This window comes from Wenzhouxiangella sp. XN79A (assembly GCF_012272825.1).
In the GTDB taxonomy this organism is placed as follows: domain Bacteria; phylum Pseudomonadota; class Gammaproteobacteria; order Xanthomonadales; family Wenzhouxiangellaceae.
Genome location: NZ_JAAWWS010000129.1, coordinates 1 through 43,575, shown reverse-complemented (window position 1 = coordinate 43,575; position 43,575 = coordinate 1). Strand labels below are relative to the sequence as shown.

Genomic DNA, 43,575 nt, shown 5'->3' with positions numbered 1-43,575 from the left:
ATGCTTGTGGGAGCGAGCTTGCTCGCGAAGGCCGGAACCGGCCACCCTTCGCCCGCAAGCGGCCTCCAACAGGCCTTCGATCCGGCGCCGGCGCTGATTCGCCTGTTGGAGGGAGCTTGCTCGCGAAGGCCGGGCCACCCTTCGCCCGGCACAGCCGGCCTTCCGCAGGCCTTCGGTCCAGCGCCGGCGATGGGTCCGACGATCAGGACTCGGCGTCGAGCACGTCGTCGAGCAGGTGGCCGGAGCGTTCGGCCTTGGCGCTGAGGTAGCGTCGGTTCTGTTCGGTCAGGCGGCCGTAGACGGCTTCCCGGGCGTGGACCTCGATGCCGTGGGCGGTCAGGGCCTCGATCTTGGACGGGTTGTTGGTCAGCAGGCGGCAGCGTTTGACGCCCACCGATTCCAGCATGCTCGCGGCCGAGGCGAAGCGGCGCTCGTCGTGGTGGAAGCCGAGCAGGCCGTCGGCGTCGACGGTGTCGTGGCCGGCGTCCTGCAGCGTGTAGGCGCGCAGCTTGTTGGCCAGGCCGATGCCGCGGCCTTCCTGGTCCAGGTACAGCAACACGCCGCCGCCGAGCCGGGCGATGGTGGCGACCGCGTTGCGCAGCTGTTCGCCGCAGTCGCAGCGGAGGCTGCCGAACAGGTCGCCGGTCAGGCAGGCCGAGTGCAGGCGAACGGGCACCGGGTCGGGCCAGCTCTCGGGCTGGCCGATGACCACCGCGATATGCTCACGCAGGCCGTCGGCCTCGCGGAACAGCACGAACCGGCTGTCGGGCGCGTCGGCCAGCGGCACCGGCGCTTCGCTGACCCGGCGGACCCGGTCGGCGGCCTGGTCGGCGCAGTCCGCGGCCTCGGTGGCCTCGACCCGAAGCAGCGGGCCGCGCTCGGCAAGGGCCTCGAGCTCTGGCGTGACCGGCCCGGTGATCGCCGCCGGGATCAGCCGGGCCCGCCGCATCAGCGCCAGCGCGGCGCGGTCGGCGCTGCCGGCCGGCTCCAGCGGTCCGAACGCGTCGTCCGCCGGCCGGCCGTCGCCGGTGGCCCAGGCAGCCAGCCGGTCGCGGGCGATCGGCCCGCGAAGGCGCGCGGGCAGCCGGGCATCGTCATCGGCCGGCAGGCCCAGCGCGGCCAGCCGTGGGCGCCGCAGCACCAGCGCCAGCGCGGCGTCCTCGGCCGGCTCCAGCGCGTCGAGCAGCGCGCTGCCGCGCTCCACCGGGTAGGCAACCCGATCGCCGTCGGCGGCGCGGATCAGGACCGGCAGGCCGCGACGCAGGTCGAAAACGGCGCGTTCGGATTGATGCATGGCGGGATTCACCGGGGCGTTCAAAGCGCCAAGATAGCGCGGCAGGGACGACGCGTGCGTGAACCGATATTGCGGCGGTTGGGCTAGAGTTCAACGCGCTGGCGGTCGTTCAGGCCGCGCAGCGAGCCTCTCCAACGACCGTCCAGGAACCCCGTGCCGATGCCCGACGCCGCCGATCCGATCGATCTCGAGACCGCCTGGTCCGCGCTGCGGGCGCGCGCCGGGCGGGGCGGACAGGCCTGTCCGGACCTGCACATCGCCCCGGACGGCTGGGCCGGCGATCGGCCGGTCGATGCGGATGCGGCCGACCTGCTCGATGCGCTCGCTCCGGTGGCCGCGGCCGGTCCGCGCTGGGTGGTCGGTCAGCTCGGCCAGACCCTGGACGGCCGGATCGCGACCGAGACCGGGCATTCGCACACCATCAACGGCCACGCCGCCCTGGTCCACCTGCACCGGCTGCGCGCGCTGGTCGATGCCGTCCTGGTCGGCGTCGGAACGGTAGTCGCCGATCAGCCCCGTTTGACGGTTCGCCACGTGCCGGGCGACGACCCGGTGCGCGTGGTGCTCGATCCGCGCGGTCGGGCACCGCTCGACACCTCGCCGCTGGCTGCCGCGCCCGGTGCGGCGGCAACGCTGCACCTGGTGGGACCGGCGGTCGGGGAATCGGCCGCCGGGCCGCACGTCGAGCGCGCGACGATCGAGGTCGGCCCCGATGGGGTCGAGCCCGTGGCGGTGCTCGAGGCGCTGGCCGCGCGCGGGCTCCGGCGGGTGCTGGTCGAGGGTGGCGCGGTGACGCTGTCGCGCTTCATCGACGCCGGCGCGCTGGACCGCCTGCACCTGCTGGTCGCGCCGATGCTGATGGGCTCGGGCCGCTGCGGGCTCGCGCTGCGCCCGATCCGGACCGTCGATGAGGCGCTGCGGCCGACGGTGCGGCGCGTGGCGCTGGGCGACGATACGCTGTTCGACGTTGCCCTGAGCGGCGCGTACGGCGCCGGAGGCAACGATCGATTCGACGACTGATCCGGCAATCGATCCGGCCATCGTTTCGACAGTCGTCCCCGCAATCGATCAGGATGCGGTGGAGCGCTCGTCCGGCTCCAGCAGCGGAACCAGCGCGCCCGGCAGCGTTGCCAGCAGTGTGACCAGCCCGTAGGCGATCGACACGGCGACGCCGGTTTCGGGCGCGTAGCCGGCCAGCGCGAACAGACCGGCGGCGGCCGATTCGCGCACGCCCCAGCCGCCGACCGAGAGCGGGATCAGCATGGCCAGCAGCACCAGCGGCGCAAGGACCAGCAGGTCGGCGCCGCCGACCTCCACGCCCAGCATGCGACCGGCGCTGGCGAAGGCGCCGCACAGTGTGCCGAACACCACCAGCGACAGCAGCAGCTGCCGCGGGCCGTAGCGGCGCGACAGCAGCGCGCGGCGGGCGTCGGTCCACAGCGCCTGGAGCCAGTCCGGTCGGCGCCGGAGCAGCACGACCAGCGCCAGCGCGCCGAGCGCGGCAGCAGCCGGCAGCGCCGGCCCCAGCGCCTTGTCGGCAGTGCCGGCGATGGTGCGGCCCAGCGGGGTGGTGATGAGCAGCAGCGCGGTGATCGTCAACAGCACCAGCTGGCCCGAGGCGCGTTCCAGCACAACCGCGCGCACGGCCAGCCCGGTCCGTCCGCTGCTGCGGGCATGGCGGACGGCGCGGGCCGCGTCGCCGGCCACGCCGCCGGGCAGCAGCTGGTTGGCCAGGCCGGCCAGGTAGTAGTCGTAGATCGCGCGGCGACGCGACAGCGGAACGCCGATCGCGATCGCCGTCAGGCGCCAGCGGGCGGCTGCGGCCAGCATCTGCAGCACGCACAGCGCCAGGCCGACCGCCAGCCACGACGGGTCGATGCGCCGCACCTGGTCGGCGATCTCGGCCGGGTCGAGCAGGCACGCCAGCAGCACCAGCAGACCGAGGCTGGTCAGCACGCGCAGGGCCAGGCGCCAGCGCGCGGTCATGGTCCGATGCCCGGGCGTGCATTCATCGTCGAGCAGCTCCGGGCGATGCCGGCGGCTGCGCGAACAGGTCGACGTGGCCGACCTCGACGCCGATCCGACCGTCGCGCAGCGCGCGGGCGCGTCGGGCCGACCAGTCGTCGATCTCGGCCCGTGCCTCGGGCACCTGGATGGCGATCGCTTCGGCCCAGCCGGCCAGCAGTCGGCCGGTCAGCGCGTCGTGGAGGCCGGCCGGCAGCCGCCATGGGCTGGGCGCGGTGCGGACGATGTACCCATGCCGCTCGAGGGCGGCGGCCAGCACGCCCGGCGCCTCGCCGCCGAGGGCCGCGCCCAGGCCCTTGTCGCGCGCCTGGTGGTCGCGGTAGTGCTGGAGCATCCGGTCGTCGTCGGCGTCGGACACGCCGCGCCCATCGGGCCCGAGAAAGCGCCAGCGGCCGTCGACGCTGAGCACCATCAGCACCGCGCAGCGCCGGTGCGCCATGGCAGCGGCCAGCGATTCGATCCAATCGCGCGAGACCAGGTCGAGCAGCGCCGAGGCGGTGACCAGGTCGCAGGGGCGATCGAGCACCGCGTCGAGATCGGCCAGCGAACGGAGATCGAGTTCGATCTCGAGCTCGATGCCGGGATCGGAGTCCGGCGGGCCCTCGATTCGCCCCAGTCGTCGTCGGGCCCGCTCCAGCAACGCGGCATCGTGATCGACCAGCCGCCAGTGCTGTGCGCAGGGCAGCCGCGGGGCCAGGTGCGCTGCATTGCTGCCGGTGCCGGCGCCCAGGTCGACGATGTGCAGCGGTGCAGCGCGGCCGGCCAGCGCTTCGCGAAGCTCGGCCTCGAGCGCGGTCGACCGGGCGGCATGGTCGGCCGGCTCGCGCAGCGCCAGCCAGTCGGCCTGGAAGCGATCGTTGTGACCACTGTCGCGATGCTCTTCGCTCATCGGAGCTGGACCGCGTCGGCGAAGCGCTGCGCGGCGCTCGGCCAGTCGGGCAGCCCGGCGCGGGCCTGCATCGCCCCGGCGCGGAGGCGCGCGCGCAGCGCGCGCTCGTCGAACCAGCGGGCCAGGGCCGCGGCCAGCGCGTCGGGATCGGCCGGTGCCACTTTCAGCGCGGCGGTCTCGGGCACGGTGTCGGCCAGCGCGCCGCCGGTCGTGGCGACGAGCGGCAGGCCGCGCGCCAGGGCCTCGGTGACGACCATGCCGAAGCCCTCGTAGTGCGACGGCAGCACGAACAGGTCGGCCGCGTGGTAGGCCGCGTCCAGCACCCGCGGCTCGGCCTCGCCGGGCAGGTCGATGCGGTCGGCCAGGCCGTGCTCGCGGATCCGGGCACCGACGCGCTCGGCGAAGGCCGGGTCGCGGGGGGCGCCGACCAGTCGACACGCCCAGGGCCGGTCGGCCACTCGCGCCAGGGCATCGACGAGCAGGTCCTGGGCCTTGCGCGGCACCAGGCTGCCGACCGAGAGCAGCTCGAACCGTTCGCCGCCGTCGGAGCCGGCGACGGCCGAGCGGGCCGGCGGTGCCGGGTCGGTGCCGGGTTCGACCACCGCAATCGAAGCGGTGGCCATGCCCAGCGCCTGCAGACGGCGCGCGGTGAACCGGCTGGTGGTGACGATGCGGCGACAGGCCGCCACGGCGCGGGTCTCCGAGGCCCGCAGTCGCTCGGCACGCGCGGCGGCCAGGCCGGTCTCGTCGCACAGCGGGTGGTGGACCAGGGCCACCAGGTCGAGTCGCCCGGCGTGGGCCTCGGCGACCTCGGGCAGACCGCCGAGCGCCAGTCCGTCGACCACGGCCGTGGCGCCGTCGGGGAGGCCGGCCAGCGCGGCGTCGAAGGCCCGGCGGGCGGTGTCGTCGGCGACCGGAAAATCGCCGTCCAGCCCGTGCACGCCGACCGTCCAGCCGGCCGCGCGCAGGCCTTCGGCGATCCGCGCGTCGTACAGCGAGCCGCCGGTGCGCCGCGTCGGGTCGCCGGGCACCAGCAGGTCGAGTGCCGGCGTCGGACTCACACCGGCCCTTCGAAGCCGGCGCGGGCGACGTGGGATTCCGACAGGGTCACGGCGATTCGCTCGATGTCCCGGCCGCCGGGTCCCAGGCGGCCGTCGCGGGCGGCTTCGGCCAGGCGCGCGTGGATGTGGCCGGCCAGGAACTCGGTGGTGGTGTTCTGTCCGGCGAAGCGCTCCTCGTCGTCGAGGTTGCGGTAGTTCAGCTCGGCCAGGATGCCGGCCAGCACGTCGCCGGCCAGGCCGATGTCGACGACCAGGTTGTCGCCGTCGAGCGCGGCACGCGAGAACCGGGCGTCGACCACGTAGGTGGCGCCGTGCACCCCCTGGGCGGGGCCGAAGATCTCGCCGCGGAAGCTGTGGGCGATCATGAAGTGGTCGCGAACGGTCAGGTGGTACATCGGATTTCCTCGTGCGGATGGGGAGCCCGATCGAGCGGCGGCGGACGACGACCTCGCTCGATCGGCAGGTCGGTCGGCAGGTCGGTCGGCAGATCAGTCGGCATGTCGGTCGGGATAGGCGACCCGCAGGCACAGGCCGGCGGCCTGCGCGTTGGCCAGGCCGGGCATCCGCGCCGGCAGCGCGTCGAAGGTGCACTCGTCGTCGATCAGCGCGTCCAGTGCATCGTCGGCCAGCAGGGCCAGTGCGGCGGCCAGCCGGCGGCGAGGGGTCCAGCGTGCCCGGCGCCGTGCCGGTACCCGGCCGACCTGGCTGGCCCGCAGCGTCAGCCGTCGGGCGTGGAACGCGCCGCCCAGCGCGACCGGGGTTCGACCTTCGCCGTACCAGCTCAGCTCGATGATCTCGGCCTCGAAGCCGGCCGCGTTCAGCGCGGTCTGCAGGCCCTCGGCGGTGGCGCTGGCATGGAACACGAGGTCCTGGTCGGTCGGGGCCTCGTCGGGGAGGGCGAAGGTCGCGCCCAGCCGCTCGGCCACGGCCCGGCGGGCCGGGTCGACGTCGATCAGGGTGAGCTCGGCGCCCGGGAGTTGGGCGGCCAGCCGGGTAACCAGCAGCCCGACCACCCCGCCGCCGACCACGGTGATCCGGTCGCCGGGGCCGGCCTGGGCGTCCCACAGCGCGTTCAATGCGGTCTCGGCATTGGCCGCGAGCACCGCGCGTCCGGCCGGGACCCCTTCGGGCAGCACGTGCACCGCCTCGGCCGGCACCACGAAGCGGTCCTGGTGCGGGTGCAGGCAGAACACGGTTCGGCCGAGAAGCCGATCGGGTCCGGCCTCGACCTCGCCGACGCAGGCGTAACCGTACTGCACCGGGAACGGAAACTCGCCGCGCTGGAACGGCGCGCGCATTCGCCGGTACTCGCTCTCCGGGACGCGGCCGTGGAAGACCAGCGATTCGCTGCCCCGACTGATGCCGCTGTAGCGCGTGCGGACGCGCACCTGGTCCGGGCCGGGCGGGTCGAGCACGCACTCGCGCAGCTCGCCGCGGCCCGGCGCGACGGTCCAGAATCCTCGAGCGATCGTGGGCCTGGTTTCACTCATGCGCTCTATTGTGTAACGTCGGCGTCATCGTCGGGGCGCCGAGTCTCGAGCATGCGAAAGGAGTAGGGTATCCGGATGCCGATCGCCGAACGAATCCGCCCGATCCTGCCCGACCTGGCCGCCGGCGCCGGGCTGGCGATGGTCGTGCAGGCCGCGCTGCCGCTTTCGCTGCGGGTCGGCGCGCTGGCGATGCTGGCCACGGTCGCGGTCTACGCCGGGGTCGCCGCGGCGATCGGCCGGGCCTGGCCGGCGCACAGGCGCGAGTTCGGCTGGCCCAACCGCGTGACCCTGGCCCGCGCGGCGCTGGTCGCGGTCCTGGCCGGACTGCTGGTCGCGCCGGCGGCAATCGCCGAGCACGGGCAGATGCTGGCCGCACTCGCCGCGCTGGCGCTGCTGCTCGACGGCCTGGACGGCTGGCTGGCCCGGATCACCGGCCGGGTCAGCGCGTTCGGCGCCCGCTTCGACATGGAAATCGACGCCCTGCTGATCCTGGTGCTGAGCCTGGCGCTGGCCCTGACCGGCAAGGTCGGTCCGTGGGTGCTGGCGATCGGCCTGATGCGCTACGCCTTCGTCCTGGCCGGCCGGGCCTGGCCGAAGCTCACCGCCGAACTCCGCCCCGGCCGCACCCGCAAGGTGATCTGCGTGCTGCAGGGCGTTGTCCTGGCGGCCTGTCTCGTCCCGGCGGTGCCGGCCGGCTGGGCCACCGCTCTGGCCTCGCTTTCGCTGCTGGCGCTGACCGCTTCCTTCATTTTCGACACCACCGAACTCGCACGCCGGCCCGATCCGGCAGGAGAACCGCGATGAACCTTCGACGTCTTGCCACCCCGCTTGCCCCCCTGGTCGCCGCGCTGGCGCTTGCGCCCTGCTGGTCGGCGCGCGCCGAGCCGATCGAATGGGCGATCGATCCGGATCATTTCTCGATCGGCTTCGAGGTCATGCACATCGGCTACGCCCGGACCCTGGGCCTGTTCCTGGACGCCGAGGGCCGGTTCGTCTACGACCCCGAGACCGGGACACTGTCCTCCGGCCGCGTCGTCGTCCAGGCCGACAGCGTGTTCACCGACCACGACCGTCGCGACCGGCACGTGCGCAGCGACGACTTCCTGTCCGCCGACGACCATCCGGAGATCGTGTTCGAGGCCACCGACTACGAACCCGGCGCGAACGGCCAGGGCACGCTGTCCGGCAACCTGACCCTGCGCGGCCAGTCGCACCCCGTGGAACTCGAGACCACCATCAACCGCCGCGCCGACTACCCGTTCGGCCACGGCAAGGACACGCTGGGCATCTCGGCCACCACCACGCTGCGCCGCAGCGAGTGGGGCATGACCTACGCGCTGGACAACGACCTGGTCGGCGACGAGGTGGTGTTGCGGTTCGAGTTCGAGGCGTTGAACGACGGGGTGGCGGACGACGGCGGTCGGTGAGGGCGGGGTAGGCTGTTTTCGGTTTCGGTTTCGGTTTCGGTTTCGGGTTTCGGGTTTCGGGTTTCGGGTTTCGGGTTTCGGGTTTCGGGTTTCGGGTTTCGGGTTTCAGGTTTCAGGTTTCAGGTTTCAGGTTTCGGGTTTTAGGGATCAGGGATCAGGGATCAGGGATCAGGGATCAGGGATCAGGGATTCAGAAGGTCCGGGGTTGGGTGCTCGGGTCGGTTCAATCTCCGCGGTCCTGGCACCTTCGCGTCTTTGCGTCCATCCTCCGAGGAACGAAGGCGCCGAGCGTGACCGGAATCCGCCGCCCGCTCGGGCCCCTCGTCCCCGGTCCGGCGTCACACCCCGACCACCAGCAGCGTGACCACGGTCCCGACGCCGGCGCCGGCGGTGGCGGCCAGGGCGGTGAGCCAGACCAGGCGGCGCTCGGCGGCGGCGCGCTGCGGGCCGGGCTTCGGCGGCTGGACCAGCAGCGCCTCGCGCGGCAGTTCCAGCACCGCCGACAGCGCCGAGACGCTTTCGTTCGACGCCACGCCCTGGTTCTCGACGCGCTGGACGGTGCGCAGGCTCAGGTCGGCCACCTCGGCCAGCTGCTGCTGGGTCCAGCCGCGACGGGTGCGCTGATCGCGGACGAGTTCGGAATCGATCATCATCGCCGGCCCCTCACAGCGCGAAGCTGCCGATAACGAAGCCGACCCCGGTCCCGGCCACGCCGTGCATCAGCGTCAGCCAGAGGGTCAGACCGGCCAGGGCATCCAGCGCGCCGCGCTCGGCGGGCCGACGAGGGCCCAGTCCGGAACGGGACGGCCCGCGGCGCTCCCCGATGCTTCGGTTCGAGATGGTCATCGCGGCCCTCCATCACGGCAGGATGCTGGCCAGGGTGTAGCCGAACACCCCGCCGGCCAGGCCGCTGATGAGGAAGATCGGCAGCATCTTCTTCCAGGCGCGCCGCCAGATCACCTTGCCGTCGGCGTCGAGCAGGCCCGGGCCCATCGCGCTGCCGACGTCGGAGTCGACCTCGATGCCGTCGCGGTACAGCGTGATCCGGAACGTGCCGCTGCCGAGGGCCAGGCAGGAAAACTCGACCGCGTAGTCGTGCCCGCCGTGGGTGAACTCGTGCCGGCTGGACCGCCGCAGACTGCGGAGGCGGGACACGAGCTGACCATCGACGCGAATTTCCTCGCGCCCGCTCCAGCTCGATCCCCAGACCTCGATCGTGATGCCATCGAGGTCGAACCAGGACCGGATGCCGTTCTTCCAGTGGATGTTCAGACCGTTGCGTTTCATATCGTCGTGTGCGGTGGTTCGGTTCATGTCGGGCTCCTTGGCCGTCGGGTTCGGGGCCATTGAACCGACACGAGCGGGCCGACGGAACGTCAGCGGACCGCCACGGCGGCCGACTGGCGTGCGACAGCAGTGCGTCAGCGCGGTGTCGCCTGCTGCCGACGCACACCGCGTATCGTACCGGCAGGCCCCGCAACGGCGCAAAACGCCGGAGTTCAAGATGATCCGCACCCTCGGCAGCCTGGTCTTCTACACCCGCTTCCTGCGCTCGTTCTCCGCGCTGGGTTTCCGCCGCCGCGCGCGCGACTGGCGGCCGCTGGCGCCCGATCTTTCCGGCCAGCGCTGGGTCGTCACCGGCGCAACCGGCGGCATCGGACGCGCCACGGCGCTGGCGGCGTGTCGGTTCGGCGCCGAGGTGATCGCGATCGCACGCAGCGACGACAAGCTCGACACGCTGCGGGCCGAAGCGGAGGGGGCAGGCCGGATCCGTCCGCTGCGGGCCGATCTTTCGCTGCTGCGCGAGGTCCGCGCGCTGGTCGACGACCCGACCGTTGCCGAGGGCGGCATCGACGTGCTGGTCGACAACGTCGGCGTGCTGCTGAACGATTTCTGGATCACCGAAGAGAACCTGGAGTGCTCGCTGGCAACCAACCTGCTCGGTCACGTGGTGCTCGCCGAGGGGCTGCGCGACGCCGGCCGGTTCGGCGACGACGCGCTGGTGATCGAAGTCTCGTCCGGCGGCATGTACGGCACGCCGCTGACGATCGAGCCGATGCTCGCGCCCGACCCCGACGACTGGGACGGCATGGCGGCCTATGCGATGCACAAGCGTGCCCAGGTCGCGCTGACGCGGGCCTGGAACGAGCGCTGGCAGGGCGCGCCGACGGTCCAGGTCATGCACCCGGGCTGGGTCGATACGGAGGGCGTGAAGACCGCGCTGCCGGGCTTCCGGGCCGCACTGAAGAAGGTGCTGCGCAACGCCGACCAGGGCGCCGATACCATCCTGTGGCTGGCCGCCGAGCGCCCGCCCATCCCGGCCGAGGGCGGTATCTGGCTCGATCGTGAGCTGCAGCCGGAGCACGAGTTCGGGTTCACGCGCGACGGGGCCGACGTTGACGAACTGAACGCCGCGGTCAAAGCGCTGCTTGACGATGCCGGGAAAGGGGCGAGGGGCGAGAGCGGGGATCGTCGCGTGCGGTGATCGTGGGGCGGGGGTGGGGAGACGCTGATTCGGGTTTCGGAGAACGGTGAGCGGTGAGCGGTGAACGGTGCTCAGTTTTCAGTTTTCAGTTTTCAGTTTTCAGTTTTCAGTTTTCAGTTTTTCCTTGCGCCCTTGGCACCTTTGCTTCTTTGCGTCTGTCCTCTCAAGGAGCGAAGCCGCCGACCGTGACCTGAATCGTCCACCCCGCCCGAGCCGCCCACTCGTCCCTCTCCCCTCGACCCTGGCCCCTTTTCCTGAGCGCTCGGCGCCGACCGCGCACGTCGAAATTCGCCGCACCGGCTCGATCCGGCGGCGTCGAACGCATCGTGAAGGAGGAAATGGTGGCTACGGGTGGACTTGAACCACCGACCTCAGCATTATGAGTGCCGCGCTCTAACCAGCTGAGCTACGTAGCCACGAGGAAGCCGCGTATTGTTGCGTGGCGCTTCGGGGATGTCAATACCGGCCGGGTCTTCAGCGGAAGGCGCGCTCGGCGTCCAGGCCCTCGGGCGCGATCTTCGGGGCTTCTCCGAGCAGCCGGTCGGCCAGCAGGTCGGCCGAGCCGGCGGCCATGGTCCAGCCCATCGCGCCGTGGCCGGTGTTCAGCCATAGGCCGTCGACCGGGGTCGGGCCGATCAGCGGCGGGCCGTCCGGGGTCATCGGGCGCAGGCCGGTCCAGGCCTCGCCGGGGTGGGTCCGGATCAGCTCGGCCAGCTCGGGCAGCAGCGCCGCGGCGTTGTCGCGCAGGAAGTCCAGCCGTTCGGGGCGCAGCGATCGGTTGCCGCCGGTGAAGTCGGCCAGGCCGGCGATCCGCAGGCGGTTCGGACCCAGTCGGGCGGTCACGAAGCGGCGCTCGAAGTCGAGCAGCGGCCAGGCCGGCGCCGGCATCTCCGGGCCGACCGGAAGAGTCAGTGAGTACCCCTGCACCGGGTAGATCGGCACGCGCAGGCCGAGTGGTTCGAGCAGCCGTCGGGTATCGGCTCCTGTGCACAGGATGACTCGATCTGCCTCGTACATGTGGCGTTCTTCGTCGATCGTCGCCGAAATGCGAATCTTCCCGTTGCCGGCTGGTTCGATCGTACGGACCCGGGTGGCGAACTGCAGCGTGGCTCCCAGGGCCTGGGCGCGAGCGGCCGCGGCCAGGCTGAACAGGCGCGCGTCGCCGGATTCGTGGGCCGGGAACCGCAGTGCGGCCACGAACTGGTCGGCCACCGGCGCCAGGGCCGGCTCGGCCCCGACCAGTTCGGTCGGATCGAGCTGTTCGTACTCGATGTCCGGATCGCCGATCCGGCGGCGCAGTTCGATCGCTGCGGCCAGGCCCCGGGCCGTTCGGTAGAGCTCCAGCGATCCGCCGAGGCGCTGGTCGTACTGGAGCGCATGGCGCTCGCGCAGCTCGGCCAGGCAACGGGTCGCGTGGAAGGCCAGCCGGATGCAGTGCCGCGCGTTCGGGTAGTAGCGCGCCGGCGTCGACTCGCGCAGAAAGGCCGTACCCCAGCGGACCAGGCCGGGCAGGGCCTGCGGGTACACGCGGTAGGCCTGCCGGCGCCGGAGGAGTGCGCCGAGAAGCTTGCGGCCGGCGCCCGGCGGATTCCACGGCTCGGCGTGGGCCGGCGTCAGGCTGCTGCCGTTGGCATGGCTGGTGCCGCGGCCCGGTTCGGGCTCGGCGTCGATCAGGGTGACCTCGATGCCGCGCTCGGTCAGCACCAGCGCGGTGGTGCTGCCGACGATGCCGGCGCCGATGATGACGATCTTCATGGTCGGAATCTACGGCACGTCGTGGTCGTGTGTTCGAGGGCGGTCCCGACCGGCCAGCGTAGGGCCTCGAGCAAGAACTCAGGGCAGTTCGAAACTGTCACGAAAGACCAGGTCGGCCGGTTCGAGTTCGATCAGGCAGCCGGCAGCGGTCGCGGCAGGCGTCATCACGTCGAGGCTGCAGCTGCTGAACGAGGTCGGCGGCGAGCCGCCGACGGACGGCGCCATGATGAATCCCGAGCTCGGACAGGTGTTGCCGTCGCCGTCGTGGAACGAGCCGAAGTTGTGGCCCAGCTCGTGGGCGACGATCACCGAACTGACGGTTTCGCCACCGAAGTCCTGGTTGATGCCGTAGCCGAAGGAGCTGCTGCACAGCACGCCGACGTAGGCCAGACCGACCGTGCCGCCGTCGAAATCCTTCCCGCTGAACAGCTGGGCAAGGCCGGCGAACGGCAGGCTGCTGCCGCCACCGGAGCGCATGAAGTCCTGGAATTCCTGCAGCAGGGAAAACGGGTCGGTCGGCGTCAAGGGACCGTTGCTGGCCAGCGACTCGAGATGCCAGAGCGCGATGCCGACGCCGACCTGTTCGGCATAGATTCCGTCGACGAAATTCAGCCGACCGGTCGCCACGGCTTCGGCCGTGCCCGGGTGGAGCCCCTGGAACTCGGTATCCAGGACCAGCGTGACCGGCAGGGCCAGGGGGGCGGCGGCGCGCGGGCCGAGCGCGTCGCGCAGGTGGGCGATGAAGTCGGAATAGCTCGGCCCGATACCGGCATGAGCCTGCCGGGTGCCGAGCGGTGAGATGCCGCCGGAATCGATCGGGCCGGACCACTCGAGGTCGCGGAAGCGGAACAGCAGCGTCTCGCCGGCGTGCCGGGCGCCGAGAAACGCCTCGGCGCGATCGATCAGCAGCAACGACTCGCCGTCGAAGAAGCCGCCGGTCCAGCGCTCGCCGATTCGCGTCAGACGGGCCCAGGAGCCGGGGCGTCCGCGCACGACGCCTTTCATCCAGCGCGCGTCCAGCGACTGCAGCCGCGTGCGCTGCGGCGGGGTCAGCTTCGCCAGCAGCTCGGTGTTGTCCTCGAGGTCGAGCGTCCAGCGCTGGCCGTCGCCGGCCAGTTCCATCGTCAGGCCGGCGGCGCGGCTCTCCAGCCTGGGCTCGACGGCTTCGAAGCGCTGCAGTCGAGGTGATTCCGCGGCGGCTGCGGCGGCAAGTCCGGCCCACGCCAGGGCGGCCAGGACGAGGTGGGTCAGGCGGTTCCAGTGCATCTGGCGAGCTCCCGGGGCAAGCGCCGAAGTTCGGAGTCTACTCCAGAATCCCGGCGCCGCTCCAGCGTCGCCGAGCGGCTCGGCGAACGTCGATGGCCCGGGACGTGCCGGCGCCCGATCAGCCCGGCATCGAGCGCCCGAACGCGTCCTTGTAGCGGGCCTTCAGGTCGGTCATGTCCAGCGCGTAGCCCTGCGGCGCGTTCTCGGCGATCTTGATCGAGCCGAGCAATGAGCCGAGGCGGGCCGCATCGACCGGGTCCCAGCCGCGCTCGAGGCCGAACAGCAGGCCGGCCCGGTAGGCGTCGCCGCAGCCGGTCGGATCGGCGATGCACGCCGGCTTGACGGCCGGGATCGCGGCTTCGCCGTCATTGGTCAGCAGCTGCGAGCCCTCGCCGCCGTGGGTGATGATCAGCCCGCCGTTGAGGCCCTTCAGCGCTTCGCCGCGGGTCCAGCCGGTCTTGCTGGCGATCATTTCCCACTCGTAGGAGTTGACGGTCAGCCAGTCGGCGTTGGCGACCAGGTCGCGCAACTCGTCGCCGTTGAACATCGGCAGTGCCTGGCCGGGGTCGAAGATGTGCGGGATGCCGGCGGCCTTGAACTGCTCGGAATGCTCGAGCATGGCCTGCTTGCCGTCGGGCGAGATGATGCCCCAGGCGATCGAGCCGTCGGTCGGCACGGTGTTGCGGTGGTTCTCGTTCATCGCGCCGGGGTGGAAGGCGGTGATCTGGTTGTCGTCCAGGTCGGTGGTGATGTAGGCCTGGGCGGTGAAGTGGTCGTCGTCGCGCAGCACGTACCGCCGACTGATGCCCAGTTCGTCGAGCCGTTCGGCATAGCGATCGAAATCGGCCCCGACCGCGGCCATCGGCAGCGGCGTGCCGCCGAGTTGCTGCAGGCCGTAGGCGATGTTGCCGGCGCAGCCGCCGAAGTTCCGATGCATTTCCGGCACCAGGAAAGCGACGTTGAGCATGTGGGTCTTGTCGGGGAGGATGTGGTCCTTGAAGCGCTCGGGAAAGACCATGATGTTGTCGTAGGCCAGCGAGCCGCAGATCAGGATGGACATGAGGGAAAGGTCCCGGTGTCGAATCAGCCCGGCAGTATAACGAACCCTTAACGGCGGTCCGGCGACTCTGGGACGGTCGAACGTGGACGTGGTCGCGCGGGATGCCCTGAATCCGATGAGATCGGGGACGGACGCGGTGAACGATTGGCGTACACTACGGCGACACACGCGCGCGGACCTCGCATTCGCCCCGGCGGTTCGCGCGTCGGTTCCACCCTTCACGTCACCGGTACCCATGTTCAAACGTCTGCGCGGTCTCTTTTCCAACGATCTGTCGATCGATCTCGGCACGGCCAACACGCTGATCTTCGTGCGTGGCCAGGGCATCGTCCTCAACGAACCCTCGGTGGTCGCCGTCCGCATGGATCGCGGCCCCGGCGGCCCCCAGAACGTCGCCTCGGTCGGCATCGAGGCCAAGCAGATGCTCGGCCGCACGCCGGGCAACATCCGCACGGTCCGCCCGATGAAGGACGGTGTGATCGCCGATTTCGACATGACCGAGCAGATGCTGCAGTTCTTCATCAAGAAGGTGCACTCCTCGCGCTTCCTGCGGCCCAGCCCGCGGGTGCTGGTCTGCGTGCCGTGTTCGTCGACCCAGGTCGAGCGGCGCGCGATCAAGGAATCGGCCGAAGGCGCCGGTGCGCGCGAAGTGTTCCTGATCGAGGAGCCGATGGCCGCGGCAATCGGCGCCGGCATCCCGATCCACGAGGCGCGCGGCTCGATGGTGCTCGACATCGGCGGCGGCACCTCGGAGGTGGCGGTGCTTTCGCTCAACGGTATCGTGTACTCGAACTCGGTGCGGGTCGGCGGCGACCATTTCGACGACGCGATCATCAACTACGTGCGGCGGTCCTATGGCACCTTGATCGGCGAGGCCACCGCCGAGCGGATCAAGCTGGAGATCGGCTGCGCCTATCCGCTGACCGAGACGCGCGAGATGGAAGTCTCGGGCCGCAATCTCGCCGAGGGCGTGCCGAAGATGATCACGCTGAACTCCAACGAGGTGCTCGAGGCGCTGACCGAGCCGCTGTCGTCGATTACCAGCGCGGTCAAGAACGCGCTGGAGCAGACTCCGCCGGAGCTGTGCGCCGACGTCGCCGAGACCGGCATCGTCCTGACCGGTGGCGGCGCCCTGCTGAAGCAGCTCGACAAGCTGCTGATGGAGGAAACCGGCCTGCCGGTGATCATCGCCGAGGACCCGCTGACCTGCGTGGCCCGCGGCGGCGGTCGGGCGCTGGAAATGATGGACGAGAACCGCGGCGATTTCTTCTTCCCCGGTTGACGGTCGTAGAGGCACGGGTGACTTGCCGGCGTCACGAACCCCACCCTGAAACCGGGCCGTCGTGAATGGCCCGTACGGCCAGCGTGCGCTGATCGGCGTCTCCAGCGGCACGGCGCGCCTGATGGCGTATTCGCTGCTGGCCATCACGCTGATGGCGCTGGACCACCGCGGTCGCTACGTCGACCACCTGCGCGATATCGCGACCCAGCTGGTCGAGCCGCTGGTGCTGCTGATCGACCTGCCGTTCCAGAGTGCCGAACGACTGAACGAGTTCTGGACCCAGCGAGTCGAGTTGGTCGACCGGGTGCGCTCGCTGGAGCGTGAGGCGCTGGCGCGCGACGCCGCGCTCGGCGAACTGGCCGACCTGGCCGCCGAGAACGCCCGTCTGCGCGCGCTGATCGACGCTGCCGCGCGCCAGCCCCAGCGCGCTCTTGCCGCCGAACTGGTCGCGATCGATCTCGATCCCTTCGCCCACCGCATCGTCGTCAAGCGCGGATCGACCGACGGCGTCGGCATCGGCATGCCGGTGATCGACGCACGCGGCGTGGTCGGCCAGGTCGAGCAGTCCGACCGGTCGACCGCCCGGGTCATCCTCCTGACCGACCCCGATCACGCGTTGCCGGTCCAGGTGCTGCCGTCCGGCGAGCGCACCATTGCCTACGGCTCGGGGCGGGTCGACCGGCTGCGCCTCAACGACCTGCCGATGAACACCACCGTGAAGACCGGCGACCTGGTCGTGACTTCGGGCCTCGGCGGCCAGTTTCCGCCCGGCCTGCCGGTCGGCCGGCTGTTCGCGCTGGAGCGGCCCGACGGCGAGCCGTTCGCCCGTGCCGAGGTCGAGCCGCTGGCCGGAATGGATCGGAACCGGATGGTGCTGATCCTGCAGAGTGCGCCGGCGCCCGAATCGCTCGAGGCCGAGACCCGGCCGGACACGCCGCCGGAGGGCGCGCCGGCGATCGACAACGGTGCACAGCCGGGCGAGGCCGGGGAGAACGACAACGACCGACAGCCAACGCCGGCCGAGCCGCTGCCGGCGTCCGCGGAGGGGCTGCAATGAGCCGCCGGGACGATCGCGAGGGCATGCTGGTGGTGGCCGGCTCGGTGCTGGCCGCGCTGGTGCTTACGGTGGTGCCGTTGCCGGTCGCGCTCGAGCCGTTCCGGCCCTACTGGGTGGCGCTGGTGATGATCTACTGGCACCTGGAGTCGGGCCGGCTGCACGGGCTGGGCCCGGCCTTTGCGCTGGGCCTGGTCGTCGACGTGCTGACCGGTGCGCTGCTCGGTCGCCATGCGCTGAGCCTGGTGATCCTGAATTTCCTGCTGCGCCGCTTCCGCAACCGCATCCGCTTCTTCCCGCCCTGGCAGCAGGCGCTGGCCGTCGGTGCGCTGCTGCTCAACGACCGGGTCGTCCACCTGTGGGTGGTCGGCCTGCTGGAGCGGTCCTGGCCGGGCTGGGCCTTCTGGCTGCCGCCGCTGGTCGGTATGGCGCTGTGGCCATGGCTGTTCCTGCTGCTCGACGGGCTGCGCTCGCGGCGGCGCGGGGGGCGCGCATGAACGGGCCGGCGCCATGAAGGGCTGGACCACCGCCTCGATCGACCCGCTGGCGCAGCTGCGCGTCAACCGCCGATTGGTGATCGTCACCGTGCTGATGCTGCTGGCGCTCGGCGGCGTGGTCGCGCGGTTTGCCTACCTCCAGCTGGCCAGCCACGATGCCCTGGCCGCGCGGGCCGAGAACAATCGGGTCCGTCTGCAGGCGGTCGCGCCGAACCGGGGGCTGATTCTCGATCGCCACGGCCGCGTGCTGGCCGAGAATCGGGCGGCCTACCGGCTGGTGGTGGTGCCGGAACGGGTCGAGGACCGGGCCGCGATGCTCGATGCCGTCGATGGGCTGGTCGGTCTCAGCGACGAAGAGCGCGAGCGCTTCGCGCTGGACCGGATGCGCAGTCGCCCGTTCCAGCCGGTCACCCTCAAGACCAACCTGACCGAAGACGAGGTCGCCGCGCTGGCCCTGAAGCGGCATCGGCTCGAAGGCCTGGAAATCGAGCCGTACCTGACCCGGCACTACCCGCACGGCGAGGCGCTGTCGCACGTCATCGGCTATGTCGCGCGGCTGGACGCCAGCGACCTCGACCGCCTGGACCCGGATGATTATCGCGCCACCACGCACACCGGCAAGACCGGCATCGAGCGCTATTACGAGGATCTGCTGCACGGCACTTCGGGCGTCGAGCGGGTCGAGACCAACGCCCAGGGTCGGGTCGTCCGGGTGCTGGAGCGCGTCGATCCGATCCCGGGCGAGGACCTGCGCCTGAACATCGACCTGGATCTCCAGCTCACCGCGCTCGAGGCGCTGGGCACCCAGTCCGGCGCGGTGGTCGCGCTGGACGTCGCGACCGGCGAGGTGCTGGCGCTGGTCAGCAAGCCGGGCTACGACCCCAACGACTTCGTCAACGGCATCTCGTCGTCGGCCTACCGGGCGCTGCTCGAGAACCCCTACCGGCCGCTGTTCAACCGGTTCCTGTCCGGCGGCTACGAGCCGGGTTCGACGATCAAGCCCTTCATCGCCCTGGCCGGGCTCGAGTCCGGCCGGATCACCCCGCAGACGCGGGTGTTTTCCAGCGGCGTGTTCCGCTTGCCGGGCCACTCGCGCGAATACCGCGACTGGCGCGAGGGCGGTCACGGCTGGGTCGATCTGCGGGCCTCGCTGGAACAGTCGGTGAACGTGTATTTCTACCAGCTGGCCAACGACCTGGGCATCGACGCCATCTCGCGCGAGCTGGCCCTGTTCGGCCTCGGCCAGCCGACCGGCATCGACCTGCGCGGCGAATTCGCCGGCGTGTTGCCCAGCCGCAGCTGGAAGCGGCGCGAGCTGAACGAACCGTGGTTCCCCGGCGAGACCGTGATCACCGGCATCGGCCAGGGCTTCACCGTGGTGACTCCGCTGCAGCTGGCCTGGATGACCGCCGCGCTGGCCGGCCGAGGCCACACCGCGCCGCCCCGACTGGTCGGTCGGGCCGAGCCGGTCCGGGTCATCGCGCACGACCCGGCCGACTGGGACGCGGTGTTCGACGGACTGGAAGCCGTCATCGTCGGTGCGCGCGGGACCGCGCGTGCGATCGCCGCGGAGGTGCCGGTGCCGCTGGCCGGCAAGACCGGCACCGCGCAGGTGTTCGGGCGGCCGCAGGACGGCGAGGACGAAGACGACGAAGAACTGCCCGAGTTCCTGCGCAACCACGCGCTATTCATCGGGTTCGCGCCGGTCGATGCGCCGCGGGTCGCGGTGGCCGTGGTCGCCGAGCACGGCGGCGGGGGCGCCACCGTGGCCGCGCCGGTCGCGGCCCGGGTCATTGCGCGGGCGGTCGGCGCGCCGGACGATCGAAGCCTGGTCGACGGGGACGGGCGGTGATGGACACCGGGCCGATCGATCTGCGGCCGCGCCTGCTGCGCTTCGACCCGTGGCTGCTCGGCCTGCTGGTGGTGCTGATGGGCTTCGGCCTGCTGGTGCTCTACAGCGCCAGCGACGGCAGTACGGGCCTGGTCTGGCGACAGATCGTCCGGCTCGGGTTCGGTTTCGGGCTGCTGGTGATCGCCGCCCAGCTGCCGGCGTCGTTCTACCGGCGCTGGGCGCCGTGGATCTATGCCGGCGGGGTGGCGCTGCTGATCGCCGTGCTGCTGTTCGGCGTCGGACGCGGCGCACAGCGCTGGCTCGACATCGGCCTGATCCGTTTCCAGCCCTCGGAGATCATGAAGATCGCGGTGCCGCTGATGGTGGCCAGCTGGCTGCACCAGAAGCCGCTGCCGCCGACGCTGAAGGACTTCGCCGCCTGCGCGGTGCTGATCGGCGTGCCGACCGGGTTGATCGTCGTCCAGCCGGACCTCGGCACCTCGGTGCTGGTCGCGGCCGGCGGGGTCATGGTGTTGTTCCTGGCCGGCGTTCGCTGGCGCTGGATCCTGCTCGGCCTGGCCGGCCTGGTGGCGGCCGCGCCACTGATCTGGTCGCGGCTGCACGACTACCAGAAGAACCGGGTGCTGACCTTCCTCAACCCCGAATCCGATCCGCTCGGCGAGGGCTGGAACATCATCCAGAGCAAGATCGCGGTCGGCACCGGCGGGCTGACCGGGCGGGGCTGGATGGAGGGCAGCCAGTCGCGGCTGGAGTTCCTGCCCGAGCCGCACACCGACTTCATCCTGGCGGTGCTGTCGGAGGAGTTCGGCTTTCTCGGCGTGCTCGGGCTGATGGCGCTGTACGTGGCCATCCTGCTGCGCGCGATGGTGCTGGTCGGCCAGATGCGCGACGTGTTCGCTCGCCTGCTCGGCGGCAGTCTGGTGTTCCTGTTCTTCGTCTACCTCCTGGTCAACGCCGGCATGGTCAGCGGACTGCTGCCGGTGGTCGGCGTTCCGCTGCCGCTGGTCAGCTACGGCGGCACGTCGGCCGCGACCCTGCTCACCGCCTTCGGTATCATCATGGGCCTGTACAGCCGACGGAAATTCATGAAGTGAACGGAATCGTCGGCGTCGTTGGTGGTCTTTCATTCATGGTCCGATTACGCTGCGGCGCATTCTTCGACGGAGATCCGATGCACAAGCTCTCGCTGTTCCTGTTCACCGCTGTGTTCACGCTGGCGACGAGCGCCGGCCCGGCTTCGGCCGAACCCCATCCCGGCGCGGACGCGTTCGTCGAGCGGGTCGTGGCCGAATACGACCTCGACCCCGCCCACGTGCGCGCCGTGCTCGAGCGTGCCGAGTACCAGCAGGCGATCATCGATGCGATCACCCGGCCGGCCGAAAGCAAGCCCTGGTACCAGTACCGGCCGATCTTCCTTGGCCGGACGCGGATCGACGCCGGCGCGGCGTACTGGACCGAGCATCGCGAGCTGATCGACCGGGTCGCCACCGAGTTCGGCGTGCCGGCGCCGTTCGTGCTGGCGATCATCGGGGTCGAGACCAACTACGGCACCATCACCGGCAGTTACCGCGTGGTCGATGCGCTGGCCACGCTGGGCTTCTACTACCCGCGTCGCGGCGCGTTCTTCGCTCGCGAACTGGGCCAGTACTTCCAGCTGGCCGCCGAGGAGGGTCTGCCGCTGGAAGAGGTGCGCGGCTCCTATGCCGGCGCGATGGGCCTGGGCCAGTTCATTCCCTCGAGCTACCGCGCCTACGCGGTCGATTTCGACGGCACCGGCTCGCGCGACCTGTGGCAGTCGCTGCCCGATGCGCTGGGCTCGGTGGCGAACTACCTCAAGGTCCACGGCTGGCGCCCGGACCAGCCGTCGGTGCTGCCGATCCGCGCGCTGCCGGCCGGCCTGGACCGCGAATTCCCGATCAAGCCGGAAACCACGCTGGACGACCTGGCCGAGCTGGGCATCGAGTTCGATGCGCGCGGCCTGCCGGGCGACACCGACGCCACGCTGATCGAGCTGCAGGGCGAGAACGGTCCGGAGCACTGGATCGGCCTGTTCAACTTCTACGTGATCACCCGCTACAACCGCTCGCCGCTGTACGCGATGGCCGTCTCGCAGCTGGCCGCGGAGATCGCGCGGACGGCCGGTGTCGAGAGCGGGCCGAGCCTGGCCGCGCTGGGTGAATGAGCGCACGATGACGACGGTCCTGGCCCGCTCGGCCCTGCTGCTGCTGATCTTCCTGCTGGCCGGATGCGGCGGGCGCGAGGTCCGCGAGCCGCGCGATGGCGCTGGCCGGCCGCTGGACCCGAGCCGGATCGAAGTGCCCGAGCCGCGCCCGGAGCCGCGCGCCCGCTACGGCAACCACAGCCCGTACACCGTGCTCGGCCGCACCTACCACGTGCTGCCGTCAGCGCGTGGCTATCGGGAGCGCGGCCTGGCGTCGTGGTACGGCAGCAAGTTCCACGGCCGCCCGACCTCGTCCGGCGAGCCCTTCGACATGTACCGGGTCTCGGCTGCGCACAAGACGCTGCCGCTGCCGACCTGGGTCGAGGTGACCAACCTGGACAACGGTCGGACGCTGACGATCCGGGTCAACGATCGCGGTCCGTTCAAGGACGGCCGGATCATCGACCTGTCGTATGCCGCGGCGGTGCTGCTCGACGTGGTCGACAGCGGCACCGCGCGGGTCGAGGTGCGGGCCATCGACCAGGCCGAGCTGCCGGTCGATACCATCGGCAGCCCGCGCGAACTGCCGGTGCTGATCCAGGCCGGGGCATTCTCGAACGAACGGACCGCCGAGGGCGTCGCGCGCCAGCTGCGCCAGGCCGACATCGACCGCGTGCGCGTCGAGCGCGACCGGGTCGACGGACGGACCTTCTGGCGGGTGCGAATCGGGCCGCTGCGCGACGCCGCGCGGGCCGAGGCGCTGTCCCGGCGGATCGCCGGCATGGGCCTCGGCCCGCCGGTCTACGTCTATCCTTGAGACGCGGCGCCCGGGGAACCCGGCATCGGTTGCGGCGTTCATAGGCTGGACAGGCTCCAGCCGACCACCCCACACCAACGAAACGGATCCAATGACCTTTCAACGACGACTGATGTTCTGCTTCCTGCTGCTGGTGCTGGCCGCCGGCCGCGCCGCGGCCCAGGTGCCGGTGCCCGCGGCACCCGACCTGGCCGCGACCAGCTTCGTGCTGCAGGACTTCCACTCCGGCGAGATCATCGCCGCCAGGGACCCCGAGCTGCAGGTCGAACCGGCCAGCATCACCAAGCTGATGACCAGCTACGTGGTGTTCCGCGAACTGGCCTCGGGCAACCTGCGTCTGGACGAGTCGGTCCGGATCAGCGAGAAGGCCTGGCGCACCGGTGGCTCGAAGATGTTCGTCGAGGTCGGCACCGAGGTCAGCGTCGAGGACCTGCTCAAGGGCGTGATCATCCAGTCGGGCAACGACGCCAGCGTGGCGCTGGCCGAGCACGTGGCCGGCACCGAGTCGGTGTTTGCCCAGATGATGAACGCCGAGGCCCAGCGCCTGGGCATGACCGGCACGAACTACCGGAACTCCACCGGGCTGCCCGACGCCGACCACTACACCACCGCGGCCGACGTCGCGACGCTGTCGCGCGCGCTGATCGCTGAATTCCCGGAGTACTACGCCTGGTATTCCCAGCTGGAATTCACCTTCAACGATATTCGCCAGACCAATCGCAACCTGCTGCTGCGGCGCGATGACTCGGTCGACGGCCTGAAGACCGGCCACACCGAGGCCGCCGGGTACTGCCTGGCCACCTCGGCCCAGCGCGACGGGATGCGGCTGATCAGCGTGGTCATGGGCACGGCCAGCGAGAACGCGCGGGCCGAGGCCAGCCAGTCGCTGCTGAACTACGGCTTCCGCTTCTTCGAGACCTTCAAGCTGTATTCGGCCGGCGAGGAGCTGACCCGTGCCGAGGTCTGGAAGGGCGCGCTCGACGAGATGGCGCTGGGCGTGGCCGGCGACGTGTTCCTGACCGTGCCGCGCGGCCGCCAGGATCGGCTGGCCGCCGAGCTGGTGGTACCGCGTCGCCCGGTGGCGCCGTTCAGCGAAGGACAGGACTACGGCACGCTGCAGATCCTGCTCGACGGCGAGCTGGAGCTGGAGCAGCCGCTGGTCGTCATGCACGACGTGCCCGAGGCCGGCTGGTGGGGGCGGACCACCGACGGCATCGGCCTCTGGTTCGGCGGTCTGTTCGGCGGCGATGACTGACGACCTGAGACTCGACAAGGACGGAGCGCTGGAATTCCCGTGCCGCTACCCGGTCAAGGCACTGACCCGCACCCGCGAGCAGGCGCTCGACCAGGTGCTGGCCGCGATCGCCGCGCTGGACGTGGCGGTCGACCATGAAACCGTGACCATCCGGCCCAGCCGCAACGGCCGGTTCCAGAGCATCACGGTCGAGGTCGAGGTCGATTCCCGACCGACCCTGGAGGCCGTCTACGCCGCGCTGCGCGCGCTCGACATCGTGGTGATGACCCTGTGACCGAAGCCGCGCCGCGACGCCTGGACGTCTACTGGCTGGGTCGGGTGCCGTATCCCGACAGCTGGACGGCGATGCGCGAGTTCACCGATGCGCGCGACGCCGACACGCCGGACGCGCTGTGGCTGCTGGAGCATCCGCCGGTGTTCACCCAGGGCCTGGCCGGGCGGCCCGAGCACGTGCTGGCGCCCGGCGACATTCCGGTGGTCCAGACCGATCGCGGCGGCCAGGTCACCTACCACGGCCCCGGCCAGCTGGTGGCCTACCCGCTGCTCGACCTGGAGCGGCTGGGCCTGGGCATCCGCTGCCTGGTCCACGAACTGGAGGAGGCGGTGATCGTCCAGCTGGCCGGCTACGGCCTGGTCGGTGCGCGCAAGGACGGCGCCCCGGGCGTCTACGTCGACGGCGCCAAGATCGCCTCGATCGGCCTGAAGGTGCGCCGCGGCTGCACTTACCACGGCCTGGCCTTCAACCTGGATGTCGACCTGGCGCCGTTCGCGCGGATCAATCCCTGCGGCTATGCCGGACAGGCGATGACCCGGCTGGCCGACCTCGCGCCGGCCGTCGACCCGCTGCAGGCGCGCCGGGATTTCGTCGACCGGCTCGGCCAGCGGCTGGGGCTTGACTGCCGTCCGGCCGCGGCCGATGATGGCCCTCACGCACTGTTGTCCGGCGTTCGCTAGTGTTCCCCGTCACTCATTGTGTGACGTATGGCGAGCCCGGGAGCATTCATCTGCGGCGTTCTGTCTCCTGGAAAGGACGCTGCCATTCCCTGCGAGACAGGCCTTGCAGTCAAACGCTCTCCGATTCGCCATACGTTACACAATGAGTGGCGGGGTACACTCGCTTGAAGGTCCGCACCGCGTCCGCGCAGTTCGCCGGCCGGCCACATCCCGATGAAACCCGAACCCGTTGCGCTGGTCTGACATGGTCATGAAGAAACGAATCAAGCTTTCCGCACTCGTCCTCGGTCTGGCGCTGATCGTGCCCGCGCTGGCCAAGGTGGAACCGATCGAACCGCTCGAGCCGGCCATCGAACATCGCTTCGCGACCAGCCTGGCGACCCGGTTCATGTCCAATTACCACTACCGTCGCATGCCGCTGGACGACGCGCTGTCCGAGCGCGTGTTCGAGCGCTATCTGGAGCTGCTGGACCCGAACCGGATGTATTTCCTGGCCAGCGACATCGAGGAAATGGCGCGCTTCCGCACGGTGCTGGACGAGGCGCTGAAGACCCGCGACCTCGAGCCGGCCTACATCATCTTCAACCGCTACCGCGAACGCGCGGTCGAGCGCATCGATCACGCCCGCCGGATGCTCGATTCGGAGTTCGACTTCAGCGTCGATGAGCGCTACCGCTTCGACCGCAGCGAGGCCGACTGGGTCGCCGACAACGCCGAGCTGGACGAAATCTGGCGAAAGCGGGTCAAGAACGATTGGCTGGGCCTGATGCTGGCCGACCGCGAGGTCGATGACATCCGTGAGACGCTCGACGAGCGTTACGCCAACATCGAGCGCCGGGTCCGCGACTTCAACGCCCAGGACGTGTTCCAGTACTTCATGAACGCCTACGCCGGCTCGATCGAGCCGCATTCCTCGTACATGTCGCCGCGGCTGGCCGACAACTTCGAAATCTCGATGAAGCTTTCGCTGGACGGCATCGGCGCGCTGTTGAGCGTCGACAACGAGTATGTCGAGGTCCAGGAAGTCGTCACCGGCGGCCCGGCCGACCTCGACGGTCGGCTGAAGGCCGGCGACCGGATCATCGGCGTGGCCCAGGGCGAAGAGGCGTTCCAGGACGTGGTCGGCTGGCGGCTGGACGATGTCGTCGACCTGATCCGCGGCGAGCGCGAGACCGTGGTCCGGCTGGAGGTGCTGCCCGGCGACACCGGCCTGAAGGGTCCGGCCAAGGTCATCGATATCGTCCGCAACGAGGTCAAGCTCGAGGAGCAGGCCGCCCAGGCCCAGGTCGAGGAGATCGAGGTCGACGGCCGGACCCGTCGGATCGGCGTGATCCAGGTGCCGGTCTTCTACGTCGACTTCCGCGGCCGCGCCCGCAACGAACCGGACTACCGCTCGTCGACCCGCGACGTGCGCCGCTTGATCAACGAACTGCGCGCCGAGGACATCGACGGTCTGGTCGTCGACCTGCGCAACAACGGCGGCGGTGCATTGATCGAGGCGACGACCATGACCGGCCTGTTCATCGACGAAGGCCCGGTGGTCCAGATCCGCGACCACAGCGGCCGGGTGACGGTCGAGGAAGATCGCGAGCCCGGCATGGCCTGGGACGGACCGCTGGCCGTGCTGGTCAACCGGGCCAGCGCCTCGGCGTCGGAAATCTTCGCCGCCGCGATCCAGGACTACGGCCGCGGCGTGATCATCGGCGAGCCGACCTACGGCAAGGGCACGGTGCAGAACCTGTTCAACCTCGACGACTACGCGCGCCAGTCCGACGATATGCGGCTCGGCCAGGTCAAGCTGACCATGGCCCAGTTCTTCCGCATCAACGGCGGCTCGACCCAGGCCCGGGGCGTGGTGCCCGACATCCTGCTGCCGAGCTTCGGCGACCCGTCGGAATACGGCGAGTCGGCGCTGGACTTCGCGCTGCCCTGGGCCGAGATCGACCAGGCCGACTTCCGGCCGGTGGCCGACCTGTCGCCGCTGATGTCGCCGGCCGAAGCCCGGCATCGGGATCGCCGCGAGTCGAACACCGATCTGCGCGACCTGATCGACGAGTTCGGCGAGTTCGAAGAACTGGCCGACCGCACCAGTGTGTCGCTGCTGGAATCCGAGCGGCGACGCGAGCACGCAGAAGCCGAGGCGCGCCGCAAGGCCCGCTACGGCGGACTGGCCGCGGTCGATGATGCCGACGACGATGCTGCCGACGAAGGCGGCGGTGACGAAGGCGCGGACCCGACCGTCGACCCGGACGGCGAGGCCGGCGAAGGTGAGGTCGCGAACGTCGACGACGACGCGATCGAAGAACCCGACGTGCTGCTGCAGGAATCGGCCCGCATTCTCGCCGACCTGATCGAGTTGGACCGGGACCAGCATCGCCTGGTCCAGGCCACCGACCCGGTGCTGCCGGGCGGCGGCGGCCTGGACTGAGCCCGGACCGCCGCGTGGCGGCCGGCCGCTTCAACCGATCCGGGACCGGTCGCACTGCGGCCGGTCCTTTTTCGTGAGCGGCGGTCGTCCCACCGTCGTGCGCGTAGCGGTGCCGGTGCCGCTGCACGGCCTGTTCGACTACGCGCCGCCGGTCGACGGCAATCCGCCGTCGCCGGGCGCGCGCGTGGTCGTGCCCTTCGGTCGTCGGCGACTGGTCGGCGTGGTGATCGAGCGCGCCGATTCCACGACCTTCGACCCCGACAGGCTCAAGCCCGTGCTGCAGGTGCTCGACGACGCGCTGCTGGACCGTGAGCACCTGGACCTGCTGCGCTGGACCACCCGCTACTACGCCAGCCCGCCCGGCGAACTGGTCACCCACGCCCTCCCGGTGGCGCTGCGCCGGCCCGAGCCGTTCCGTCGCGCCGGACCGGCGTGGCTGCACCTGACCGATGCCGGCCGGGCCGTCGACCTGGCCCGCGCGCCGCGCCAGGCCGAGGTGGTCGAGGCGCTCACCGACGGCCCGCAGCGGCGCGATGCGCTGCAGGCCGCGGGCCACCCGGCCGATGCCCTGCGCCGGATGCTGGAGCAGGGCCGGATCGAGACCTGCGACGCGCCGGCCCGCGAGCCGGTGCCCGGGCCGACGCTGAACCCGGAGCAGCGCGTTGCCGTGGCCGCCGTGCTGGCCGCGCGCCATCGCTTCGAGGCCTTCGTGCTGGCCGGAGTGACCGGCAGCGGCAAGACCGAGGTCTACCTGCAGGCGGCCCGTGCGCTGGTCCGCCGCGGCCGCCAGGTGCTGCTGCTGTTGCCGGAAATCGGCCTGACGCCGCAGCTGGTCCGCCGGGTCGAAGCGCGGCTGGGCTTCGCCGCCCATGTCTACCACTCGGGCCTGTCCGACGGCGAGCGGGTGGCGACCTGGGAGGCCGCGCACAGCGGCGAGGCACGGGTGTTGATCGGCACCCGTTCGGCGGTGTTCCTGCCGTTGAGGAACCCGGGCCTGATCGTCGTCGACGAAGAACACGACAGCTCGTTCAAGCAGTTCGACGGCATGCGCTACCACGGCCGCGACGTGGCCGTGCTGCGGGCCAGCCGGCTGGGCATCCCGATCGTGCTGGGAAGCGCCACGCCCTCGCTGGAGAGCCTGCAGAACGTTCACGACGGTCGCTATCGCCTGCTCGACCTGCCGCGCCGGGCCGGCGGCGCCGTGATGCCGCGCTGGCGGATCGAGGACCTGCGCGGCGCGACGCGACGCGAGGGGCTGACCGAGGCGCTGGTCGAGCGGATCCGGCGTCGGCTCGAGGCCGGCGAACAGGTGCTGGTCTACCGCAACCGCCGCGGCTTCGCGCCGGTGCTGATGTGCGACGAATGCGGCTGGCAGGCCGACTGCAGCCGCTGCAGCGCGCACCTGACCTGGCATCGCCAGGCCGCTCGCCTGAGCTGCCACCACTGCGGCCAGCAGCGGCCCGTGCCGCCGCGCTGCCCGGAGTGCGATTCGCCGCGGCTGGCGGCGGCCGGCAGCGGTACCGAGCGCATCGAGCACGCGCTGAACGAGCGGTTTCCCGACGTGCCGGTGCTGCGCGTGGATCGCGACAGCATGCGCGGTCGCGACGAGTTCGAACAGCTCCTGGAGCAGGTCGGCCGGGGCGATCCCTGCATCCTGGTCGGCACCCAGATGCTGGCCAAGGGCCACCACCTGCCGGGCATCGGCCTGGCCGTGGTCCTGGACGCCGACACCTCGCTGTTCAGCGCCGATTTCCGCGCACCCGAGCGGCTGGCCCAGACCGTGTTCCAGGTCGCCGGCCGGGCCGGCCGGCGCGATCCGGGGGAATTCGTGCTGCAGACCCGTCACCCCGAGCACGCGCTGGTCCAGGCGATGGCGGCCGGGTCGTACCTGAAGCTGGCCGAGCTGCTGCGCGCCGAGCGGGCCGCCGCCGAACTGCCGCCGGCCTGGTCGCTGGCCATGGTCCGGGCCGAGGCCCAGTCGGCCGACCGTGCCCGCGCCTTCCTGGCCCGGGTGGCCGGCACGGTGGGCTCGAACGAAGTCCGGCTGGCCGGTCCACTGCCGGCGCTGCTGCAGCGGCGCGCCGGCCACTGGCGCTACCAGCTGTGGCTGATGGCGCCCGAGAGAGCGCCGATCCAGCGGACGGTGGCGCGGCTGCTGGACACGATCCCGGCCGACCGCGACGCCGCGCGGGTGCGCTGGCACGTGGATGTCGATCCGCTGGAGCTGTAACGAAAACGCCCGTCCGGGGCCGGACGGGCGTTTCGCGTGCGCGAGACCTGCGTCGGTCGACGGCGCAGCGATCAGCCGTCCTCGTCCTTCTCCTCGTCCTCGTCGCCGACCGTGGCCTGCAGCGAGTAGGTGATCCGGGCCGCCTCGCCGCCGCGCGGCGGGTTGACCCAGATCACGTCGGTCATGCCCTGCCGGTCGGCCGCTTCATTGATCCGATGAACGTAGACATCCGAGCTCGTCGGCCCCTGTCGGGCGGCCTGCTGCTGAGCCGAGCTGGCGCAGCCGGTCAGGGCAGAGCCGGCGGCGATCAGCGCGCAGGCCAGTGCGATTCGAAGCGTGCGTCCGGACATTGCTGCCTCCTGTCCCGTCGTCGGGGCTTGTTCAGATCAAGGCCTTATCCTACGACGGCCGCGTGAGACCCGCAACGATGGGAGTTGGGTCAGTTCAGCGAACGAGCCGTCCCGCCGCGCCGCGGGTCGGCCGCCGCGGCATCGTCGGCGACGGCGTGGACGCCGCCGAAGTACAGGTTCGGTGCCGGCCAGCAGCGTGCCTCCGGCGCCGAACGGGCCAGCCAGTCGGCCACCTGTGCGGGCCAATCCGGGTGCGGGTGCTCGATCGCGAGCCGATCGCCCTCGAGGTGCAGCCGGGGTGCGCAAATCGCCTCGGCCAGGTCGAGGTCGAAGTGCATCAGATTGGCCAGCACCTGGGCGATCGCCGTGCGGATGCGGTTCGAACCGCCGCTGCCCAGCAGCACACGCCGGCCGTTCCGGAGGACAAGGGTCGGCGCCATCATCGAGGCCAGGCGGCGGTTCAGGGGCCAGTTGTGGAAGCCGGGCCGGTTCAGGTCCTCCTCGCCGAGCATGTTGTTGAGCATGAACCCGGTGCCGGGCACGATCCGCCCGCAGCCCTCGCCGTTCGACGCGGTCATGCCGGCGAAGCCGCCGGCCGCGTCGCGCACGCCGATGTGGGTCGTGCCGCGGCTGACGCGCAGTTCGCCTTCCAGCTGCCGGAAGGTCTGCATCAGCCGGCGGCTGCAGCCCAGCGTATCGGGTTGCTCCAGCCGCTGGCGTTCGCGCTCGCTGACCCCCATCGCCTCGGTCAGCGCGTCGAGGTGGGCGTCGTCGCCGAATCGGACGCCGGCCGGCAGGCGGTGTTCCAGCGCCTGGGTCATCAGCGCCACCATCAGGCCGCCGAAGGCCGGCGGCGGGTTCGACCAGACCGTCGCATCGCCCAGCGTCCAGCGCATCGGGCGGCGCCAGTGGACCCGGTAGCCGGCCAGGTCGGCCAGCGTCAGGTGGCCGCCGTGGGCCTGTGCGTCTTCGGCGATGGCGATGGCCTGCTCGCCGTGGTGCAGCGCGTCCGGCCCGTCGACGGCGATGCGCTCGATCCAGTCGGCCAACGGCCGATTGGTCACCACCGTGCCGACCCGGGGCAGCGGCCCGTCGTGCGCGTCCAGGCCGAACATCGCGCTGGCCTCCGGCGTTGCGCGGACGATCGGCTCGAGGATCTGCAGCGCGAAGGCCTGGGTCTCGGTCAGGGCGCAGCCTTCCCGCGCCACGGTCACGGCCGGCTCGACCAGTGCGGTCATCGGCAGCGAGCCGTGGCGGCGCTGAAGCTCGAACAGGCCGGCCACCATGCCCGGCGTGGCCGCGGCCCCCATGCCGACGTGGAACTCCTGCACGTCGGTCCCGAAGTTGCCGTGGATCGGGTAGAACTCCAGGTCGTCCATCCGGCGCCGGCGCGGGGTCTGGGCGAAGAAGTCGGCGATCACCGGCGCCCGGCCCGGCATCCGGATCATTGCGTGCCCGCCGCCGCCGGGAGAGCAGAAGATCGGCTCGGCCACGCAGGCCGTCCAGGCCGCGGCGACCAGCGCATCGACCGCGTTGCCGCCGGCGGCGAGGACCTCGCAGGCCGCGTTCGTGGTCTCGGGATGGCCGCTCGCGACCTGGGCGCCGGTGCCGTTCATCGACAGCATTCTGCCCCGACGCGGTCGGCGATGTGAACCGCATCGCAGTCGCGTAATGATCGGATGGATATACTCGGACGCTCGACACCTACGCAGGAGATGCGCGATGCGACAAGGGGCATTGAAGAGTCTGTTCACGCTGGCCGTCCTGGCCGCGGCGGCCTCGTCCATGGCGCAGGTGCCGAGCGATGTCACGCTGGACGCCTTGCCTGGCATCAGCGGCTTGTCCGGAGCGCTCGGCTTGAAGAATGCCGATGACGGGTCCGGCCGGTTGTTCATCGTTCAGCAGAACGGGATCGTCCGCATCCTCGACGAGGACGGCACGCTGCTACCGGATCCGTTCGTGGATATCGGTTCCCGAACTGCGGTCAGTGCGAGCGAGCGGGGCCTGCTCGATATCGCGTTCCATCCGCAGTTCGCGGTCAACGGCCGGTTCTACCTGCATTATTCGGCGGGTCCCGTTCGTCCCGCTGGCGTAGACGAAGGTGACACAGTGGTCGGCGAATTCTCGATCACGGGCGACCCTGATGTCGCGAACAATTCGCCCGACCGGATCATCCTTACTGTTCGGCAGGATTTCGCCAATCACAATGGCGGCCAGATGCGCTTCGGCCCGGATGGCTACCTGTATCTCGGCCTCGGTGATGGCGGGAGCGGGAACGATCCCTGCGATCGGGCGCAGACCCTCGACCCGGCATCGATCGTGACCGGCGGTTCGTGCGAGAGTGACCGATCCGTCGCTCTGCTGGGCAAGATGCTACGGATCGATGTGGACACCCCGACGCCGGCTGGCAGCAACAATCTGTGCGCAGCGAACAGCGATGGGTCTGCCGAGTATTCCATACCGCCGACCAATCCCTTCGAGGGTGAGACGAATCGTTGTGGTGAAGTCTTTCTATATGGCTTGAGAAACCCGTGGCGCTGGAGCTTCGATCGGACGACCGGTGATCTCTGGATCGGTGACGTAGGTCAGAATACAACCGAAGAAGTCAGCCTCCTGAACTGGCCGCTTGCAGGCGGTGACGATCTTGGTTGGAAAATCTGCGAGGGCAGCACCGAACGGGGATCATCGACGACACCGTGCGAGAACTTGCTGCCCGACTCCGTGATTCCCGTTCTTGAATATCCCACCGGTGCTACCTTCGGGCGGTCGATTACCGGTGGGTATCGATATCGCGGACCGGTCACGAGCATGAAGGGTCTCTATGTTTTCGGTGATGCCGTATCCGGGAATATCTGGTTCGCCAATGAGAGTGGGAGTACTTGGACCTCCACGGAGTTTCCTTCGCCCGTTTTCAGCGTCCGTTCCTTCGGTCAGGATGAGCAGGGCAACTTGTATGTCGTGTCCGGAAGCGCGGTGCACAGATTCAACGGCAATATCGAGCAGATTTTCGCCGACGGTTTCGAAGGAACCATTCCCTAGCCAGCGGCGAGTATTCGGTATCCTGCTGGTCATGTAGGCGGTGTCGAAAGGCGTTTGACGTTCGGGATCGCCACGACATTCCCGGGTGCGCTGCGCTTACCCTGGCTACGAACTGTTGCCGAACTGGTGCCCGAGCTTCGCTCGGGTTCCCTGCGCTGCCCGGTGCGAGTGGGCCCCGCTGAACTCGCTCCAGTCGCTTCGCCGCTTCCGCTCGGACATGCAGCGGCGGATTGTTATCACAATCGTTCCACTCGCCCCTGCGCTTCTCCTCGCCATCGAGGTGGATTCAAGGCGGTGCCATGCCCCCATTCTGTCGCCCCGGACTTGATCCGGGATGACAGAAGAAGAGGATTCTTCTACTGTGGGAGGCAGCTTTGGGGCGAAAGGTGAACTCGCCTGGACCCGTTCGCGCGCAAGCGCCCTCCCACAGACGATGCGGGGCAGGAAGCCGCTTTCGACTTGGCTCAGACATGCAGCGGCCCCGATTGTCATCACAAGCGTAGGTCTCATCCGCTGGCGCAGCCAGCGGCGAAACGCTTTTAAAACCGGAACCCGGAAACCCGGAAACCCTAATCCACCGCCTCGAACCGGTTCGCCTCCCGATTCTTCCTGACCTTCCGCGGATCCCACACCCGCCCGTTCATCGCGATCCAGACGCCGGGATCGAGGGCCTGGACGGCGCCGACCGCGCAGCCGATGTTGAACACGGCATCGGAGCCGATGAAACGGGCCGGGTTCAGGGCGCCGGTCAGCACGATGACGCGGTCGCCGAGACCTTCGAGCACCCTGGCCGTCTCGGTCATGGTGTCGGTGCCGTGGGTGATCAGGATGTGCTTTGCGTCCGAGGCCTCGACGGCGCGGCGGACCAGGTCGCGGTCGGCGTCGGTCAGTTCCAGCGAGTCCTTTCTCAGCAGCGGCTGGACCTGCCAGCGGAAGGCGACCTTCATGTCGGTCAGGATGCGCGCGATTTCCGGCTCGCCGATCTGGTAGTCGGACTTCTCGTCGTAGTAGATCTTGTCGATCGTGCCGCCGGTGGTGATGACCTGAAGAAGCTTCACGGGCGCGCTCCGGGAGGGGAAGCCCGCTATTTTCGTCGATTCGGGCCGGCGCTGCCGCGCTTCGTGCGCATCGTGGCCTCGGCGCCCATCGGATCGTCGGGCCACGGGTGCTTCGGGTAGCGGCCGCGCATGTCGCGGACGACGTCCGGGTAGCCGTTGGCCCAGAAGCTGGCCAGGTCCGAGGTCACCGCCACCGGGCGCTGGGCCGGCGAGAGCAGGTGCAGTACGACCGGCGCGCGGCCGTTGGCGACCCGCGGCGTTTCGCTCCAGCCGAACACGGCCTGCAGCTTGACGGCCAGCGCCGGACCGGGCTCGGCGCCGTAGTCGAGCCGGATCCGCGAGCCTTCGGGCACGTCGATGGCGACCGGCGCTTCGCGGTCGAGCACCTGCTTGCGGTCGTGGCCCAGCCGGTGCTCCAGCGCCGGGCGCAGGTCGAGCGCGGCCAGCTCCTTCCAGCGGGTGATGCCGGGCAGGAACGGGCCCAGCCAGTCCTCGAGTTCGGCCAGCAGCGTCTCGTCGTCGAAGGCCGGCCAGTCGGCGTGGCCGTGGCGGCGCAGCCACTCGATGCGCTGGCGAACGCCTTTCGTCCGCTCCGCGCCGTCCAGCGCGTCGAGCCCGCGCTTGCGGACCGCCGCCAGCAGGCCGCGCTGCACGGCCTCCGGGTCGCGCGCCGCGTCCACGGTTTCCTCGAGGACCAGCGCGCCGAGCCTGCGCTGCCGCCGGACCACCACGGCACCGCGCGCCTCGTCCCAGTCCGAGACTTCGACGTCGGCGACGTGCAGCGCCGGGTCCGCTTCGAGTTCGTCGCGCGTCACGCGGGCGGCGAGGAAGATCTTCGCCTCGCGTTCTCGGCCGTCGAGCTCGGCGGCGACGAGGAACTCGGAACCGGCCAGCGGGTCGTCGTCCGGCAGCCAGGCGCCGCGGCCGTTGGCCAGCCGGAAGCGGGCCGGGCCGCCGGGGCGGCGCATCGCGATGCGGTCGGGCCAGGCCAGCGCCAGCAGCCGGCCGGCGGCGTGCGGGTCGATGGCCTCACGGTCCTGCGTTCGCGTCAGCCGCTTCATCAGCTGCCGGGCCTGCTGCAGCCGGCCGCGGTGCACGCCGGGCAGGCCCTTTCCTTCCAGCGCGCGCAAGCGGAGTTCGAGATCGCTGCCGGCGTCGCGCGGCAGCGGGTCGCGGTCCGACAGCAGCGCGGCCAACGCGGCGGCGGTCCGGCCGAGCCGGCGCTCGCGGCCGCCGACCAGCAGTTGGGCCAGGCGCGGGTCGAGGCCCGGTTCGAGCAGCGCCCGGCCGTGCGCGGTGATCCGGCCGTTCTCGTCCAGCGCGTCGAAGGCCTCGAGCAGGTCGACGGCCTGGTCCCAGTGCGCGCGGGGTGGTGGGTCCAGCCAGTCCAGGTCGCCCGGGTCCGTCGCGCCCCACTGGGCCAGCTGCAGTACGGTCGGCGCCAGGTCGGCCTCCAGGATCTCCGGTGCGGCGTGGGGCTTCAGCCGCGCCTGTTCGCCTTCGCTCCACAAGCGGATGCAGCGGCCCGGCTCGAGGCGCCCGGCGCGGCCGCGGCGCTGCTCGGCCGACGACCTGGAGACGCGCTCGGTGATCAGCCGTGTCATGCCGGAGCCGGGATCGAACTTCGGCCGCCGCTCCAGGCCGGCGTCGATCACGATCCGTACGCCCTCGATGGTCAGGCTGGTCTCGGCGATGGCCGTGGCCAGGACCACCTTGCGCCGCCCCTCGGGCGCCGGGGCGATCGCGGCGTCCTGCTGCGCCGGGTTCAGGGCACCGTAGAGCGGGCACAGGTCCGTGTCGTCAGGCAGCGTTCCGGCCAGCCGCTCCTCGACACGCTTGATCTCGCCGACGCCGGGCAGGAACACGAGCACCGAGCCCGGCTCGGCGGCCAGCGCATCGCGCACGGCGGCGGCTGCGGCGTCGTCCGGCCGCTGCTCGCGGCGCGGCGGGCGATAGCTCACTTCGACGGGAAAACTACGTCCTTCGCTGGTCAGCACCGGCGCGTCGTCGAGCAGCTTTGCCAGTGGTGCTGTGTCGAGCGTGGCTGACATGACCACCACGCGCAGGTCCGGGCGCAGCGCGGCCTGGGACTCGCGGACCAGCGCCAGGCCGAGATCGGCGTTGAGCGAACGTTCGTGGAACTCGTCGAACAGCACGCAGGCCACGTCGGCCAGCTCCGGGTCGGCCTGGAGCTGCCGCAGCAGGATGCCCTCGGTGACGACGTCGATGACCGTGTCGGCGGAGACCTTCGATTCGAGCCGCGTCCGGAAGCCGACCGTCCCGCCGACCGGCTCGCCGATCTGCCCGGCCATGAACCGTGCCGCGGCCCGCGCGGCCAGCCGCCGCGGCTCCAGCATGACGATCTTCCGGCCTTCGCGCCACGTGCAGTCCAGCAGCGCCGGCGGCACGCGCGTGGTCTTGCCGGCCCCGGGCGGGGCCTGCAGCAACACGCACGACGCCTCGGCCAGCGTTTCGCGCAGGCGGGGCAGCAGCGGGTCGATCGGAAGAGAAACGGGCATGGGCGGCGGATCGTCGGGACCTGCGCACTATAGCGACCGCGGCGCGGCCCGCCGGCGGCCGTCAGCGAAAGGCGATGCCCAGGGTCAGCTGCAGGGCCAGGAACCACGCCAGGGCGGCGCCGGCGCCGAGCCAGAGTCCGGTTTCGAAGCGGTCCTCGGCGGCAGGCTCTTTCTCATCGAGGGAGCGCAGGGTCCGCCACGCGTAGAGGCCGGCCGGAATCGTCACCAGCACGATCGCGACGATCAGTCCGAGCAGGGAACGATCCATGGTTCGTGTTCGAGTCCAACGTCAGCCGGGAAGACTAGATCAGAGGGAGGGGGCGGTCAACGGCCGGGATCCTCAGGCAAGGGCCCAGACCAGCAGGAACCCGACGTAGGTGCCGAGCAGATTGCCCAGCGTGCCGAGCACGACGCCGGGCAGCAGCAGGTCCGGGCGGTCGAACTTCTCGACCAGCGGCAGGACGACGGTCGAGCCGCCGACGGTCGTGGCCGAGACCACGGCGGTGGTTTCGGCCGACTGTTTCATCAGCCGGCCGCCGAGAATCACGACCGCGCCGTGGATGGCGATGAGCAGCACGACGAAGGCGAGCAGCTTGATGCCGAGCCAGCCCAGCGCGCCGAGCGCGGCGACTTCGCAGTAGGCGGCCAGCGCGGCCAGGAACAGGTAGGCGCCGTACATGCCGAGCACCTGGGTGCCTCTGAGCCTGGCGATGGCCTCGAACTGGGCCAGGATCAGTGCCAGCGTGGTCAGGATCAGGATCGACGGGATCGCGATGCCGAGCACGTCGGCGCTCCACGCGGCCAGCGCGTCGGAGACGACGAAGGCGCCGACGCCGAGCGCGCCGAGCATGGCCAGATCGGTCAGGCCGGGCTTGCCGGGGCGGTGGCCGGGTGCGTCCGGGTCGTCGGCCTCCTGCACGGCGTCGATCTTCGGCAGCAGGCCCCGAACCAGCTTCGGAAAGGCCAGCAGCAGCGCGATCCAGACCACGGTCATGACGTGGTCGGCCACTGCCGAGGCGGCGTACAGGTTGCCGGCCTCATAGACCTCGTAGTGAATCGCCAGCGCGTTGAAGTTGGCGCCGCCGCCGATGTAGGTGGCCGCGAACATGCCCGACAGGGGGCCGTACCACTCGCCCATCCAGTCCGGTGCGCCGAGCAAGAGACCGGCGACGACCACGCCGAGCACGGTGCCGAATGCCGCAATCGCGAACATCGCCAGCATCGGGCCGCCGGCGCGCTTCAGCGAGCCGAGCTTCGCGTTCAGCAGCAGCCAGAAGATCGAGATCGGCGCCAGCGTGCCGAGCAGCTGGTTGTAGACGGGCACGTTCGCCGACGCCAGCGGGATCACGCCGATATTGGCCAGGATCGCCGCCAGCACGATGACCAGCAGCGCGCCGCCGAGGATGCGGCCGCCGGGCTTGCGGCCGAGCCAGTCGGCGGCGGCGACGACGGCGAGCAGGACGGCGAGGATGTGGATCGACGACATGGCGGATCGGGGTCGGGGGCGTGTCTGCATCCTAGCCGGTCGAAGCGGTGCAGCGGCGTGTGCCGGGACCGGGGCGCCTTTACAATCCGCGCTACGGAAGACCGTCATTCAATCAGGGAGTCCGCATGAGCCAGTCTCGTGCCCGCCAGCTGAACCGCGCCGAGGTCGTCGATCGGCAATTCCTCGACCACCTCGACGCGCTGGAGCGCGACCCGCCGCGTCGCGAAACGCCGGGACCCGATGATTCGGACCTGCTCGAACTGTTCGACAGCCAGCTGGCCTCGCGCCAGCTCGACCTGATGGCCCGGGTCAAGCGCCAGGAGAACAAGGTCTTCTACACGATCGGCTCGTCGGGCCACGAGGGCAACGCGATGGTCGGTCGCGCCACGCGCGCCACCGACCCGGCCTTTCTGCACTACCGCTCCGGCGCCTTCGTCGCCGAGCGGTACCGGAAGGACGCCGACGCCGATTTCATCCACGACACCTGCCTGTCCTTCGCCGCCGCGGCCGACGATGTCGCGTCCGGCGGCCGGCACAAGGTCTGGGGACATCGCGGCCTGTGGATCCTGCCGCAGACCTCGACGATCGCCAGCCACCTGCCGAAGGCGGTCGGCACCGCGCTGGCGATTACCCACGGCAAGCGCATCGACCACGAACTGCCGGTGCCCGACGACGCCATCGTGGTCTGCAGCTTCGGCGATGCCAGCACCAACCACGCCACGGCCCAGGCCGCGTTCAACACCGCGGCCTGGACCGCCCACCAGAGCCTGCCGCTGCCGATCCTGTTCGTCTGCGAGGACAACCGGGTCGGGATCTCCGTGCCGACGCCGTCGCAGTGGATCGCGAAGTCCATGGCCGCGCGCTACGGGCTGGAGTACCGCTACGCCGACGGCCTGGACCTGGCCGCCGGCTGGCAGCCGGTGCAGGACGCGGTCGCCTTCTGCCGCGGCCGCCGTCGGCCGGTGTTCCTGCACCTGAACACGACCCGCCTGATGGGCCATGCCGGCACCGACTTCGAGATCGAGTACCGCCCGCCCGACGAACTCGAGCAGCAGGAAGGGCTGGACCCGCTGCTGGTCTCGGCGACGCGGCTGGTCGCGCGCGGCCTGACCACGCCGAAGCGCATCCGCGAGCGCTACGAGGCGCTGCGTCGGCAGTGCCTCGACGAGGCCGACCGGGCCGACGCGAAGCCGCGCCTGACCACCGTCGAGGACATCGTCCGCCCGCTGGCGCCGTATTCGCCCGACGAGGTCGCCAACGAGGCCGGCCGCACCATCGCGCAGTCGCTCCGGCAGGAAAGCTTCGGTCGGCTGCCCGAAGACGACGTGCCGAAGCACATGGCGATCCAGATCAACCGCGCGCTGCACGACCTGCTGCTGAAGTACCCGGAGGCGCTGGCCTTCGGCGAGGACGTGGCGCGCAAGGGCGGGGTGTACACGATCACCAAGGGCCTGTGGAAGCGCTTCGGCCAGGCCCGCGTGTTCAACACGCTGCTCGACGAGACCACCATCCTGGGCCTGGCCCAGGGCTACGGCGCAATGGGCTACCTGCCGATTCCCGAGATCCAGTACCTGGCCTACTTCCACAACGCCTGCGACCAGGTGCGCGGCGAGGCCTGTTCGCTGCAGTACTTTTCCAATGATCAATTCCGCAACCCGATGGTCGCGCGGATCGCCGGGCTGGGCTACCAGAAGGGCTTCGGCGGGCACTTCCACAACGACAACTCGGTGACCGCGCTACGCGACATCCCAAGCCTGGTCGTCGGCTGCCCGTCGCGCGGCGACGATGCCGCGCGCATGCTGCGCACCCTGGCCGCCCTGGCCACCGTCGACGGCCGCGTGACCGCGATCATCGAGCCGATCGCCCTGTACATGACCAAGGACCTGTACGAGAAGGACGACGGCCAGTGGAGCTTTGCCTACCCGGCCCCGAGCGAGTTCCTCGAGCCGTTCTTGCCCCGCATCTACCACGAAGATGCCACCGACCTGCTGATCGCCACCTACGGCAACGGCGTGCCGATGGCGCTGCGCGTGGCGAAAGACCTGGCCGAATCACGCGGTATCGCGATCCGCGTGCTCGACCTGCGCTGGCTCAAACCCCTGAACGTCGAAGCCGTGGCCGAACACGCGAAGGACTGCTCGGCGGTGCTCGTTCTCGACGAGGGTCGGCCGGACGGCGGTATCGGCGAAGGCCTGGTCACCGGCCTGGTCGAACACGGCGCGGCCGACCGCCCGATCCGCCGCGTGACCGGGGTGGATTGCTACATTCCGCTGGGCGATGCGGCCGGGTTGATGCTGCCGGACGAGGCGCGTGTCCGAGCTGCGATAGTCGGTTTGCTGGGATAAATCTACTGATCGATGTAGGAATTCGTACCACGTGAGGTGGCGTCGATTTCCTACGGAATTTACAGAAATTTGCCGATTCACGAGTTCAGGAAGCTCTTGCAGGCTATGAGCGAGCGTTGTTGCTGGGGAAAGGTCGTTCCAACTACACGCTTCCATCTGGTTGAAACAGCCTACGGTTGTTCGATTATTTTGCAGGCTGAAGCGGCCGGATTTCACTATTCATGGCCAATCTGAGGAGCTTGTCTTATGAAGAACTATACGTCACTTCGTGTTTTCAGGAGGAATGAATCCGGCAATGAACGAAGAGTTCATGAGGAGAAGAAATCCTGCACTGCTTCTTTTTTCGCAGCAGCAGGGGTCTTGTCATTAGTGCTCTTTTCTGTACCTGGCATCGCGAGTCAGTATGTCGAAATCAATGCAGAAGATTTCCTTGACGCTGGTAGCTTGGATGTTGACGTTGCCAGATCCATTCTCCGGTTCGATATTGCAAAGCCTATTCAAGGTGAATTGACGAGTTATCAGATGAACTTCGAATCTGGGACTTGGAGCGCAATCAGTGCTGACGGAACTTCCTCTGGGGGAGTGCTGCCGCCGAGTGCGACCGAAGGAATCTGGATTCCATGTGTTTCCAACCCGCTCAGTTTTGGGTTTTGTGCCGTTGGGCTGGTGATCAGCTCTACGTTATGTGAGATGCGAGATCAGAATGCTCACAGACGGGCAATCCGGTCGTGTTCCAATTTCGGCGGCATCGATTCCTTCGAGGCGGGAGCCTGCGGAGTTGGCGCAAGCCATTCATGCAGGGACTTCGTTGTGGTGCGTTGATTTTCTCACAAGAAGACTTTCGATTGATGAGCAGGCGCGGCAACTGCCGCGCCGATAACTGTGCATGAAAGTAATGCGTAAGAAGATCGGGCTTTTAGTTGAGCAAATTCTCCTGCACGCGAAAGCCGCCGGGTTTTGTGTTTTTTTCGGTTTGCTCGCCAGTGCGCTTGTTTTTGTAGCTGGTTCGTACATTTCGCCAGCTAATGTCGATGTCGAATTCTTGATTCTTGATTCTGATTCAAGTCTGAATGGCGCTGAACTCGAGAAAGTCAGAGAGTCCATAGGGTCTTTGGCGGCGCGTTTTGGAGGGAGATGTGGCAAAGGGGTATCGACCGGTCAGGGTGCGCGATTCACATTCTGCCGATTTTCGGAAACCAGCCTTGACAAAGCATATGACCAGTTCGTTTCATTAGCTGAATTCCTGGATGAATCAGGATTTTCTGTCTCAAATATAAGTTTCGAAGATTCTACGGAGCTGTCATTCCCACCTTGGCTATTGCTTGTTTACATCCTCATTCATTTTCCGGTCGTATGGTTCGCGTTGCGAAAGGTTTCAATGCGTGACGATATTCTTCGTGCAGCGAACGAAATCATTGTTCGGCCGTGGTGGCTCTTGGTGCCGGTAGTTTTCGGGGTGCTGGTTTCAAGCCTTATTTATGCTTTGCTCGTTTTCTCTTTCGGCCCGGTCGTCGATGGCGAGCAAGTTGTCCTTCGGCAGGATTTTGTCGCATCAGAAGCTGAAACTAATCAGCCGCAGTTGCTGTTGTTTTTCTTTTTAAGCGCGATTGTTCTTGCGCCGATCTGGGAGGAGGCTGTCTTCAGAGGCTGGCTTTATGAACGAAGGGCGAAGGGGCTTCGGCTCATCGTCCGGGCGGGAATAAACGGTTGGTTTTTTGCAGGTGCTCACTCCATACCTTATCTTTGGAGCCTTTTGATTGCTACAGATGGGGCGCGCTTCAACATTTCGCTGTTTTTTTCCTGGGTGGCCTATTTGGCCACCGTTCTTTGTTTTGGGATGCTGTTCTATTTTATTCGAGAGAAGAAAAACTCGATTTCACTAGTCATGGTTCTGCACCTGGTGCAGAATCTTTTTGCCTTCTCGGTCCTGGTTCTTTTGCTGCCGAATTCTTGACCCTGTTCTCTGCCGGCTTCTGCCAGATTCAAATATCGAAAAAGTCACAGCTCATTGCTTGCTTCCAGTTTCTACACTACTGCTTTCGAGAGATAGGCCTGATTCTGTATTTTTTTGGGTCTATCCGAATCTCGCAACGGATTTCAGACTTGATCCGGTCTGATTTGAGAGGTCATGGGGCCTCCTGTAAAGTTTTGTTTTCCAGAACAAACAGTACAGAAAGGAACCCCCATGACCGTCTACAAGCTTATCGCAAAGCTGCTCAAGTTCAAGGATTTCCGGTGCAATGGACTGGCCTTTCGGCGCGGCAACCGGCTCGAGGTATTGGTCAAGCCCTACAAGAACGGCTGCCGCTGTCCGGAGTGCGGCCGGCGGGGACGTATCGTTCGCCAGCGCTCCGAGGTGCGCTACTGGCGTGATATTCCGGTCGGACCCTGGTCGATCTGGCTGATGTACTGGCCGCGTGAGATCTGTTGTGACACCCACGGCCGGGTGACCGAGCAGCTACCTTGGTCTGAGGCGGGCAGCCGGGTGAGTCACCGCTTTGAATACCTGATGCTGCGCTACTGCCAGATCATGCCGCAAAAGGCCGCCGCCCAGCTGCTGCGGTTGCCCGCCTCGACCCTTTCGGATCTGCTCCATCGCACCATTGGCCGGTTGCGCGAGGGCCATCGCATCCGAGGCCTCAAGACCATCGGCGTTGACGAAATCTCCTATCACAAGGGTCACAAGTACGCCACGCTGGTCTATGACCTGGAGCGCTCCTGCGTGGTCTGGATCGGCCAGGGCAAGGCCCGAGCGGCGATCGACCGGTTCTTCAACGAAGCGCTCAGCGACTACCAGAAGGCCAGGATCCAGACCGCCTGCTGCGACATGAGCCAGGCCTACATCGGGGCCATCCAGACACACTGCCCGAACGCCACCCTGGTGCTGGACCGCTTCCACATCGTTAAGGCGCTCAACGAGGCCGTCGACGAGGTTCGCAAAGAGCAGTGGCGGGAGGCTACCCGGGATGAACGCAAGGCGCTCAAAGGGCTGCGCTGGCTGCTCTCACGCCATTCGTCGACCCGAAGCCGGCGCGATACCCAAAACCTCAATGCGCTCGACAAACACAACCGGCGAATCTATCGCGCCTGGCGCCTGAAAGAAGAGTTCGAGCACTTCTGGACCTACCAGGCACCCTGGGCGGCAGAGCGGTTCCTGAAGCAGTGGACCAAAAGTGCATTGCTCAGCCGCCTGGAGCCGCTGCGAAAGTTCGTCCATACCCTCCGACGCCACCAGGATGCCGTGCTGGCCTTCATCGGCACCCGCGTGACCAACGCTATTGCTGAAGGACTCAATCGCATCGTCAAGATCGTCAAGAATCGCGCCAGTGGCTTCCGCCATCTCGATGCGTTCTCCGACATGATCTACCTGACCGTTGGAGACCTCGATCTGCCTGGGCAAATTCCAGTGCGGTTCCGCACACTATGAAAACGCCGGCAAAGACAGTCAGATCAGGCGCTGCGGGCGATCAGAGCTTTGCGAGATCCGGATATAGCC

The 43,575-nt window shown here is 69.2% G+C and carries 39 protein-coding genes and 1 tRNA gene; 21 read left to right on the top strand and 19 right to left on the bottom strand.

The features are described from left to right. Positions 1-202: 202 nt before the first annotated feature. The gene (ribA, locus tag HFP89_RS02225; protein ID WP_168716012.1) at positions 203-1,294 is read right to left on the bottom strand and encodes a GTP cyclohydrolase II RibA; all 1,092 of its coding nucleotides are present in this window, start codon (positions 1,292-1,294) and stop codon (positions 203-205) included. Between the two features lie 159 nt (positions 1,295-1,453). On the opposite strand from ribA, the gene HFP89_RS02220 reads away from it, so the two are divergent. Next, a complete protein-coding gene (locus tag HFP89_RS02220; protein WP_168716011.1) occupies positions 1,454-2,314 on the top strand; it encodes a RibD family protein in 861 nt (286 codons plus the stop codon). 48 nt (positions 2,315-2,362) lie between these two features. Here HFP89_RS02220 and HFP89_RS02215 read toward each other — a convergent pair whose 3' ends face one another. From HFP89_RS02215 to HFP89_RS02195, 5 genes are all read right to left on the bottom strand, one after another. Further along, on the bottom strand, positions 2,363-3,280 hold the full coding sequence (locus HFP89_RS02215; RefSeq protein ID WP_168716010.1) for a lysylphosphatidylglycerol synthase transmembrane domain-containing protein: 918 nt from the start codon (positions 3,278-3,280) through the stop codon (positions 2,363-2,365). A gap of 22 nt (positions 3,281-3,302) precedes the next feature. Then, entirely contained in the window at positions 3,303-4,208 is a 906-nt protein-coding gene (locus tag HFP89_RS02210; protein WP_168716009.1) for a class I SAM-dependent methyltransferase, read from the bottom strand. Next, positions 4,205-5,269, bottom strand: a complete 1,065-nt coding sequence (locus tag HFP89_RS02205; protein ID WP_168716008.1) for a glycosyltransferase family 4 protein — start codon at positions 5,267-5,269, stop codon at positions 4,205-4,207. Before HFP89_RS02205 ends, HFP89_RS02210 begins: the two co-directional genes overlap by 4 nt. Continuing rightward, positions 5,266-5,664 carry a 6-carboxytetrahydropterin synthase gene (locus HFP89_RS02200; RefSeq protein WP_168716007.1) on the bottom strand — a complete coding sequence of 133 codons (399 nt, stop codon included), beginning with the start codon at positions 5,662-5,664 and terminating at the stop codon, positions 5,266-5,268. The genes HFP89_RS02205 and HFP89_RS02200 overlap by 4 nt, the downstream gene beginning before the upstream one ends. 93 nt (positions 5,665-5,757) lie before the next feature. Then, complete coding sequence (locus tag HFP89_RS02195) at positions 5,758-6,759, bottom strand: zinc-binding alcohol dehydrogenase (RefSeq protein WP_168716006.1); 1,002 nt, start codon at positions 6,757-6,759, stop codon at positions 5,758-5,760. Between the two features lie 75 nt (positions 6,760-6,834). Here HFP89_RS02195 and HFP89_RS02190 point away from each other — a divergent pair, with 75 nt between their 5' ends. Both HFP89_RS02190 and HFP89_RS02185 read left to right on the top strand, forming a co-directional pair. Beyond that, positions 6,835-7,563: a CDP-alcohol phosphatidyltransferase family protein gene (locus HFP89_RS02190; RefSeq protein WP_168716005.1), complete on the top strand. Its 729-nt coding sequence runs from the start codon at positions 6,835-6,837 to the stop codon at positions 7,561-7,563. Then, entirely contained in the window at positions 7,560-8,186 is a 627-nt protein-coding gene (locus HFP89_RS02185; protein ID WP_168716004.1) for a YceI family protein, read from the top strand. Before HFP89_RS02190 ends, HFP89_RS02185 begins: the two co-directional genes overlap by 4 nt. 338 nt (positions 8,187-8,524) lie before the next feature. Here HFP89_RS02185 and HFP89_RS02180 read toward each other — a convergent pair whose 3' ends face one another. Genes HFP89_RS02180 through HFP89_RS02170 form a run of 3 tightly spaced genes read right to left on the bottom strand, consistent with a single transcriptional unit; the run spans position 8,525 to position 9,500 of the window. After that, complete coding sequence (locus tag HFP89_RS02180; RefSeq protein WP_168716003.1) at positions 8,525-8,839, bottom strand: helix-turn-helix domain-containing protein; 315 nt, start codon at positions 8,837-8,839, stop codon at positions 8,525-8,527. A gap of 10 nt (positions 8,840-8,849) precedes the next feature. Continuing rightward, positions 8,850-9,032, bottom strand: coding sequence for a hypothetical protein (locus tag HFP89_RS02175; protein WP_168716002.1), 183 nt, complete (start codon positions 9,030-9,032; stop codon positions 8,850-8,852). Between the two features lie 12 nt (positions 9,033-9,044). After that, positions 9,045-9,500 carry a hypothetical protein gene (locus HFP89_RS02170; protein WP_168716001.1) on the bottom strand — a complete coding sequence of 152 codons (456 nt, stop codon included), beginning with the start codon at positions 9,498-9,500 and terminating at the stop codon, positions 9,045-9,047. A gap of 190 nt (positions 9,501-9,690) precedes the next feature. Between HFP89_RS02170 and HFP89_RS02165 the strand changes: the two genes are divergently transcribed. Next, positions 9,691-10,671, top strand: coding sequence for an SDR family NAD(P)-dependent oxidoreductase (locus HFP89_RS02165; protein ID WP_168716000.1), 981 nt, complete (start codon positions 9,691-9,693; stop codon positions 10,669-10,671). A 339-nt stretch (positions 10,672-11,010) separates the two neighbouring features. Here the strand turns inward: HFP89_RS02165 and HFP89_RS02160 are convergent. The 4 genes from HFP89_RS02160 to HFP89_RS02145 all read right to left on the bottom strand — a co-directional run bounded on the left by HFP89_RS02160 (position 11,011) and on the right by HFP89_RS02145 (position 14,752). Then, positions 11,011-11,087: transfer RNA gene (locus tag HFP89_RS02160), tRNA-Met, on the bottom strand. 58 nt (positions 11,088-11,145) lie between these two features. Continuing rightward, positions 11,146-12,426 carry an FAD-dependent oxidoreductase gene (locus HFP89_RS02155; protein ID WP_168715999.1) on the bottom strand — a complete coding sequence of 427 codons (1,281 nt, stop codon included), beginning with the start codon at positions 12,424-12,426 and terminating at the stop codon, positions 11,146-11,148. A 78-nt stretch (positions 12,427-12,504) separates the two neighbouring features. After that, positions 12,505-13,692, bottom strand: a complete 1,188-nt coding sequence (locus tag HFP89_RS02150) for a M12 family metallo-peptidase (protein ID WP_168715998.1) — start codon at positions 13,690-13,692, stop codon at positions 12,505-12,507. Between the two features lie 118 nt (positions 13,693-13,810). Then, on the bottom strand, positions 13,811-14,752 hold the full coding sequence (locus HFP89_RS02145) for a carbohydrate kinase family protein (RefSeq protein ID WP_168715997.1): 942 nt from the start codon (positions 14,750-14,752) through the stop codon (positions 13,811-13,813). A 235-nt stretch (positions 14,753-14,987) separates the two neighbouring features. Between HFP89_RS02145 and HFP89_RS02140 the strand changes: the two genes are divergently transcribed. The 12 genes from HFP89_RS02140 (at position 14,988) to HFP89_RS02085 (ending at position 29,282) form a co-directional block, all read left to right on the top strand. Continuing rightward, on the top strand, positions 14,988-16,034 hold the full coding sequence (locus HFP89_RS02140) for a rod shape-determining protein (RefSeq protein WP_168715996.1): 1,047 nt from the start codon (positions 14,988-14,990) through the stop codon (positions 16,032-16,034). Between the two features lie 61 nt (positions 16,035-16,095). Next, positions 16,096-17,091, top strand: coding sequence for a rod shape-determining protein MreC (gene mreC, locus HFP89_RS02135; RefSeq protein WP_168715995.1), 996 nt, complete (start codon positions 16,096-16,098; stop codon positions 17,089-17,091). Next, entirely contained in the window at positions 17,088-17,585 is a 498-nt protein-coding gene (gene mreD / locus HFP89_RS02130) for a rod shape-determining protein MreD (RefSeq protein ID WP_168715994.1), read from the top strand. The genes mreC and mreD overlap by 4 nt, the downstream gene beginning before the upstream one ends. A 13-nt stretch (positions 17,586-17,598) precedes the next feature. Beyond that, positions 17,599-19,437, top strand: a complete 1,839-nt coding sequence (gene mrdA, locus HFP89_RS02125) for a penicillin-binding protein 2 (RefSeq protein WP_168715993.1) — start codon at positions 17,599-17,601, stop codon at positions 19,435-19,437. Next, the gene (gene rodA / locus HFP89_RS02120; RefSeq protein WP_168715992.1) at positions 19,437-20,531 is read left to right on the top strand and encodes a rod shape-determining protein RodA; all 1,095 of its coding nucleotides are present in this window, start codon (positions 19,437-19,439) and stop codon (positions 20,529-20,531) included. The genes mrdA and rodA overlap by 1 nt, the downstream gene beginning before the upstream one ends. Before the next feature lie 77 nt (positions 20,532-20,608). Then, the gene (gene mltB, locus HFP89_RS02115) at positions 20,609-21,619 is read left to right on the top strand and encodes a lytic murein transglycosylase B (protein WP_168715991.1); all 1,011 of its coding nucleotides are present in this window, start codon (positions 20,609-20,611) and stop codon (positions 21,617-21,619) included. A gap of 7 nt (positions 21,620-21,626) precedes the next feature. After that, positions 21,627-22,415 carry a septal ring lytic transglycosylase RlpA family protein gene (locus tag HFP89_RS02110; protein ID WP_168715990.1) on the top strand — a complete coding sequence of 263 codons (789 nt, stop codon included), beginning with the start codon at positions 21,627-21,629 and terminating at the stop codon, positions 22,413-22,415. Positions 22,416-22,506: 91 nt separating this feature from the next. Then, complete coding sequence (locus HFP89_RS02105) at positions 22,507-23,670, top strand: D-alanyl-D-alanine carboxypeptidase family protein (protein WP_168715989.1); 1,164 nt, start codon at positions 22,507-22,509, stop codon at positions 23,668-23,670. After that, a complete protein-coding gene (locus HFP89_RS02100; protein ID WP_168715988.1) occupies positions 23,663-23,944 on the top strand; it encodes a DUF493 domain-containing protein in 282 nt (93 codons plus the stop codon). Before HFP89_RS02105 ends, HFP89_RS02100 begins: the two co-directional genes overlap by 8 nt. A 20-nt stretch (positions 23,945-23,964) precedes the next feature. Continuing rightward, on the top strand, positions 23,965-24,624 hold the full coding sequence (gene lipB / locus HFP89_RS02095; protein ID WP_206212185.1) for a lipoyl(octanoyl) transferase LipB: 660 nt from the start codon (positions 23,965-23,967) through the stop codon (positions 24,622-24,624). A 250-nt stretch (positions 24,625-24,874) separates the two neighbouring features. Further along, positions 24,875-27,052 carry a carboxy terminal-processing peptidase gene (locus HFP89_RS02090; protein ID WP_168715986.1) on the top strand — a complete coding sequence of 726 codons (2,178 nt, stop codon included), beginning with the start codon at positions 24,875-24,877 and terminating at the stop codon, positions 27,050-27,052. 73 nt (positions 27,053-27,125) lie between these two features. After that, positions 27,126-29,282: a primosomal protein N' gene (locus HFP89_RS02085; protein ID WP_168715985.1), complete on the top strand. Its 2,157-nt coding sequence runs from the start codon at positions 27,126-27,128 to the stop codon at positions 29,280-29,282. 71 nt (positions 29,283-29,353) lie between these two features. Here the strand turns inward: HFP89_RS02085 and HFP89_RS02080 are convergent, their stop codons facing one another. Together HFP89_RS02080 and HFP89_RS02075 are read right to left on the bottom strand one after the other, a co-directional pair. After that, entirely contained in the window at positions 29,354-29,632 is a 279-nt protein-coding gene (locus HFP89_RS02080; RefSeq protein WP_168715984.1) for a hypothetical protein, read from the bottom strand. 89 nt (positions 29,633-29,721) lie between these two features. Next, the gene (locus tag HFP89_RS02075) at positions 29,722-31,248 is read right to left on the bottom strand and encodes a gamma-glutamyltransferase (RefSeq protein WP_168715983.1); all 1,527 of its coding nucleotides are present in this window, start codon (positions 31,246-31,248) and stop codon (positions 29,722-29,724) included. 106 nt (positions 31,249-31,354) lie between these two features. Here HFP89_RS02075 and HFP89_RS02070 point away from each other — a divergent pair, with 106 nt between their 5' ends. After that, positions 31,355-32,671, top strand: a complete 1,317-nt coding sequence (locus tag HFP89_RS02070) for a PQQ-dependent sugar dehydrogenase (protein ID WP_168715982.1) — start codon at positions 31,355-31,357, stop codon at positions 32,669-32,671. A gap of 569 nt (positions 32,672-33,240) precedes the next feature. On the opposite strand, the gene HFP89_RS02065 is transcribed toward HFP89_RS02070, so the two are convergent. From HFP89_RS02065 to HFP89_RS02050, 4 genes are all read right to left on the bottom strand, one after another. Then, complete coding sequence (locus HFP89_RS02065; protein ID WP_168715981.1) at positions 33,241-33,729, bottom strand: asparaginase domain-containing protein; 489 nt, start codon at positions 33,727-33,729, stop codon at positions 33,241-33,243. A 26-nt stretch (positions 33,730-33,755) separates the two neighbouring features. Further along, on the bottom strand, positions 33,756-36,248 hold the full coding sequence (hrpB, locus tag HFP89_RS02060) for an ATP-dependent helicase HrpB (RefSeq protein ID WP_168715980.1): 2,493 nt from the start codon (positions 36,246-36,248) through the stop codon (positions 33,756-33,758). A gap of 61 nt (positions 36,249-36,309) precedes the next feature. Beyond that, positions 36,310-36,516: a hypothetical protein gene (locus HFP89_RS02055; RefSeq protein WP_168715979.1), complete on the bottom strand. Its 207-nt coding sequence runs from the start codon at positions 36,514-36,516 to the stop codon at positions 36,310-36,312. Between the two features lie 72 nt (positions 36,517-36,588). Beyond that, positions 36,589-37,734, bottom strand: coding sequence for a DUF819 family protein (locus HFP89_RS02050; protein WP_168715978.1), 1,146 nt, complete (start codon positions 37,732-37,734; stop codon positions 36,589-36,591). 125 nt (positions 37,735-37,859) lie between these two features. Here HFP89_RS02050 and HFP89_RS02045 point away from each other — a divergent pair, with 125 nt between their 5' ends. The 4 genes from HFP89_RS02045 (at position 37,860) to HFP89_RS02030 (ending at position 43,506) form a co-directional block, all read left to right on the top strand. After that, positions 37,860-40,079, top strand: coding sequence for a thiamine pyrophosphate-dependent enzyme (locus tag HFP89_RS02045; protein ID WP_168715977.1), 2,220 nt, complete (start codon positions 37,860-37,862; stop codon positions 40,077-40,079). A 246-nt stretch (positions 40,080-40,325) separates the two neighbouring features. Beyond that, complete coding sequence (locus HFP89_RS02040) at positions 40,326-40,901, top strand: hypothetical protein (RefSeq protein ID WP_168715976.1); 576 nt, start codon at positions 40,326-40,328, stop codon at positions 40,899-40,901. 64 nt (positions 40,902-40,965) lie between these two features. Then, complete coding sequence (locus tag HFP89_RS02035) at positions 40,966-42,033, top strand: CPBP family intramembrane glutamic endopeptidase (protein WP_168715975.1); 1,068 nt, start codon at positions 40,966-40,968, stop codon at positions 42,031-42,033. Between the two features lie 231 nt (positions 42,034-42,264). Continuing rightward, a complete protein-coding gene (locus HFP89_RS02030) occupies positions 42,265-43,506 on the top strand; it encodes an ISL3 family transposase (RefSeq protein ID WP_168715701.1) in 1,242 nt (413 codons plus the stop codon). Positions 43,507-43,575 lie beyond the last annotated feature (69 nt).

Excerpts from the sequence above, each read along its gene's own strand:
- ribA (WP_168716012.1), bottom strand. The coding sequence starts at position 1,294 with ATGCATCAATCCGAACGCGCCGTTTTCGACCTGCGTCGCGGCCTGCCG.
- HFP89_RS02220 (WP_168716011.1), top strand. The coding sequence starts at position 1,454 with ATGCCCGACGCCGCCGATCCGATCGATCTCGAGACCGCCTGGTCCGCG.
- HFP89_RS02215 (WP_168716010.1), bottom strand. The coding sequence starts at position 3,280 with ATGACCGCGCGCTGGCGCCTGGCCCTGCGCGTGCTGACCAGCCTCGGT.
- HFP89_RS02210 (WP_168716009.1), bottom strand. The coding sequence starts at position 4,208 with ATGAGCGAAGAGCATCGCGACAGTGGTCACAACGATCGCTTCCAGGCC.
- HFP89_RS02200 (WP_168716007.1), bottom strand. The coding sequence starts at position 5,664 with ATGTACCACCTGACCGTTCGCGACCACTTCATGATCGCCCACAGCTTC.
- HFP89_RS02195 (WP_168716006.1), bottom strand. The coding sequence starts at position 6,759 with ATGAGTGAAACCAGGCCCACGATCGCTCGAGGATTCTGGACCGTCGCG.
- HFP89_RS02190 (WP_168716005.1), top strand. The coding sequence starts at position 6,835 with ATGCCGATCGCCGAACGAATCCGCCCGATCCTGCCCGACCTGGCCGCC.
- HFP89_RS02185 (WP_168716004.1), top strand. The coding sequence starts at position 7,560 with ATGAACCTTCGACGTCTTGCCACCCCGCTTGCCCCCCTGGTCGCCGCG.
- HFP89_RS02180 (WP_168716003.1), bottom strand. The coding sequence starts at position 8,839 with ATGATGATCGATTCCGAACTCGTCCGCGATCAGCGCACCCGTCGCGGC.
- HFP89_RS02175 (WP_168716002.1), bottom strand. The coding sequence starts at position 9,032 with ATGACCATCTCGAACCGAAGCATCGGGGAGCGCCGCGGGCCGTCCCGT.
- HFP89_RS02170 (WP_168716001.1), bottom strand. The coding sequence starts at position 9,500 with ATGAACCGAACCACCGCACACGACGATATGAAACGCAACGGTCTGAAC.
- HFP89_RS02165 (WP_168716000.1), top strand. The coding sequence starts at position 9,691 with ATGATCCGCACCCTCGGCAGCCTGGTCTTCTACACCCGCTTCCTGCGC.
- HFP89_RS02155 (WP_168715999.1), bottom strand. The coding sequence starts at position 12,426 with ATGAAGATCGTCATCATCGGCGCCGGCATCGTCGGCAGCACCACCGCG.
- HFP89_RS02150 (WP_168715998.1), bottom strand. The coding sequence starts at position 13,692 with ATGCACTGGAACCGCCTGACCCACCTCGTCCTGGCCGCCCTGGCGTGG.
- HFP89_RS02145 (WP_168715997.1), bottom strand. The coding sequence starts at position 14,752 with ATGTCCATCCTGATCTGCGGCTCGCTGGCCTACGACAACATCATGGTC.
- HFP89_RS02140 (WP_168715996.1), top strand. The coding sequence starts at position 14,988 with ATGTTCAAACGTCTGCGCGGTCTCTTTTCCAACGATCTGTCGATCGAT.
- mreD (WP_168715994.1), top strand. The coding sequence starts at position 17,088 with ATGAGCCGCCGGGACGATCGCGAGGGCATGCTGGTGGTGGCCGGCTCG.
- mrdA (WP_168715993.1), top strand. The coding sequence starts at position 17,599 with ATGAAGGGCTGGACCACCGCCTCGATCGACCCGCTGGCGCAGCTGCGC.
- rodA (WP_168715992.1), top strand. The coding sequence starts at position 19,437 with ATGGACACCGGGCCGATCGATCTGCGGCCGCGCCTGCTGCGCTTCGAC.
- mltB (WP_168715991.1), top strand. The coding sequence starts at position 20,609 with ATGCACAAGCTCTCGCTGTTCCTGTTCACCGCTGTGTTCACGCTGGCG.
- HFP89_RS02110 (WP_168715990.1), top strand. The coding sequence starts at position 21,627 with ATGACGACGGTCCTGGCCCGCTCGGCCCTGCTGCTGCTGATCTTCCTG.
- HFP89_RS02105 (WP_168715989.1), top strand. The coding sequence starts at position 22,507 with ATGACCTTTCAACGACGACTGATGTTCTGCTTCCTGCTGCTGGTGCTG.
- HFP89_RS02100 (WP_168715988.1), top strand. The coding sequence starts at position 23,663 with ATGACTGACGACCTGAGACTCGACAAGGACGGAGCGCTGGAATTCCCG.
- HFP89_RS02090 (WP_168715986.1), top strand. The coding sequence starts at position 24,875 with ATGAAGAAACGAATCAAGCTTTCCGCACTCGTCCTCGGTCTGGCGCTG.
- HFP89_RS02080 (WP_168715984.1), bottom strand. The coding sequence starts at position 29,632 with ATGTCCGGACGCACGCTTCGAATCGCACTGGCCTGCGCGCTGATCGCC.
- HFP89_RS02075 (WP_168715983.1), bottom strand. The coding sequence starts at position 31,248 with ATGAACGGCACCGGCGCCCAGGTCGCGAGCGGCCATCCCGAGACCACG.
- HFP89_RS02070 (WP_168715982.1), top strand. The coding sequence starts at position 31,355 with ATGCGACAAGGGGCATTGAAGAGTCTGTTCACGCTGGCCGTCCTGGCC.
- hrpB (WP_168715980.1), bottom strand. The coding sequence starts at position 36,248 with ATGCCCGTTTCTCTTCCGATCGACCCGCTGCTGCCCCGCCTGCGCGAA.
- HFP89_RS02055 (WP_168715979.1), bottom strand. The coding sequence starts at position 36,516 with ATGGATCGTTCCCTGCTCGGACTGATCGTCGCGATCGTGCTGGTGACG.
- HFP89_RS02050 (WP_168715978.1), bottom strand. The coding sequence starts at position 37,734 with ATGTCGTCGATCCACATCCTCGCCGTCCTGCTCGCCGTCGTCGCCGCC.
- HFP89_RS02045 (WP_168715977.1), top strand. The coding sequence starts at position 37,860 with ATGAGCCAGTCTCGTGCCCGCCAGCTGAACCGCGCCGAGGTCGTCGAT.
- HFP89_RS02040 (WP_168715976.1), top strand. The coding sequence starts at position 40,326 with ATGAAGAACTATACGTCACTTCGTGTTTTCAGGAGGAATGAATCCGGC.
- HFP89_RS02035 (WP_168715975.1), top strand. The coding sequence starts at position 40,966 with ATGAAAGTAATGCGTAAGAAGATCGGGCTTTTAGTTGAGCAAATTCTC.
- HFP89_RS02030 (WP_168715701.1), top strand. The coding sequence starts at position 42,265 with ATGACCGTCTACAAGCTTATCGCAAAGCTGCTCAAGTTCAAGGATTTC.